This is a genomic window from Rhodococcus sp. AZ1, assembly GCF_054979605.1.
The window spans coordinates 229,089-286,759 of record NZ_JBUEQF010000003.1 but is presented as its reverse complement, the minus strand read 5'-3'; the positions used below and the strand labels follow the sequence as shown (position 1 = coordinate 286,759).

The window sequence follows — 57,671 nt, the reverse complement described above, 5'->3', positions numbered from 1 at the left end:
ATGCGCCACTGCCCGCAGCGTCGACTACCGCGGTGCGGGCACGGTGGAGTTCATCGTCTCCGCTCGCAGACCGGACGAGTTCTTCTTCATGGAGATGAACACCCGTCTTCAGGTCGAGCATCCGGTCACCGAGGCCGTCACCGGGCTCGATCTGGTCGAGTGGCAGCTGCGGATCGCGGCGGGCGAGCCACTGCCGTTGTCGCAGAAGCAGATCACTCTCACCGGCCACGCCGTCGAAGCCCGCGTCTATGCCGAGGATCCCGGCCACGACTTCCTCCCGACCGGCGGCACGGTGATCGAGATGATCGAACCGACCGGCGTTCGCGTGGATTCGTCCCTGGCGGTGGGGTCGAAGGTCTCGAGCGACTACGACCCGATGCTGGCGAAGGTGATCGCCCACGGTGCCACCCGCGCAGACGCACTCGATGCTCTCGATCGTGCCCTCGCCGGAACGGCGGTGCTCGGTGTACGGACCAACGTCGACTTCCTGCGAGCCCTGCTCGCAGACGGTCGAGTGCGAGCCGGAGAACTGGACACCTCCCTTCTCGACGACGTCGCCGCGCGGTACGTCCCGTCGACACCGCCGGACCTCGCGCTGATCGCCGGGGCGATGCACCTTGTCCACGGGAGAGGCGTACCTGCCCGCTCGCCCTGGCAGCGCACCGACGGGTGGCGCCTCGGCGGGTACGCGAGCACACGGGTCCACCTACGCGGATCGGACGGCGACGTCGAGGTGCGCCTGACCGGACCGGCCACGAACTGCACCGTTGCGGTGACCGGGCAGTCGGCCGGGGAACGCGAGTATCACGTTCGCGCCGCGGGCCCCGATCTGATCCTGGACGGCATCCGGTGCCCCGCTCGTGTCGCCGCGACCGACGCCGAGTTGTGGGTGCACGTCGACGGCGGCGACCACCGCCTGACGGTGGTTCCCCGTCGACGACCGGGCGCCGGGACCGCCGACGTCGGCACGAGCGTCATCAGCCCGATGCCCGGCACGGTGATCGACGTTCCGGCGGCGACCCGTGCGCGCGTCGAAGCCGGGGATCCCGTGGTGGTGGTCGAGGCGATGAAGATGGAACATGTTCTGCGCGCACCTGTCTCGGGCATCGTCACCATCGCCGTCGTCCGCGGCGATCGCGTCACCGTCGACCGGGTCCTCGCCACCGTCCACCCCGAACAGACCCCGCCGAGCAGCATCTCACCGAACACACCGGAGGATTCCCGATGAGCACCATGTTGACCGACGAGCTCGTACTGCTGAAGAAGACGGTGGCCGACTTCGCGGATACCGTCGTCGCTCCGGTCGCCGCCCATCATGACGCCACGCGCACCTTCCCCTACGACGTGGTTCGCCAGATGGGGGAGATGGGGCTGTTCGGGCTGCCCTTCCCCGAGGAGTACGACGGCATGGGCGGGGACTACTTCGCGCTGTGTCTGGCCATCGAGGAACTCGCTCGCGTCGATCAGAGCGTCGCGGTGACCCTCGAGGCCGGAGTGGGTCTGGGCGCGATGCCGATCCACCGCTTCGGCACCGACGAGCAGAAGCGGCAGTGGCTGCCGCAGTTGACCACCGGTCGAGCGCTCGCCGGTTTCGGCCTCACCGAAGCCGGCTCCGGCAGCGACGCCGGCGCACTGCGCACCACCGCCAGGCTCGACGGCGACAGCTGGGTGATCAACGGCAGCAAGCAGTTCATCACCAACTCCGGCACCGACATCACCGCCTTCGTGACCGTCGCGGCGGTGACGGGCACCGACGCGTCGGGGCGCCGGGAGATCTCGACGATCATCGTGCCCACGGACACCCCGGGTTTCACGGCCGGGCCGTCCTACGACAAGGTCGGCTGGAACGCCTCGGACACGCACCCGCTGAGTTTCGACGACGTCCGGGTTCCGGCGGAGAACCTGCTGGGTGTGCGCGGACGCGGATACGCGAACTTTCTCAGCACTCTCGACGAGGGGCGCATCGCAATCGCCGCGCTGGCCGTCGGTGCGGCGCAGGGTTGCGTCGAGCAGTCGGTGGCCTACGCCAATCAGCGCACCGCGTTCGGCCGTCCCATCGGCGCCAACCAGGGCATCTCGTTCAAGATCGCGCGGATGGAGGCACGTGCCCACACCGCCCGCACCGCCTACTACGACGCCGCGGCACTGATGCTCGCCGGCAAGCCCTTCAAGAAGGCCGCGTCAATCGCCAAGCTCGTGGCCAGCGAAGCGGCCATGGACAACGCCCGTGACGCCACGCAGATCCACGGCGGCTACGGGTTCATGAACGAGTACCCCGTGGCCCGGCACTACCGGGACAGCAAGATCCTCGAGGTCGGCGAGGGCACCAGCGAGGTACAGCTGATGTTGATCGCGCGCGAGCTGGGCGTGTGAGCGTGGACGAACCCGTTCGACCGTCCGTAGGGTGAGAGCGGTGCGTATCCCGATTCTGCGCCGGCCGTCATGAACGGAGCCGCGTGGCTGTTCTGCCCAGCCGATCGGCCCGAGCGGTTCGCCAAGGCCGCCGCTGCGGCGGACACGGTGATCCTCGACCTCGAGGACGCGGTGGCGCCGGGTGCCCGCGAGCAGGCGCGCCGCAACCTGGTGGACACGCCGCTCGATCCGGCGCGCACGGTGGTGCGCGTCAATGCCCACGGCACCGAGGATCTGGCCCTCGATCTGGCCGCCCTCGATGCAACCCCGTACACGACGGTCATGCCGGCCAAGGCCGAGAGCGCCGAGTTCGTGGCATCGTTGGCTCCGCGGTCGGTGGTCGCGCTGATCGAGACCCCACTGGGCGTGCTGCGCGCCGAGGAGATCGCTGCGGTGCCCAACACGGCGGGACTGATGTGGGGTGCCGAGGATCTGGCCGCCGGGCTCGGGGGCCGCTCGTCCCGACGCCCGGATGGCGCGTACACGCATGTGGCGCAACATGTTCGATCACAGGTGCTCTTGGCCGCCCGGGCACACGGGAAGTTCGCCCTCGACGCTGTGCACGTCGACATCAGCGACACCGACGCGCTCGCGGCCGAGGCGACCGACGCGGTGACCGCAGGCTTCTCCGGGACGGTGTGCATCCACCCGTCACAGGTCGCGGTGGTTCGCGCGGCCTACCGACCCACCGACAGTGAGATCGACTGGGCACGTCGGGTGCTCGCGGCCGCGGAGAACGGTGGCGCGGTGTTCACGTTCGACGGGGCGATGGTCGATGCGCCCGTGCTGGCCCGGGCCCGAGCCGTTCTCGCCCGCGCGGAGTGACACGACCACATCTGCACGGAGTGACACGACCACATCAGCACGGAGTGACGCGACCACACCCGAACGGAGTAACACGACTGTCACCTACTCGGCGCGCATGGGTGCCCCGCTGCACCTAGTGTGCGACGCGAAGGCGCCACCCCACCCCCGGGGCCCGCGCTGCTCGCCGAGGAGGCCACGATGCCCGAGGGTCACGATCTACCGGAGCTGACCGAGGACGAGAAGTTGCTCGCGACTCTCGGGTACACCCAGGAACTCGACCGGACGTGGTCGGGGTTCAGCAACTTCGCCATCTCGTTCTCCATCATCTCGATCCTGGCCGGATGCTTCACCTCCTTCGGTCTCGGCTGGAACAACGGCGGACCAGCCGCCATCGCCTGGGGTTGGCCGATCGTGGCGGCGCTGATCCTGGTGATCGGTCTGTGTCTGTCCGAGCTGGTCTCCGCGTACCCGACGTCCGGCGGAATCTACTGGTGGGCCGCCAAACTCGGCGGAGCCAAAGCGGGGTTCTACACCGGCTGGCTCAACCTGATCGGCCTGCTGGCCATCGTGGCGTCCGTGGCCTACGGATGCGCCACGTTCCTCGACATCACCATCAGCACCTTCAGCGAGAGCTGGTTGGCGGGCTACAGCCTGACGCGAGTATTCCTACTGTTCATCGTGATTCTCGCCATCGGGGCCACGGTCAACATCTTCTCCAGTCATCTGCTCGCCGTGATCAACAACGTGTCCGTGTGGTGGCACGTGTTCGGCGCCGCCGCGGTGATCGCGATCCTCATCGTCGTACCCGAGCGGCACGCCTCCCTCTCGGACGTCTTCGCCAAGACCATCAACAACAGCGGGATGTTCTCCGGTCAGACGTCGGGGTGGGGCTGGTTGCTGTTCGTGCTGCCGATCTCCGCCATCCTCACGCAGTACACGATCACCGGGTACGACGCCTCCGCCCACCTGTCCGAAGAGACACGCAGCGCCGCCGACGGGGCCGCGAAGGGAATCTGGCGATCGATCTTCTACTCGGCCATCGGCGGCTGGATCCTGCTGCTGGCCTTCCTGTTCGCGGTGCAGGACTCCGACGCGGTCTCCAAGGGCGGCGGCGGTGTCGCGGTGATCTTCGCGCAGGCGATGAGCTCCGGCTGGGTGGGCACGGTGCTGCTGATATCGACAGCGGGGCAGTTCTTCTGCGGGGTTGCGTGCATGACAAGCTCGTCGCGGATGCTCTACGCGTTCTCCCGTGACCGCGCAGTCCCCGGTCACCGTCTCTGGGCCACCCTGAACTCGAAGAAGGTCCCTGCCAACGGGGTACTGCTGTCGGCGGCCGTCGCGATCGTGATCACGCTCCCCGCCCTGGTGGCCGTGGACGTCAACGGCGCCCCTGTCCCGGTGGCCTTCTTCGCCGTCGTCTCCATCGGTGTGGTGGGGTTGTACCTGGCGTTCGCGGTGCCGATCTTCTACCGGTGGAAGGCGGGCGCGTCGTTCGCCGTCGGCAGTTGGAATCTGCGCGGACATCACCGCTGGATGGCGCCGCTGGCGCTGGTCGAGATTGCCGTGACCTCGATCATCGCCCTCTTCCCGACGTCGCTCGGTGGCATGCCATGGGATCCGAGCTTCGAGTGGAAGTTCGTGAACTACACCCCGCTGGTGGTGGGCGGCACGCTGATTCTGCTGTGGATCTACTGGCACGCCTCGGTCAAGAACTGGTACACCGGTCCCGTCCGAACCACCCCCGAGGGCGTCGACGCGTCGACATAATTGGCCGATGGCGTCACCGTTCGACATCAAGAAGGCGCGGCGCGATCTGTATGCCCCGCGCGCGGACCGGTTCACGATCGTCGACGTGCCCGCCATGGCGTACCTCATGGTGGACGGGCGGGGCGATCCCAACACCTCGGCGGCCTACGCGACGGCGGTGAAGAACCTCTACGGGGCGTCGTACTCCGTTCGGGCCGTCGCCTCTCGGGAACTCGGGGCCGTCCACACCGTCGGCCCGCTCGAGGGCCTGTGGTGGGCACCGGACATGAGCGTCTTCCACACCCGCGCCAAGCAGGAGTGGAGCTGGACCATGATGATCGTGCAGCCGGACACCGTGACTGCGCCGATGGTCGAGCGGGCGCTGGAGGCGAAGTCGATCCCGCCGACGGCCGTGCGCTTCGAGTGCCTGGACGAGGGACGGTGCGTGCAGATCCTGCACGTCGGTAGCTACGACGACGAGGGGCCCACCATTGCCCGCCTCCACGAGCAGTTCCTGCCGGAGAACGGTCTCGAGCCCACCGGCCACCATCACGAGATCTATCTCAGCGATCCGCGGCGAGTGGAGCCGGCGAAGCTCAAGACCATCCTCCGCCAGCCCGTACGCCCCTGTGCTGGATAGGAACTGTGTGCGATAACCACCGCTCAGCGACGGATATCGCACACACTCACCCCTGGATCAGGCCCAGGGCGGTCACGGCGTCGCGTTCGGCTTCGAGTTCTGCCACGGAGGCGTCGATCCGGGCACGCGAGAAGGCGTCGATCTCGAGCCCGTCGACGATCTCCCACGCGCCCCCGACCGAGCGAACGGGGAACGAGGAGACGATCCCTTCGGGCACGCCGTACACACCGGGCGACGGCAGGGCCACCGACGTCCAGTTCTCGGCCGGGGTTCCCCTAACCCAGTCGTGGACATGGTCGATCGCTGCGTTGGCCGCCGACGCCGCCGACGACGCGCCCCGCGCCTCGATGATGGCCGTCCCGCGCGCGGCGACCGTGGGGATGAACTGCTCGGTGAGCCATGCGGTATCGGCGGCGAGCTCCGATCCCGGGGTTCCGGCGATGTCGGCGTGGAAGATGTCCGGGTACATCGTCGGGGAGTGGTTGCCCCAGATGGTCACCCGGGAGATCTCCGCGGTGGAGACCTCGGCGCGCACGGCGAGCTGCGCAAGGGCGCGGTTGTGATCGAGTCTGGTCATGGCGGTGAACCGCTCGCGCGGAATGCTCGGCGCGTGGGCCGCCGCGATGGCCGCATTGGTGTTGGCCGGGTTACCCACCACCACGATCCGAACGCCGTCGGCGGCTCCCGCCTCGAGAGCAGCGCCCTGCGGGCCGAAGATCTGCCCGTTCGCCTCGAGCAGGTCCGCCCGCTCCATGCCTTTCGTGCGGGGGCGTGCACCGACCAGCAGCGCCACGTCCACCCCGTCGAACGCCGCGCGTGCGTCGTCGAAGATCTCGATGGACGACAGCAGTGGGAACGCACTGTCCTGCAGCTCCATCGCGGTGCCCTCGGCTGCGCGCACAGCAGCCGGGATCTCGAGTAGCCGCAGTGCCACCGGTGTGTCCGGGCCCAGCATCGAACCGGCTGCGATGCGGAACAGGGCGGCGTAGCCGATGTTCCCGGCGGCGCCGGTCACCGTCACGGTGGCCGGGATGCGTGCTGGCATGGGTTCTCCTTCGAGCGGGCGTCGCGATCATGTACAACGCTAACCGATGGCCGCCGACGCTACGGTGAAGCAATGACCGTCCCTGCTGTCGACTCCACACCCACACCGCCCTCACGACTGCGCCGACGGATCGCCGTCGTGGCCTCTGCAGTAGCTCTGCTGCTGGTGGCTGCGGTGGGGATCGTCTCCCTGATCGGCGGATCGGACTCCACGCCCACGGTCGCTCTGGTCAACGAGGACACCGGCGTCAGCGTTCCTGCGGTCGGCAACTCCCCGGCCACCACGGTGCGGGCAGGGGCCGATCTGATCACTCAGCTGAAGGAGTCCGACGCCTTCCGCTGGTCGGATCAAGCGGGCGGCGACGCGATCGCTACCATCACCATCCCGGCCGGATTCTCGACCGCACTCGCCTCCGCCGAGGGACCCGCTCCCGTTCAGGCGCAGGTGCGGGTGGACTACGCCTCCACGCGCACCGACCGCGACGAGGCGACGCTCACCGCTGTGCTCGACGCAGCCAGTACCCGCACGTCGAGCACCGGCATCAAGGGCCTGCTCCAACGCACGGCGCGGGCCAGGGCCATGCTGCAGCAGGCTGTCCTGCCCGCCCAGATCCTGGCGACGGCCACCGGCTCTGCAGGCCAGCAGGGTCAGCAGCTCCTGGGCAGCGTCGATCAGTTCCTGCCGTTCCTGCAGACCGCCAGTGAGGGCGCCGACCAGCTGGTCAGCGCTGCGGGCAGCGTCTCGCGTCTGGTCGACGGCGCACGCCGGCCCACGGCGCAACTGGCCGCGCGGCTGAACCAGTTGGGTGTGACCATCGGCGATGTCACCCGCGGCGCCGCTCAGCTCGGCGGCATGCTCGAGCAGGTGCAGAACCTGCTCACCAGCAACGGCCTGGACGCTCGACCGGTGGCGCAGACCCGTTCGGATCTCGAGTTGGCGAGCTCGCAGCTCTCGTCCTTCACCACCCTCCTCGGCAGTGGTCCCGACACCGAGCTCGGCGACGCCGTGCAGAACGGATTCGACCAGTTGGCGTCGGTGTCGGACCAGCTCTCCACGGCGGGCTCGACGCTGCAGTCGGCAATCGGTCCCATCGCCGCGCAGGCGCCGGCGCTGCTCGGCGGGAGCAAGGATCAGATTCTCGGCGCAATCGATCAGTTGAAGAACGTCTCGGCGTCCCTGAACCAGCAGCTGAGCGCCGGTGTGGCGGCCATCCCGAACCCGCAGGGCAAGACGCAGGACGCGCTGGCGACGGTTCTCAGCGAACCGATCACGGTTGCGTACGCCGGCCCGCCGCAGTCCGACGGGTTCCTCGCCGCACTGACCTCGGCGCGCACGGTCGCGATCGTGTTCGGGGTGATCATCGTGATCCTGGCGGTGCTGCTCGCACTGCAGACTCGCGCGCGCCGAGCGAACTAGGACGGCCGTCGGACAACCCGTCGATTATCGACGCCGCCACACCCACAACTCGTCGGGCGCGGTAGCCGGCACACACCCGTGGGCGGCCACTTCCTCGTCGAGGTCGGCCCGGCCGATCAGGTGCGTCACCGACGAGTGTGAGGTCTCCTCGAGTACGCGCTCACCTTCCCGAATCGTGTAGGTCATGGTCCACTCGAGGGTGGTGCCGGACTCGGTCACAGGTCGGGCGGCCGAGGTGGTTTCGTACTGTCGACGGCCCAGTGTCCGGGTGGCCACCCGCGTCGGGCCGATTTTCGCAGGCCGTGAAGGCCACTGTGGGTCGAGCACCAGAACCGCGTCCGAACGCAGCATGGGCAGCCATCGGCTCCAGAGCGCTGCACGGTCGACAGCCGAGAAGTGCGGCAGCACGTGCAGCATCACCACCGCGTCGAGGGCCCCGACATCATCAGGAAGCGTGGCCCTGAGGCCGTCGGCGTCGAGGACGGTCACGGCGGACTCGTAAGGACCACCGACCAGACGAGTGACCAACCCGCATCGCATCGCCGACGACGGCTCGACCGCGAAGACCTCCGAACCCGCTCCCAGACAGTCGGCAATCGCAACGGTGAACGCACCGGTGCCGGAACCGATTTCGACCACGATCCCCCGGCTTGGAAGCACCTTCGCGAGAGCAGCCGATACCGATTCGACAGTCGCCCTGGGGAGGGTCAGCCCGTAGATCGGCGCGAGCGAGTCATAAGTGTCCGCGGGCGACGATAGATGTTCCACAGTTGCTACCGTATCGCACAGTTCGCTCAATTCGATTGTCCTTCAACAATTGTCGAGTACACATATGCGTAGCAATGGATACCGGCTGGGCCGGTCGACGGCTGGTTCCCACTGCGGTAGCGTCCTGTCCCCGACTCAGTCAACACAGCCGACGGGATCCCATGAACAGACGCGAATTCCTGACCGTGGCCTCAGCGGCTGCGGCCGCCCTCGGAGCGGCTGGTGCACTCACCGCGTGCGGCGGCGCCGCCGGCGGAGAGTTCTCCGATCGGCGTATCCGACTAGTGGCGCTGGGCAACCCGGCGGATGTACTCGATCCTGCGACCGCGTCGTCGACGGCGACCTACATCGCTCTGTATGCGGTGTACGAGCCGCTCGTCGCTGTTGTCGACGGGCGAAACGAGTTACAGCTCGCAGAGTCGATCGTTCCCGACGCCGAGGCCCTGGTCTGGACCATCACGATGACCGAAGCCCGGTTCTCCGACGGCAGTGCGGTGGGAGCGGCTGACGTCCTCGCGAGCCTCCGGCACTGTTCGTCGGGCCCGACGCTTGCGAGCTTCTTCACCGACATCGCACTCGATCGAAGTCGCGTAATCGACGATCGACGGCTCGAGCTGGCGCTGGTGCGACCGCGCGCCGACCTTGTCGAGTCGATTCTCCCGTCGGTGTCTCTGGTGATGAAGGACGGTGATCCCGCACGGGGGGTCGGCAGCGGATCGTTCCGTGCGACCGGAGGGTCCGGCACACAGGGCTGGGCTCTGGATCGAGTGGACTCAGCGCGCAGCCGCGCAACGGTCGGCGGGTTGGACATCGTGCCTCTGGCCTCGCCCGACGCCCGTGCGAACGCTCTGACCGACGGGCGCACCGACTTCTCGTACGATCTGAGCCCGACCGGAGCCCGCGCGCTGACCAGTCGACCGGGTGTTGAGATCAGTACCTCTCCCCTGATCGAATCCAAGGCTCTGGCCGTCATTCTGAACACGGCGGTCGCACCATTCGACAACGAGGAGATTCGCACTGCGGCCAAGCTCGTTGTCGACCGGGAAGCTCTGGTACAGAACGTCTTCCAGGGTTACGGGCAGGTGGGGAACGACCTTCTGGGGCTCGGATTCCCCGACTACCCTCGAGGCCTGCCGGATCCGCGCCGTGACGTCGAGCTCGCTCGGGCTCTGTTCGCTCGTGGCGGTGTCACCAACCTGACCCTCGTCGTCGCAGAGGTCACCGCGGGGATCAGCGCGGCGGCGGAGTTGATGGTGTCGCAGTTCGCGGAGGCGGGAGTTGCACTGACCCTGGACACCCGCGATCCGTCGAACTTCTACGCGAACATGTCCGAGCTGGCGACTCTGCCTATGTTCACCTCGTACTACGTCAATCGATCGACGTCGTCGGCGTTACCATTCATGACGGGATCGTCAGGGTTCTTCAACCTCAGCCGTTTCGGGAACGCGGATTACGACCGAGCGCTCCAACAGATCTCTGTGGAGGTGGATCCCGGAATCCGACAGTCCCGTCTCGACGAGGTCGCTGCGACGGCGCGGGCTCGTGGTGGCGATCTCATCTGGGGTTTCCAACAGGTGATCATGGGTCGAACGAACGGTCTTCACGGCGTCGAGGTGCTCCAGTCGTCGCCGCGGTTCGCGCGAGCTGCGTTCGCCTGACATGGCCAGGAAACACTGCTGGTCGGTGCTCGCGCGCACCAGCGTCACACTCGTGCTCGCCGTCCCACTGGTCTACTGGTCGGTGGCATCGCTGAGAGGCGACGCAGCGACACAATCGTTGTCGACCACATCAGCGACTGTTCTGGACGAGCGCCGGGCGGCACTCGGCCTCGACCGGCCGATCGTGGAACGGTTCGGACACTGGCTGGCTGGACTCGTCACTGGAAACCCGGGCACCACTGTCGACACCGGCATTCCTGTGGCCACCTTGATGGCGAAACCGTTGGTCAACTCGCTCGTTCTCGCGGCGACTGCGCTGATACCCGCAGCACTGCTGGGCGTTGTCGCTGCGGTCATCGTCGGCACACGCCCTGGCGGCAAGCCCGATCGAGCAGTGTCGACGGTCGCATCCGTAGTTCTTGCGATCCCTGAATTCGTGACCGCGACCGTGCTCATCGTCGTTCTCTCCCTGTGGGCACGAGTGCTTCCCGCCGTCTCGACTGTGGGACCCGGCCTGTCGCCCTGGGACAGACCTGCGTCGATGGTTATCCCTGCAGCGACGCTGGCCGTGGTGGCGGGATCGCTCGTGGTTCGTCTGGGGCGCGTCGTGATTGCCGATCAATCGGGGCGCCCGCATGTCGAGGCGGCACGTCTGGCAGGTCTGCCCGCACGCGTGGTCATCCTTCGGCATCTGCTTCCAGGTGCAGTGGCGCCGTTGGCTCAGGTTTTCGCCTCGCTGATCCCGTTCGCCGTCGCGGGTGCCGTGGTCGTGGAGAACGTCACCGGATACCCGGGCGTCGGCACGGTCCTCACGTCTCGGCTGGCCGCGCGCGATGTCGACGCCACGAGCACCATCACGATGGTCCTCGCCGTCATCACCGCTGCGGGATTCGTGGCGACCGACCTGCTGGCGGGTCGTACGGGCGAGACCAACGTCGGCCGTCGAAGATGAGGTGGGGAGCCAGCCGACGGCGCCCGGCGGTGCGATGGAGCACGACTGTGTGGGTGATCGCGGTGTCAGTGGCGATCGCCGGCGGGCCGCTGGCCACGCTCGCGGGCCTGGCGGGCCCGGATGTGGTCGTGGGAATCCCATTCGGTCCGTCGCCGCGCGCCCCGCTGGGAACCGATTACCTCGGCCGCGACGTGCTCAGCCGCCTCGCCCACGGTGGTTCTGCGCTGGTGCTGGTATCCGCGGCAGCGGCCGTGACGGCCGAGGTGATGGGTGCGGCTGTCGCCCTGTCGCTCTCGTCGTCGAAGACGATCGGGCGATGGGCGGCGCCGGTCGCCCGGGCGACCCTCGACGTCTGTCTGATCGTGCCCCCGACGATCCTGGTGCTGGTGCTCGCGTCGGGCCTGTCGCCCGGGGCGGCGGGGCTGATCGTTCTGATCGCGTTCACCGCCGTCCCCTTCACGTCGCGATACCTCGGAGGCGTAGCGTCATCGGTCGCTTCGCGTGCTCACGTCGAGGTCGCGCGTGCTGCCGGCGACCGACCAGTCGAGCTGGCGCTGTTGGAGATAGCCCCCAATCTCCTCAGGCCCATGATGACCGATCTTGCGCTTCGCTTCATGGGCGCGGTGCAGCTGATTGCTGCGGTCTCGTTCCTCGGCGCATTCACCGGCGAGGGGAACGCCGGCTGGGCTGTCAGCATTCAGCGCAACATCTCGGGAATCATGCTGAACCCGTGGGCTGCGGTCGCTCCCGCCCTCATGATCGCCGCACTCACGGTGCCGCTGGGACTCCTCGCCGACAGGTGGGGGGATAACCGACGATGACGGTTGCGGTCCGGGTGCACGATCTGGCAATTCACACCGCCGAGTCCGATCGCGTGGCGAAGCGGCCCGTGGTCTCGGAACTCTCGTTCACCATCCTCGCCGGGCACACCACAGCGCTGGTCGGCGCCTCAGGGTCGGGCAAGACCACCGCTGCCCTCGCCATGATCGGCCACGTTCGACCCGGCCTGACCCTGACATCGGGTTCGGTGACGGTGCGTTCGGAGTCGACGCCTTCCGTACCCGGACACGAGGTGCCGGTGATCGACGACGGGGTGCTCGCCTCGCCGTCGCTGCTGCGCCACCTTCGTCGCCGGGTAGTTGGCTACGTCGGCCAGGACCCGGGTGCGGCACTGTCGCCGTCGCTCTCGATCCGAACTCTGGTCACCGAGCTCGGCAGTGGGGCCCCGAGGGAGCGGGTGACCAGAGCTCGGGAGCTGTGTCGAGCGCTGGGGCTTGCTTACGACGACTCGTTTCTCGGGCGGCGCCCCCATCAGCTGTCCGGAGGCCAGCGCCGTCGTGTTGCGCTGGCCCGCACGCTCGCAGCCGAACCGTCGGTACTGATCGTCGATGAGCCCACGGCGGGCCTCGACTCCGCGTCCGCCGAACAGGTGCTCACCGAGATGGACCGCCTACGGCGGCTGATCGGACTCACCCTGATTCTCGTGTCCCACGACCAGCACGTGATCTCACGGGCCGATTCAGTACTGGACATCGGCCCGCCCACACACCGGAGAGCAGTGACCGCCGGACCAGTGCGACGGGCGACGGCGGGCAACGGGTCACCGTCGGCACCCGCACTGGAGATCCGCGATCTGCTCGCCTCCCATCCGGGCTCTCCGAAACCGGTATGCGCGGCCGTCACGGCATGTATCGGCGAAGGGTCGGCCCTAGCGCTGACGGGACCGTCAGGCTCGGGCAAGTCCACGATCGCACGGGCAATCACAGGACTACACCGACCCGATTCGGGTTCGGTGCTTCTGAACTCACAGCCTCTGGCTGCGACTGTCGACCGCCGCAGCCGCGCCCAGGCGTGTGCGATAGCGCTCATCCCGCAGGATCCGGCCACCTCCCTGAACCCCGCTGTCACCATAGGGTTCACCCTGCGTCGGGCCGGGCGCCGCCGAGGCAGATCCCTCTCACCCGAGGAATGGCTGCAGACGGTCGACCTCGATCCGACCCTCGCCGGGCGTCGACCCGACTCACTGTCCGGCGGCGAGCGACAGAGGGTGGCGATCGCCCGCGCCCTGGCCGCTCACCCGTCGGTGCTGATCTGCGACGAGGTGACCTCGGCTCTCGACGACGCGGCGCGTGATCACATAGTGGAACTGCTCGGCCGCCTCCAGCACGACCGCGGTGTCGCGCTTCTGGTGATCAGCCACGACCCGGTGGTGACATCGCTGTGCGATGCTCGGCTCGAGCTCGGTCCGAGTGAGGCCACACCTCTCAGCTCAGGTAGGGGCGAGTGAAGTCGTTGACGAAGATGCCCTCCGGGTCGAACGTCCTTGCCAGGCGAGCACTGTCGTCGAATTTCGGGTAGCGAGAGCGCACCACGTCCGGCGAGGCGGTGAACACCTTGCCCCAGTGCGGACGGGCACCGAGTGGCAGGAGACGGTCCTCGATCATCGGGAGAACCCGCGCGACGGCGGCCGTGTCGAGTGTCCAGGTGAAGTGCAGGCCGAGCGTGACGCGCTGATGAGCCGGGCTGAGCCAGAGATCGTCCGCGGCGATGGTGCGCAATTCCGCGACCAGCAGCAGATCCTTCATGTGCGGACCGAGAGCCTGCAGCTCGCTCAGCGCGGTCGACACCTGATCGCGCCCGATCAGGTACTCGCTCTGAATCTCCTGCCCCGCCGAGGGTGTGTGGTCGAGCCGGAAGTGGGGCAGCCGGTCCAGCCAGGGGCCGGGTTTGTCGAGCTGTGCGGTTGCGGCGGCAGGATCCTCACCGAGAACCGGATGACGCGCACCGTCCGCGCGGTGCCCACCGAGCAGCGAGTGCGGCGGAACTGTGTCGATTCCCGGTCGGTACTTCAGCCACACGGTATCGGTGTACTCGCGTCCCCAGCGGTGGAAGACGCTCACGCTGTGGGCACCGGCGAAGACGTCGTCGATGCTCTCGGTGAGCTGGTCGAACGCGATGCCGTCGTAGACGACCTGCGCGATCGAGTAGGTCGGCTCGACCGCCAGCGTCACGTCGACGACGATCCCGAGACTGCCCAGCGCGACCACCGCCCCGGCGAACTCGGACCCGCAACCGGGGCCGCTGCCCGCGGTCGACAGTTCGACGAGGTCACCGGACGCCGTCAGAACGGTCAGCCCACGCACCGACGTGGCCAGGATGCCCAGTCGATCGCCCGAGCCGTGGGTCCCGGTGGAGCAGGCACCGGCCACGCTGATGTGCGGTAGTGAGCCCAGATTGGCCAGCGCACAGCCGTTCTCGTCGAGCCACCGGCCCACCTGGCCGTAGTTGAGGCCACCGGAGACCCGGGCGAGCATTCGATCGGAATCGAGCTCGCGAACCACCGGCAGCGCCGCCGTGGACACCTGCACACCCGCGGTGTCGGCGATGGGGTTGAAGGAGTGCATCGACCCGACCGCCCGCAGCTGTCCGGGCCCGGCCGCGCCGACCACCGTGCGGAGTTCGTCGATCGTGGTCGGCAGCACCCGCTCGCGAGCGGTGAAGGTGTGGTTGCCGCCCCATGTGGAGCCGGCAGGTTCGCGGCGTAGGAGGCCGCTGACGGCAGGCGAGGTCATTGCGTCGACGCTACCTCGCCGCGCGAACCGGCGGCCGGTTGCGGCGGTCGCACCCCCGGGCCAAGCTGTTGCGATGAACCTGTCGGACAGCTGGGTTACCCGGCAGCCGTCGACGGCACGCGTGGGCGCTGCCGAGGCTGTTCTGGCCGACCTGCGTTCGGCCATCGAGTCGGGCGATCTGGAAGTGGGCTCGAGATTGCCCGCCGAGGCCGCCCTCGCCGCCCGATTCGGGGTGAGCCGGTCGGTGATCCGTGAGGCCCTGCGGTCGACCACCACGCTGGGACTGACCGAGACCCACACGGGCAAGGGGACATTCGTGGTGTCGTCGACCGTGGTCGCCGACCCACGATTCGGTTCGCACTCGGTGTCGTCGCTGCGCGAAGCGCGTCCACACATCGAAGTTCCCGCGGCCACACTGGCCGCCGAGCGCCGGACCGCCGACCAGGCCGCGGAGTTGCGGTCGCTGGTGACCACCATGACCAGGGTGTTCGATCCGCACCGGTGGGTGCTGCTGGACGCCGAGTTCCATCTACTCATCGCGCGGTGCAGCGGCAACGACGTCTTCACCGCTGTCATCGGGTCCATTCGCGACGCCCTGTCGCAGCAGTCGGAAATGGTGAACCTGCTGCCCGATCGACGCACGCGCTCGAACGTCGAGCACGCCGCGATCGTTGCGGCCATCGAATCCGGTGACGGCGACGCCGCCGGCGCGGCCATGCGCGCTCATCTGGACCAGGTGCAGGATGCCATCGGGGAACTGCGCGGGCACTGACCTCGTGCCCGCCTTCACCATACCCCCTAGGGGTATGGTGGCGGATGAGGAGGACACCATGACCACCCACACCATCACCGTCGCGGGGATGACCTGCCAGCACTGCGTAACCTCGGTCACCGAGGAACTCACCGCGCTCCCCGGCGTCACCGACGTTCACGTCGATCTCGACTCCGGGGCCGTCGCGATCACCAGTACCGGCCCGCTCGACCCGGCCGCGCTGGCAGGCGCCGTCGATGAAGCCGGGTATCGAATCGCCACACCGTGAGCACGCTCGAGCTGTCGATCGAGGGCATGACCTGCGCGTCGTGCGCCAACCGGATCGAGCGCAAGCTCAACAAGCTCGACGGTGTGCACGCGTCGGTCAACTACGCCACCGAGGTGGCCACCGTGGAGACGGGCACAGCATCGACAGCCGACATCGTGGCCGCCGTCGAGCAGGCCGGCTATGCCGCGCACACCACCGCGTCGGACACCGACGCGGCCGCACATCTGCGACGGCGAGCGGTGGTCACCGCCGCCCTCTCCCTCCCGGTGATCGCGACGGCGATGGTTCCGGCGTGGCAGTTCGACGGGTGGCAGTGGGTCGGGCTCGCGCTCACCACCCCGGTATTCCTCTGGGGTGCTTGGCCTTTCCACCGCGCGGCGTGGACCAACCTGCGCCACGGTGTCGCCACCATGGACAGCCTCGTGTCGATCGGGACGCTCGCCGCATTCGGCTGGTCGCTCTACGCCCTGTTCTTCGGTACTGCGGGGGCGATCGGCATGCGTCACGACTTCGAGTTCGGGGTCGCGCACGCCACCGGCTCGACGTACTTCGAGGCCGTGGCCGGCATCGTGACGTTCGTCCTCGTGGGCCGTTACATCGAGGCCAGGGCCAAGCGCGACGCGGGAGCCTCGCTCCGCGCGCTGTCCGCCCTCGCCGTCTCCGAGGTCACGGTGATCCGCGACGGCGCGCAGACCGTCGTTCCCATCGGCGCCCTGCGGGTGGGAGACACTTTTCTCACTCGGCCGGGTGAACGAATCGCCACCGACGGGCAGGTGATCCGCGGGTCGAGCGCCGTGGACGTCTCGATGATCACCGGCGAGTCCGTACCGGCCGAGGTGGGCCCCGGCGATCAGGTCACCGGCTCGTCGGTGGTGATCGACGGCCATCTCACGGTGCGGGCCGGCGCCGTGGGCGCGGACACCGCCCTGGCCTGGATCACCCGTCGAGTCCACCAGGCCCAGTCCGGCAAGGCCGCCGCCCAGAAGCTTGCAGACCGCATCGCCGGGGTGTTCGTCCCGGTGGTCCTGCTGCTGTCGGTGGGCACCTTCGCCGCGTGGCTGCTGCTCGGAGGTTCCGCGTCGTCCGCCGCCATCGCTGCGGTGGCGGTGCTCATCATCGCGTGCCCGTGTGCGCTGGGCCTGGCCACTCCGACCGCTCTGCTGGTGGGCACCGGACGGGGCGCGGAACTGGGGATCCTCATCACCGGTCCGCAGGTGCTCGAGTCCGCCCGCCGCATCGACACCGTGATTCTGGACAAGACGGGCACCATCACCACTGGTCGAATGACGTTGCTGGAGAACGTGGGACCCGAACCGGACGAGGTGCTGCGCCTCGCCGCTGCGGTGGAGCAGCGGTCGGAGCACCCCATCGCCCGAGCGGTAGTCGCCGCGGCACACGAGCGGCTCGTCGTGGTACCGGACGTGGAGCAGTTCCGCGCTCTCCCCGGCCTCGGTGCAGTGGGGACGGTCGACGGCGTCGAGGTGATGGTCGCTCGCGTGGATGCGGCGCCGGTTCCGAACGCGTACGCGCGGGCGGTGACCTCGGCCGCCGAGAGCGGACGAACGGCGGTCGCGGTGTCGTTCGGTGGCCGGGTTCGCGGAATCCTCGTCGTGGCGGACACCGTTCGGGACACGTCGGCCCACGCCGTCGCAGGGTTGCGGGACCTCGGCCTCGAGGTCGTGATGCTCACCGGCGACACCGAGGTCGCGGCGCGCACCGTCGGCCGACAGGTGGGTATCGACACGGTCATCGGCGGCGTCAGTCCCGAGGGCAAGGTTGCCGCGGTGACTAATCTGCGCGCGCAGGGGCGACGTGTGGCGATGGCGGGCGACGGCATCAACGATGCGGCGGCGCTGGCAGTGGCAGACCTGGGGATCGCTCTCGGCTCGGGCACCTCGGTGGCGATGGCGGCGTCGGACATCACGGTGATGCGCGGCGACCTCATCGGCGTGGTCGACGCGATCCGCCTGTCCCGCAGAACATTACGGACCATCGAGTCGAATCTGTTCTGGGCATTCGCCTACAACGTGGCCGCCATCCCGGTGGCAGCGGTCGGGCTGCTCACCCCCATGTTGGCGGGAGCTGCCATGGCGCTGTCGTCGGTGTTCGTGGTCCTCAACAGTCTTCGTCTGCGCCGATTCCGGGCGTAGCCGAGCGCCGAAGGATCCACGCAGGACTTTCGATTCTTACAGTACGGGCGTACGGTAATGAGGATTCGAAAGGACCTGCCCATGTGGAACCCGACCGACTACCTCACCTACGCCGACGAGCGCACCCGCCCGTTCGTCGAGCTCACCGCCCGAATTCGCGCCGCCGATCCCCGGCGCGTCGTCGATCTCGGCTGCGGGCCCGGCAACGCCACCGCGACGTTGGCCCAGCGCTGGCCGCGCGCGGTACTCGAGGCGTCGGACTCGTCCCCCGAGATGGTTGCGGCCGCGCGCGCGGCCGGCGTGCCCGCCACCCTCCTCGACCTGCGGGACTGGGTTCCGTCGGCCGATACCGACGTCGTGATCTCCAACGCCACCCTGCAGTGGGTCGACGACCATCGGGACGTGCTGCGACGATGGCCGTCCCAGCTGCCGTCGGGCGCGGAGATCGCCGTGCAGATGCCCGGCAACTTCGATGCGCCCTCCCATCGGATCATCCGTGCGCTCGCCGAGTCGGCGCCGTGGCGCGCGCGACTGGACGGCGTGAGACTGCGCGGCCCGGAGGCAGTCGATGATCCGGCCGCCTACGCGGACCTGCTCGCAGCGCAGGGCTGCACCGTCGACGCGTGGGAGAGCACGTACGTGCAGGTGCTCAGCGGCGACGATCCCGTGCTCGACTGGGTGTCGGGAACCGCTCTGACACCGGTGTTCGACGTCCTCGACCCCGCCGGTCGCGAAGAGTTCCGCCAGGACCTGAGGCCGCTGCTGGACGCCGCCTACCCGCGCCGGTCCGACGGGACGACGTTCTTCGAATTCCGCCGCGTCTTCGCCATCGCACGGGTGCGGTGAAACCCCGCACGGGTGCAGTGAACAGGGCTCGGTGACGGGGGGCGCCCGCAGTGACAGGATCGAAGGATGAGTACCGAATCGCGTTTCCCCGTCCTCGACCTGACCCCCGACCAACTGCTCACCACCACGCGCACGGTGCGCAAGCGTCTCGACCTCACGCGCGAGGTCCCGCTCGAGTTGGTCACCGAATGCATAGAGGTGGCACTGCAGGCACCCTCGGGATCGAACGCTCAGGGCTGGCATTGGGTCGTGGTCACCGACGCCGACAAGCGAGCGCGGATCGGCGAGATCTACGCGCAGTGCTTCGCCGAATACCGCACGTCGAGCTACGCCGCGGCGAACCTCCACGCCGACGACCCGGAGCGGGCCGCCGTGCAGACCCGCGTGGGTGACAGCGCCGACTGGCTGGCCGAGAACTTCGCCCGCGTGCCCGTGATGGTGATCGCCTGCATAGCCGGGCCGAAGCAACTCCCCGCCGGCAACCAGGCGAGCATCTGGGGCTCGCTGCTGCCGGCGGTGTGGAGCTACGCGCTCGCTGCTCGTGCGCGCGGGCTCGGTACCGCATGGACCACCGTGCACACCATGCGCGAGCAAGAGGTGGCCGACCTGCTGGGCATTCCCGAGGGCATCCACCAGGGTGCGCTGATCCCCACGGCGTACTTCACCGGTGAGACCTTCAAGCCGGCCCGCCGGGCACCGCTGGAGACTGTGCTGCACGTCGACCGGTGGTGAGCGCTGCGGTGGATATCGACCGCTGGCGCTCGCGACTGCCCGTCCGACGCGGTGACGGCGAAATCGTCGGATGGACAATCGGTTACGAGAACATCGTTGATGTGGTCAACCCTGTCGGGCATGTGCTCGCCCGCGATGTGGACGTGGTCGATGCCACCGCGGTGGCCCGTGCTCGCGGACTCGCGTCGTTGGCGGAGAACTACTGGGCGCTCGCGCCCTCGAGTCTGGAGTCGGGCACCGACCTGCGCCGGCCTCGGCCCGACTGGCGTTGGCGCCGAATGACGATGACGCAGCTCGACGACACGAGAGTGTGGGTGCGACCGGCCTATCCGGGATACGCCGAGCGCCTGGTGGAGGTGGCGGTGCCCCTGCCCGCGGACGATGTCCTGGTACCTCACCCGGCGGAACCGGCCGAGTAGTGCGGGCAGGGGCACCCTTGCTCACCCGGTCGAGGACGTCGCGTCGACACGCGTTCGCGTGCGCACCCCGAGCAGGGCGTCGACCACGAGGAACGCCACGAGGGTGATGCCGAGCAGCGGCGCGAACCACCCCACGACGACGGCGCCGACAACCAACGCGAGCAACGTCACCGGCTGGATCCGCCGCCACGTGCCGCGGGCCGGCGGCCGAGGCCAGTCCGACGATCCGGCGCGGGTGGGCCGCCGCTTCCACCACATCATGTATCCCCGAACGATCACCACGACCAGTCCGAGAGCCACTGCTGCCAAGGCGATCTGACTGACCAACCCGAACAGCACACCCATGTGCAGCTGGATTCCCCACGCCGTGAGTTTCGCGGCGATCGGCCAGTCGGCGAACCACGTGACATCGGTGACCTTCTGGTTGACCCCGTCGATGGCGACGGTGTTGTTCGACATCACCCACGGCGCACGCGTCTGAGCGACGGTGAAGGCGGTGGTGGCCTTCGACGGGATGCTGACCTCCACCTTGCCTTCGATACCCGCCGAACGGGCAACTGCCAGAACGGAATCGATGCGCTCGACATTTGCGTCGAGCAGCTGTGGACCGGCGTCGGTCGAGCCCGCCTCGATTTTCCTGTCCACGCTCGGGGTGGTCCAGCTCAGCGAGGTGCGCAGATCGGAGATGTTCTCTCCGGCGTACGTCGACCAGGTCAGGCCGGTGGCAGAGAGGAACACCAGCGCCGCGGTGATCCAGATACCGGTGACCCCGTGCCAGCCCAGGCTTCGCGTCCGCCCACTCGAGGCGCGATCCATCGTGAGCAACCGGGCGCTGGCGACCGTTCGGTAGCGGCGCACCCAGAGGTAGAGCCCACCGAGGGCCACTACCCACAGCCACGATGCGGCCAGCTCGCTGTAGAGCCGGCCGGGCTCACCGAGGTGCAGGTTCCGGTGCAGCTGGGAGATCCAGGTGCGTACCGGAAGCGCCTCGCTGCTGCCGTAGGCCACCAGCTCGCCCTTCGGGGTCGCGGTGACGGGATCGACGAACACAGCTCGTCGTTCGGACTCGCCGAGGGTGGGGTCGGCGAAGAAGACGCGGGTGGTCTCACCGCCGTCGACCGCGGGGCGCACTGCGGTGACGGTCAACTCGGGCAGGGTGGCGCGGGCAGCGCGGACCTGGTCGGCGACCGGGCGGGCCGGACCGGTGGAATCGGTGGTGAGCACGTCGGAGTAGACGAACTTCTCGATGGTGGGTGCGACGGCGTAGAGGCCGCCGCTGATGGCCGCGATCAGGATGAAGGGGGCCACCAGCAGTCCGGCGTAGAAGTGCAGCCGGTACATCAGGGGACGGGCGGTGCGGGGCGCGGAGTCGGGAATGCTCTCCGACACAGCCCTTTCGAGCTCTGGTGTGGACATGACGAAACCTCGATGGAGTTCTTCCCGCATGGCGACATGGCCGTGCGCGCGGATGGATGACTGGGTGCGGTGAGGTCAGACCGCACGCGGTGGGCCGCGCGTTCCCGCGGCGGCGAGGTGGAGCAGGCGCGGGCTCAGCGTGACCGCTGACGCGGGGCGCGGACGCCACACGCGCGTGCGAACCGGCCCGGCGATGAGCACCACCACGGTGCGGATCACGGCCAGCGCGCGCAAGCAGGCCCGTTCCGAGGCCATCACCAGTGCCGTGCAGACGACGGCGGCAACGGCGTGTGAGGCGAGCATGTGCGGAGTGAGGTGGTGGTGCCACGGCATCGCGGAACCGACCGTCAGTGCGCCATGGGCGATGACCTGAGCGCTCGCGAGCGCCACCAGCAGGGCGATCGCAGAGCGAGCCGCCGAGCGTGGTTCGGTGGTGCGACCCCTGGTCGCGCAGAGGGTGCCCACTGCAGTGCACCCGAGAAGCAACAGAACCAGCGAGGATTCGCTTACTCCGCCACCACCGATACCGTGGGCCGCGACGGCGACCGCTCCGGACAGTGCGCCGACAGCCCCGCCGCGCAGGTGCGCGAGCAGGTCGCCGCGGGAGTTCACAGGCGAACCCTAACGCGTCGAGGGGAAATGTCCGATTCGCCGAACATTGCATACCCCCTGGGGTATGTGGCACACTGGGGTCATGATTCTCGAGCAGTACTACATCGAGTGCCTGTCCCACGCGTCGTATCTCATCGGTGACGAGAGCACCGGTCGGGCTGTCGTGGTCGACCCTCGGCGCGACGTGGCCGAGTACCTGACCGAGGCGTCGGCCCGCGGACTCACGATCGAAGGAGTGGTCAACACCCACTTCCACGCGGACTTCGTCTCCGGCCACCTCGAGCTCGCCGAGGCCACCGGGGCATGGATCGGGTACGGAGCCGCCGCCGTCACCGAATACCCGATTCGACGCTTGAGCGCGGGCGAGCGGCTGAGCCTCGGCACGGTCGAGATCGAGATCCTGGAGACCCCCGGCCACACCTGGGAGTCCATCAGCCTGCTGGTACGCGAGCGTCCCGGCGCCGTGCCCGCCGCAGTCCTCACCGGCGACTCGCTGTTCATCGGAGACGTCGGCCGTCCCGACCTGGCGAACCTCGGAGACGGGTCGACCGCAGACCTGGCTCGCGCGATGCATCGAACCCTGCACGAGGTACTGCTGACCCTCCCCGACGAGGTGGTCGTCATGCCCGCACACGGCGCCGGGTCGTCCTGCGGGAAGAATCTGTCCACCGAGCTCACCAGCACCATCGGCGAGCAGCGACGCACAAACCCGTCGGCCCAACCGATGAGTGCCGAGGACTTCGTTGCGCTGGTCACCGACCGGCAACCGGCGGCACCGGCATACTTCTCCGACGCGGTGGCCCGGAACAGGTCGCAGCGTGCGACGTACCGCGCGGATCGACCGACGCCCGCCCTCACGCCGCTGCAGATTCTCGCGGAGATGGCCGACGGTGCCGTGGTCCTCGACACCCGGTGCCCGGAAGACTTCGCCGCCGGGCACCTCATCGGTTCCATCAACGTGGGGTTCGACGGCCGGTTCGCCGAGACCGGCGGTATGGTCGCCGCAGTCGACGATCGGATCGTGGTGCTCACCGATCCCGGGGACGAACAGGACGCCGCGATGCGACTGGCCCGAATCGGCTACGACAACGTGGTCGGCTACCTCACGATCGGCGGACAGTTCCCCGCCGAACTGGCCGATCGGGTGGTCGCTGCCCCGCGCACCAGCGTCGAATCGCTGCGCGCGCGCCTGGACAGGGTGACGGTGATCGACATCCGGAACCCCGGCGAACTCGATGTCGGGGAGATCCCGGGCTCGATGAAACTTCCTCTCGCACAGCTGCGTACGCACCTGGACGCGATACCCACCGACCGCCCGATCGTGGTGCACTGCGCGGGCGGATGGCGCTCGTCGGTCGCGGCCTCACTCCTGCGCGCCAAAGGCTTCACCGACGTCAGTGATCTGGACGGCGGCTTCGCCGCCTGGATGACCACACCCTGAGATGGAAGGATCCTCATCATGTGCTACCCAGTTCCCTGCCCCACCTGCAACAAGACGACCTGGGACGGCTGCGGTCAGCATGCCGAGCAGGTCATGGCCTCGATTCCCCCCGCCGGCAGATGCACCTGCGGTGAGTCGACGGCCAGGTGATCGTCACCGGCGCCTTCTTCGCCGAGTACGCGCGCGTGAGCAACGACATGGTCGATGTGATCGGCGGCGTATGGGACACCTGCACGGTGTCCGCATCCGAACCGGTGCTGCAGTGTCACCTGGTGGCCCTTCTCCAGTGTGGACCCGACGACCTCGACCGTGACGCCGAGGCGGTGCTGGAGGTGATGGACCCGACCGGTCGGCGGGTGGTCCATCAGCGCGGACTGCCCGTGCCCGGCGTCGGGCTCACCGGGGAGAACCGCGTGTGGGTGCTGCCGATGCAGATGCAGTGCACGTCGGCGGGCCGGCACAGCTTCATTCTCGATGTCGACGGTTCGCAGATCAGCGTGCCGCTGACGATTCGCTTCGCCTGATATACCCAGCGGGGTATTGTGACGTTCGTGGATCCGGACCACACACTCTCGGAAGGACACACCATGGTCGGCGACGACGACAGCATTGCCCTTGTTCTCAACCGCCTCAGGCGCGCCCACGGACAGCTCGCCGGGGTGATCTCCATGATCGAGCAGGGCCGCGAGTGCAAGGACGTGGTGACCCAGCTCGCCGCAGTCTCCCGCGCCCTCGACCGTGCTGGATTCAAGATCGTTGCCACGGGCCTGCGTGAGTGCCTGGCCGGCGACACCGACAGCGGCAAGCAACCGATGACCGAGGCCGAGCTCGAGAAGCTCTTCCTCGCCCTCGCCTGAAAGGCACGCGACATGCAGATCGCCCTCTCGACCACCCTCACCACCGATTTCGACGACGCCGTCGCTCGCACCCGAGACGCACTGGCACAGCAGGGTTTCGGTGTCCTCACCGAGATCGACATGCAGGCAACCATGAAGGCCAAGCTCGGGGAGGAGATGGAGCAGTACCTGATCCTGGGCGCCTGTAATCCCCCACTCGCACACCGCGCCGTGGGTGTCGACCGCCAGATCGGGCTCCTGCTGCCCTGCAACGTGGTGGTGCGCGCGGACGCATCGGCACCCGGCTCGGTGATCGTCGACGCGATGAACCCCGCCATCATGGTCGCCGTCACCGATTCCCCCGAACTGGCCGACGTCGCCGCCGACGCGACCACGCGACTGCAGGCGGCCATCGAAGCTCTCGCCACCCAGAACTGACGAGCGCGCAGCCCACGTGGTCATCGCACTCGCCCTGGCTTTCGGTATCGCCATCGGCGTCCTGCTCGGCCTTCTCGGCGGCGGTGGTTCGATCCTCGCCGTCCCAGCCCTGGTGTACGGGCTGGGCCTCGAGTTCACCGAGGCAGTTCCGGTGTCGCTGATCGTGGTAGCCGCCGCGTCCGCCGTCGGCGCGGTACCCAGGATCCGTGCGGGACGCGTGCAGTGGCGCCTCGCGGCCATCTTCTCCATAGTCGGGATCCCCGCAACGTTCCTCGGGGCGATGGTCGGTCGGGCGCTCCCGCATCCGGTGTTGATGATCGGGTTCGCCGCCGTCATGATCGCTGCCGGTGCACGCATGCTCACCGAGCGTGGTGACGTCGGAACAGCCTGCGCAACAGCGCAAGCGGGCGTGAACTGGCGGCGCTGCGTACCGCGCTCGGTTGCCGCAGGACTTTTCGTCGGTGTCCTCACCGGACTGTTCGGGGTCGGCGGCGGCTTCCTGATCGTGCCCGCCCTGGTACTCATGCTCGGCATCGAGATGCCTGTCGCGGTGGGTACGTCATTGGTGATCATCGTCGTCAACTCCGTGACCGGCCTCGCTTCGCACCTCGGCGGTGGCATCGACTGGTCGATAACCCTCGCCTTCGCGGGCGCGGCGATCGTGGCCTCGTTGCTCGCGGGACGTCTCGGGGCGAATATCGACACCGGACGCCTGCAGCGATGGTTCGCAGTGTTGGTCTTCGCGGTCGCTCTCTATGTGATCGTGGCAACCGCGGCCGGACTGTGACGCGCCCGCGAGGTCACCGCCCCGACCAGAGTTAGCCGCCGACCTTCAGCCGACCGCGGGACTCTCGGCGTCCCGGGCGCGGACCAGCTCGTCCACCGCCTCGTACGAGCGACGGATCATGCGGCCGTAGTCGTCGTCACCGAGTTGATCCAGGCGGTCGCGGGCGTGCGCGAGCTGCTCGGCCGACGTCTCGAACGAACCGAGGCGTCGGAGGTTGTCCGCCAAGTTCAGGTGCAGCGACGGGTAGAAGGCGGCCACCTGCATCCCGGCGTGGTGGTCGTCCGCACGATCCTGCGTCACCGCGTCGGCGGCGTCGAGCGCACGCACGTCCCAGATCAGTGCCTGCGCCGGGTCCGCCGGGTACAGGTAGTGCGCCACGGAGCATCGGTGCAGCCCGTCGCCGGTCACGCCGATCTCATCCCACAGCGCGTGCAGCAGACGACGGGCGGACTCGACGTCGCCGTTGCGCCCGGCTGTCACCGCTTCGGCCATGGCCTCCATGATCGGGTCGGTCACCGATGGTCCTCTCGTCGATTCGTTGTGCGGTCACCACGCCCGAGTGCCGACCGCGGATCCTCGTTCACGGAGCCTTCTCGCGGGAGGCGCACACCGAAGAAGCGGCTGAGGGGACTGCCCGCGAACTCGCCGTACGGCTCGACCCTGTCGTAGCCCCTGGCCTCGTACAGCGCGATGGCCTCGGGCTGGCGGGTGCCGGTCTCGAGGACGATCTCGGCGATGCCGCACTCGGCAGCCCGCCGCTCGAGGGCGTCGAGCAGCATGGCGGCGATCCCACGACGACGCCCGGTCGCGGCCACATAGAGCCGCTTGATCTCACCGCGCCCATCCGACAGACGATGCAGCGCAACACATCCCGTGGGTTCGTCGTCCATCGTGGCCACCCAGTACTCGGAATTGGGTACGGCCGGTTCCGGGTCGTAGTCGGGGTAGCGGCCCCGCAGTTCGGCGACGGCGTCCACGAGGAGAGCCGCCAGCACCGGATCGTGCGGGTCGGCGACCGCGCGCACGTGCACACTGCTCACACGGTCACGTTACCGAGACCGCGGGCACCCCGCGCAGCCGCACGCACCACCAATCGCAGGTGCGCCGAGCAATTCCGAGTGCGCTCGGGTTCAGCCGGCCCGCAACCGTACGGGCTCGCGTCGAGCCGCCACCAAATCGCCGCGCGGTGCGTCCGCGAAGTCGAGTGTCTCGCTCATCGCGTCGACCTCCACGTCCCGCTCGCGGGAGCGCTGCACGAAGCTGGAGGCGAACTCGGCCTCGCTCGCCCAGCGCCCGGTGATGATGCGCTCGCGATGGCACTCAACGCCCTCGAGCACCGCGGTGGCGACGGACGGGAGCTCGGTGCCGGTCAGGCTCGGGAACACGGTGTGTACCGACACACCGCTTCCCTCGAGTTCAGCGGCCACGGATTCACCGAATCCACGGACCGCAAATTTCGCTGCGCTGTAGTCCGAGTGGTTCGCCGTGCCCACCAGGCCGTGGATGCTGGCGACGTTCACGATGACGCCGCGTCCGACCGCGAGCATCTGCGGCAAGTACGCCTGGGTTCCGTGAACGACGCTCATGACGTTCTTCCGGAACAGGCGTTCGTAGGACGCCGGATCCACCTCCCACACGGGCGCATTCATCCCGCGCGCGCACATGTTGTTGATCACCAGATCGGCCCCACCGAGCTCGGTGTCGACCCGAGTTGCGAAGGCGCGCACTGCAGTACGGTCGCTCACGTCGAACGATTCGACGATCAGGTCGACGCTGTCGGACATCACCGACACCGTGTCGGCCAGGGCTGTCGGTGACTGGTCGTGCAGCGCCAGGATCGCGCCCCTACGTCCCAGTTGAAGTGCGAGCGCACGCCCGAGGCCGGACCCTGCTCGGGTGATGACCGCAACTTTGCCTGCGTATGTCATCGGACCCCCTTGGCTGAGGATGTTTCGTGAACTTCGGATTGCCCGAAACTTCGTCGTTCAAACCTTCAACGACGGCGGATTCGTCCGAGTTCCCCCGCGCCGAACGGCAACGATCGACATCCGCACCACCGAACAGCGGCGGTCAGCTCGCACGCAGGCGCAGCAGACCGTGGTCGACACCGAGAAGCTGTGAGTCGACACCGTCCAGAACGGCTGTCGCGACGGCTGCCAACTCGGTGCCCGCGGAGCCGGGGAACACGGTGTGCACCGAGACCCCCGTGCCCTCCAGTTCGGCCGCCAAGGACTCGCCGAAGCCGCGCACGGCGAATTCTGCTGCGCTGCAATCGGACTGATAGGCAGACCCGACCAGCCCGTTGATGCCGGCCACGTTCACGATCACACCGCTACCTGCGGCGAGCATCTGCGGGAGGTACGCCTGGGTGCTGTGAACCACACCCATGACGTTGTGCTGGAAAGCTCGTGCGTAGGAGTGCGGATGCGCCTCCCACACGGGGGCGAGAGTACTGCGGACGCCCAGGTCGTTGATCACCAGATCAGCACCACCCAGCTCATCCTCGACACGGGAAGCAAAGGCGCGTACTGCTTTTCGATCACACGTATCGAACGTGTCCATCAACATGTCGACACTGTCCGAGATCACGGACACCGTATCCGCCAACGCGCGCGGGCACTCGTCGTGCAGCGCGAGGACGGCACCTCGGCGGCCGAGCTGAAGCGCGAGTGCGCGGCCCAGTCCGGAGCCTGCTCGGGTGATCACTGCAACTCTGCCCGCGTACAACATGAACGGCCTCCTTGGCGTGAGGAATGCTTCGGGGGAACAGATTTCCCCCGAACTTCGGTCGTCACAGGAGTTAACGGTCAGCAGCTCCCCCGAGTTCCCGATCCACCTCCCACGGTAGCGACGAGTTCGAGCACGCCACCGTCGTTATCCGGGCGATACTTCTCGTGACATCCGACGCCTTCACGTCGGTCTGCGCACGTCGATAGGGGTATCCCATGACCCGACGCATCGGTCTGCTGGTGTTCGACGAGGTCGAAGTTCTCGATGCCTGTGGCCCGTTCGAAGTGTTCTCGGTATCCAACCGTTACGACTGATGGACTACCCACGGCAGCCCGACCGCTGAACACCAGCGGCCGGGCTGCGGTGACGAAGACTCAGGCGTTCTGCGTTGCGAGAGTGGGGTAGTCGGTGTATCCCTGCGGACCGGCGGAATACAGGGTGGACTGATCGAGGGTGGCCAGCTCGGCGCCCTGCCGAAGGCGCTCCACCAGGTCCGGGTTCGAGATGTACCAGCGGCCGACGGTCACCGCGGCGGCAGTGCCGTCGGCGACGAGACCCTCGAGCTGCGCGAAGTCGGACTCGATCGCGAAGCCGGTATTGAGCACCAGCGGCGCCGTGATGGCGGGCCGCAGTGTTGCCAGCACCGGATCGGTCGGCTCGATCAGAAGGTGCACGTATGCCAGGTTCAGGTCGGCGATGGCGCCGAGCACCTCGAGATGCGCGGGCACCGGGTCGCTCTCGTGCATGCCGTTGGCTCCGTGTCCCGGGCTGAAGCGGATACCGACACGGTCGGCGCCGATCTCGTCGACCACGGCACGGACCACCTCGACGACGAAACGAGCGCGGTTCTCGGGGCTACCGCCGTAGGCGTCGGTGCGCTGGTTGCTGTCGTCACCGAGGAACTCGTGCAGCAGGTATCCGTTGGCGCTGTGGATCTCCACACCGTCGACTCCGGCGTCCACCGCGCGCCGCGCCGAGGTGCGGAAGGTGTCGACGATGTCGGTGATCTCGTCGGTGGTCAGCTCGCGCGGAGTCACCAGCGGCTGCTTTCCCTCGGGAGTGTGCGCGTACCCCTCCGCGGCGATGGGTGACGGCGCGACGGGGTCGGCCCCCAGGCCGGGGTGGCCGATTCGGCCGACGTGCCAGAGTTGGACGAAGATCTGCCCGCCACCATCGTGGACGGCGGCGGCGATCTCGCCCCACTTGCGCTGCTGGGCATCGGTGTGCAGGCCGGGGGTGCAGTGGTAGGCGCCACCGGCGGTGGCACTGACCTGCGTGGCCTCAGAGATGACGAGCCCGGCGCCGGCGCGCTGACGGTAGTACTCGACCTGCAGGTCGGTGGGGGTGCCGTCGGCTTCGGCCCGCGAACGCGTGAGCGGTGCCATGAAGATGCGGTGGGGGGTGTGGACGACCCCGGAATCGAACGGTGCGAGCAAGGGTGAGTCTGAATCGAGTGAATAGGTCATGATCATCAAGGACGCCTGCGGACCGTGATCTATTCCGACCGTTCGCTGGCGCAACGATGTGGGAGACTGCCGAGCAGCACCTGATAGCCGAGAAGGGACCATCGTGGGCAGACAGTCGACGAACGTTCTCGGCCACGTCGCCGACCTCCTGGCGCGCGTCGACACCGTGGTCACCCAGCCTGAACGTGCGGTGGTCGCGCATCTGGGAGACAGGCTCACGGCGCCGCTGACCGTCGCCCTTGCCGGACGGGTGAGCTCCGGGAAGTCGACACTGGTCAACGCACTCGTCGGCACATCCGTGGCCGCCACGGACGCGCGCGAGTGCACACAGGTGGCCTGCCTCTACGAGTACGGGATGCCCGAACGTACCGACGTGGTGGGCCTCGACGGGGTACGCACCACGGTGTACGGCACCGACCTCGGGCGCCCGCCGACGGAGATCGATCACACCGTCACCCACACACCGCAGCTCCACCTGCGGGAGCGATTCCGAGTCATCGACACCCCGGGGCTCTCCAGCCATGGTGAGCAGACGGAGACGGCCACGCGGCGCGCCCTGATCGACCCGACCACCCTTCCCGACGCCGAGGTTCTTCTGTTCCTCGTGGTCGGCGGGCACTTGCGGACCGACGAGATCGAATTCCTGCGGTCCGCCGGTGCGAGCAGACTGAACACGATCGTGGTTCTCGCCCGCGCGGACACTGCCGGCGAGTCGATGGCCGACGACCCGTTCGCGCAGGCCGCCCGTCGCGGGGCGCGGCTCGAACACGAACATCCAACGCTCTTCGTCCGAGCCCAACCGGTCGCCGGACTCATGGCCCAAGCCGCCGAAACCGGTGTGCGCGAAACGGATGCAGCCCTGCTGCGCAGGTACCACGATTGGGACACGGACGACCTGACTCTCGCACTGTTCGCCGGAGAGGAACCCGAGCTTGCGGAACTGGTCGGGGTGCTTGGCGAGTACGCGGTGGTGCACGGCCGCGCCCACGCCTCGGGAGCAGTCGAGTTGACCCGGTGGCTGCACCGTACGTCGGGTCTCGGCGACCTGCGAGCGGCCATCGATGCGGTCGCCCGCAGCAGCGGGCGCCTTCTCACAGCCCGTGCGGTCATGGCGGCACTACGACGGTGGTCTGTGACGTCCCCCAGCCGACCGGCAGTGGCGACCCTCCTCGAGGAGTACGACTCTCATCCGGCTCTGCACGGGGTGCGCGAACTCACTGCCCTGCGCACGCTCATTCGCTACGCGCCCGACAGCTCACTCATCGCCGAGCTCGAGCACGCTCTCCGAGCAGAGAGCAGCGAAGCCCTCCTGCGTGGAACACCTGCGTTGCAGCGCATCTCGCAGTTCCGCGGGCAGCGCGCTGCAACGCACTCCAGCGCCGAGCGCGATGCGCTTGCCGTGCTCGAACGAACCTATCGCCTTGCACTGCAGGGGGCGTCGTGACCAGTCTCGACACGGCGACCAACGCACTCGACGACGCCATCGCCATGCTCCGCCGCAACAAGGCCGACGCCGTCGCCGACACCATCACCGACATCGCCGGGTCCACGCCACCCTCGCGCACCGTGGTGGTGGTCGGTGAGATCAAGCGCGGCAAGTCCTCCCTCGTCAATTCACTTCTCGGACAGCCAGGACTCGCCCGGGTCGACTCCGAGATTTCGACGTCGACCCAGGTTCGCTACACCCCGCCGACCGCCGACTTCCCCTCGGGCGCAGCGAGATTGATCCTGCCGAGCCGCGATCCCCATCCGGTGGACGACGTGCAGGAATGGATTGCCCTCGACGGCGCGCATACCGACACCGCCATCGACGGCGTATTGCCGGCCGGCGCCGAAGTGGCCGTGGCGTCGACCTTTCTGCCGAGAACCACGATCGTCGACACCCCCGGGGTCAACGGCCTCGATCCACAGCACGTCCTGACCGCCACCGCCGCTACCGACGGCGCCTGTGCGGTGGTGATGGTGTGCGATGCACTCTCACCGATCAGCAGTACCGAACTCGCCTTCCTCACCGCGGTCGCCGGCAGCGTGACCGCCGTGACAGTGGTGGTGACCAAGACCGATCGTGCGATGGCCGACTGGAAAGTGGTGGTGGAGGAGAACCGGGCAATCCTGCGGGCGCATGCACGCGAACTCGCGGATGTCGCTGTGGTGGGGGTGTCGAATCTGTTCGCGCTCAAGGCCTTGGGCCAGCCGGACCCCACCCGTGCGGACAAACTTCTGGATGCCTCCGGGGTGCCGGAGCTGGTACGACTGCTGACGCACTCGGTGGAGGACCCCGCACGGGTGGTCCGGCGCAATGCGGTGCACTGCGCGAGCACCGCCCTGACCTCCTTGCGACGGCAGATCGTGCGCACACACCGCTCCATCACGGAGGCGCCGACCGTGCAGGCGACGATGGAGGCGGAGAACGCGCGTCTGACCGGGCTGCGTGCCACCCAGAAGGACTGGGGGGTGCGGCTCGCGCAACGCCTCGGCGCGGTGGCGATCGAGAACGACACCGCCCTGCGTCGACGGATGGACGAGTTGCGCCACCGGTGGGAGGACACGATCGAGTCCGTCGGGACACTCGACATAGCCCGTCGCGCATCGGATCTCGTGGCAGACATGGTCTTGCAGATCGAGGCTGTCACCGTCGAGACCGCGGCCGATCTGCGCCGTGAGCTCACGACAGTTGCTGTCGAGCTGCTTGCCGATGCGAGCGTGCTCGACGCCGAGCTCGGCTCCACCCTGGACGGACTCGACAGCGTCTACCTGCGGGCACCCCGCGAATACCGTAAGTGGAAGGGATTCTTCGACCCCCAGATCATCACGATGGCAATGGCGGGTGGATCGTTGGGGTCGCTGGCGGGTTCCGTGGCGTCGGCGTCGGCGCTCGGAGCTGTCGCCCCGATCATCCTGCCCGTCGCCATTCCGGCGTGGGCAGCCTTCGCCATGAGCTTCCGCGCCAAACGCATCGGGAAGCAGAACCTGATCAAGTGGCTCGCAGACACCTCACGCCAGGCGCAGGAAGATCTGGTGGTCGCCATTCGAACGGTGAACAACAATTTCGCCACAGAACTGCGACTGACGTACTCGCGTCAACTCGACGCGGCAATTTCGCAGACGCAGAAGGTGATCGAGGAGTGCCGCGCTCAGGCGAAGATCGACGCCGAGTCCAAAGCGAAGTCCCTCGCGGCGTTGGCGTCGCGGGCAAAAGAGATCGACGCGATCCAGGTCAGGCTGCGCGCTGACCCTGCAGTCGCCGGAGCTCCGATCACAGAGCCTGCACCATGAGGAAGTCCAGAGCGTCCGCGGGAGTTTTCGCGGCGGTGGAGTACGTGATCGAGATGACCACCGGGCTGCTCGATTTCGACTCCCACATCCGATTCAATCCCGCCCGGGGACCGGACATCGACCAGATGATGGTGCCCAGGCTGTCGTCCGATCTCGTGGAATTCGGGTCGGGGAAGGCAGCGGTGTCACCCGAGGTGAATCCGAAGCGCTCACCGGTGAGCACGGTCGCCGCGAATTGGTAGAGGTCCACCTGGTAGAACGGCTCGGCCTCGAACGATCCCGGTACGCAACTGACTCCGGTGATGGCACCGATCTTGGCCGAGTCCGTCGATACCTCGCACTTGGACGCGGTCCGCACGACCAGCGGGATTCGACTCAGGAGCCGGCACTCGGTGCCCGACCCCGCGATCGCGTCGACCTCGCACTGGGTGAGGTCGACGGCTTGCCCCGACCCTGCGCCGGTGCCCGACGAGGTCGAGCCGACCGTCGTGGTGGCTCCAACACCGTTGGTGGCCGTCACGCTGCCACCGGAGTTGCCCGAGCGATCGACGAGAACTCCGATGCCGACCAGCAGAACCACCGCCGCAACAACCGCACCGATCACCAGCGGCAGACGGTTACGGGTCGGGTTGGGCCCGGACCGTGACAGCCCGGGTGGCGGCGGTGGAAGCGGCCGGGTGGGCAGGGGTTGTGCGGGCAGGGGCTGCTCTGGTGGTGGCTGCGGGGGCGATGTTAGTGGGGGTCTCGGGCCTGAGGTGAGCGCGCCGAGAACGACCACGGTCTTCGGATCACCCAGTGTCGCAATCGGTCCTACATCGGCGAGCCGTGAATGGACGAGCGGGATCTGGGAGGACCCACCCACGAGGTAGACCGTCGAGACCGGGCGCCGCTCCGCCCGATCCGCGGCGGCCACAACTGCCCTGGTCAGAGAGACGCATCGGTCGATGTCCGCAGCGACGAGACCGTCGAACTCGCCCCGTGTGAGCTGAGCGGTGACGCCCTGTGGAAGCTGAATCTGGGCACGGGAGGCAGAGGACAGCGTCTCCTTCGCCGCTCGCACCCGCGTCACGAGCTCGAGTTGCCCACGGGCCGTATTCAGTTCGGCGAGTACCTCGGGCGCGTGGTCGCGGGCGTAGGCGGTGGCCCAGTCCATGATCCGGACATCGAGGTCGTTGCCACCGAGCCCGTCCACGCCGTCCGATGCAACGACCACGTACTGTCCCGAGTCCATTCGATCGAGAACGGCGACGTCGCAGGTTCCCGCGCCGAAGTCGAAGACGCAGATGCGCGCGCCCGCCGAGACGTCCCGCGAACCCGAGTAGAACGCCGCCGCAGCCTGCGCCTCGGTGATCAGTCGTAGGCGTTCACGCGGAACACCGGCGAGCGTTGCCGCCTCGACCAGTCGTCCTCGTCGAACCCCCGCCCAGGCGTCGGGATGCGAGAGCACCACCTCCTCGAACCCCCCGCCCACCACTGCCGTCGCCGCCCGCAGGACCTGTCGCAACACCGCCGCCACCACCGCGGAGCTCTCCCACAGACGGCCGCCGAGCACAGCGTCGGGGTCGGTGAGCAGCGACTTCGGGTTGGCCTCGAACGACCCCGGATCGGATGAGGCGAGGTTGACCGCAGCGCTGCCGACCACCCACTCGGAGCCGTCGACGAACACCGCGGATGGCATCAGCGCGGAGGTCGACGAGAGTCGGACCTCGCGCAGCACCCCGGCACCGTCCACCACGGCCGCGGCAGTGTTGGTGGTGCCGAAATCGATGCTCAGGCGCGCCACACACTCACCTCCGTGTCCCGCATTCGCGTGAGTCGACGATACCTGTGCCGACTGCCTCCGCACCTGACCTCCAGCGGCGTGCTCCCACCGCTGAGTTGTGTACCCAATATGACCGCTGAGTTGTGTACCCAATGTGACATTTGGTCAGCCCACGTGACCAAGTGTCACATTGGGTACGGAAGCGGAGGTGACCCCGAGGCCCCTCACACCCCCGCGGCGAGGTGGTGGTAGACGGCGTTCCAGCGAAGCTCCTTCGCAAAGCCGGCGGGGGTGGTGGAGGAGTCGATGGTCAGCAGTTCGGTGCGGGTCATGGTGGCGAAGTGGTCGAGGGTCTCGGCGGAGACGGCCGTCGAGAGCACCGTGTGGTGCGGGCCGCCGGCCATCAGCCACGCCTCGGTGGAGGTGGACCAGGACGGCTCCGGCTCCCACACCGCGCACGCGACTGGCAGTGCCGGCAAAGGTTCGTTCGGTTCGACCAGTCGAACGGTGTTGGCCACCAGCCGGAATCGCGAACCCATGTCGCAGATGCCGAGGACACGAGCCGAGCCGGGTGCGGCGGTGAACCGCAACCGAACAGGGTCCTCGCGGTCGCCGATGCCGAGCGGATGCACTTCCAGGCTCGGGGTGTCCCCCGCGATCGACGGGCACACCTCGAGCATGTGGGAGCCGAGAATTCGCTCGGAGCCGGGCGTGAGGTCGTAGGTGTAGTCCTCCATGAACGACGTGCCGCCGGGCAGCCCGGCCCCCATGGTCTTGACCGTGCGAACCATGGTCGCGGTCTTCCAGTCACCTTCACCGCCGAATCCGTACCCGTCGGCCATCAACCTCTGCACGGCCAGACCGGGGAGTTGGCGCAGCGCGCCGAGATCCTCGAAATTGGTGGTGAAAGCGCCGAATCCGCCCTCGCTCAGGAACGTCCGCAGTCCCGATTCGATGCGGGCACCCTCGCGCACGGAGGAGTGCCGCTCACCACCCGGAAGTAGTTCGGGCGCAATGCGATACGACTGTTCGTACTGCTGCACCAGGTCGTCGATCTGGGATTCCGTGACCGCGAATACCCGCTCCACGAGGTCGTTCACCGAATAGGTGTTCACCGACACACCGAAATGTGCCTGCGCCTCCACCTTGTCGCCCTCGGTGACGGCGACGTCGCGCATGTTGTCACCGAACCGGGCGAGTCGCAGCGTCCGGAGCTCGGCGGCGCCGAGCGCTGCGCGCACCCAGGATCCGATCCGCTCGGTGGTGCGGTCGTCACTGACGTGGCCGGCGATGGTGGCGCGTGGGACCGACATTCGGGTTTGGATGTACCCGAATTCCCGGTCGCCGTGGGCGGCCTGGTTGAGGTTCATGAAATCCATGTCGATGGTCGCCCAGGGAATCTCGACACCGACCTGGGTATGCCAGTGCAACAACGGCTTACGCAGCGAACCCAGGCCTCGAATCCACATCTTGGCCGGCGAGAAGGTGTGCATCCACGCCACCACCCCGATGCAGCGGGGCGCGGCGTTCGCCTCCTCGATCACTGCCGCGATGGCGTCGGAGGAGGTGACCACCGGCGTCCACCGGACATCGACGGGAACGTGCTCACTGCGACCGAGTTGCTCGACCAGCCCCCTCGACTGATCGGCCACCTGGTCGAGGATGTCCTGGCCGTACAGACCTTGGCTTCCGGTGAGGAACCAGACCTCGTACTTCTCTGTCATCGCATTCCCTCGATCGTTCACTTGTTCTCCGCCGCGGCCGCTGATTGGCCGTAGACGTTCTGGTACCTGTCGTAGAGCCGGGCGACGTCACCCGGATCCATCGGAAGAGGTTGGCCCAGTTGTCGACTGATGTGCACCGTGCGTGCGACGTCCTCGACCATCACCGCAGCCTTGACGGCAGCACGAGCGGTGGGACCGACGGTGAACGGACCGTGGTTCTGCATGAGCACGGCCGACGAGCGACTGCTCCGCAGTGTCTCGACGATCCCGCGTCCGATCGAATCGTCCCCGATCAGCGCGAAGGGTCCGATGGGAATATCACCACCGAACTCGTCGGCGATCATGGTCAGGACGCAGGGGATCGGCTCGCCGCGTGCCGCCCACGCGGTCGCGTAGGTGGAATGGGTGTGCACCACACCACCGACCTCGGGCATGTGCCGGTAGACGTACGCGTGCGCAGCCGTGTCCGAGGACGGCGCGAGATCGCCGTCGACAAGATTGCCCTCGAGGTCGCACACCACGATCTTGTCGGGTGTCAGGTCGTCGTAGGACACGCCGGACGGCTTGATCACCAGCAGATCTCGGCCGGGGACGCGCGCGGACACGTTGCCCGCCGTCCAGATCACGAGGGCGTTGCGGGTGAGTTCGGCGTGCAGATCGCACACCTGCCTGCGCAGATCCTCGACCGTACTGTCCACTGCCGTCATGCCGTCACCTCGTGTGCCTCGGACACCGCTGCCGGTGCATCGGCACCGGCTGCGCGAGCGCGCAGTCGACGCATCATTCGATTGCCCCGGCCGAACCATTCGTGTAGTTCGACGTACTCGGCGTACAGCGCGTCGTATGCGGCCACGTTGTCGGGGATGGGCAGGAACGCCTCACGCGTGCGACGTCCCATCGCCGCCGACGCGGACGGAACGTCGGGGTAGACGCCGGCGGCGGTGGCCGCGTGGATCGCCGAACCGAGCGCCGGCGCCTGGGTGGACTCGACGCACGAGAGCGGCAGTCCGGTCACGTCGGCATAGATCTGCATGAGGAGGCGATTCTTGATCAGACCTCCGGCGACGACGAGCTCGTCGATGCCAACCCCGTTGCGCCCGAACGTCTCCACGATCATTCGGGTGCCGAACGCCGTGGCCTCGAGCAATGCCCGGTACTGATCGACGCAGGTGGTCGCGAGGGTCTGGCCCACGACAACGCCCGACAAATGATGGTCGACGAGTACCGAACGGTTCCCGCTGTGCCAGTCGAGTGCCACCAGTCCGTGGGCGCCGACGGCCTGTGCGGCGGCGAGGTCGGTGAGGTGTTCGTGCAGACCGATCCCGCGTGCCTCGGCGGCGTCGCGGTACTCGGCAGGCACGCAGTTGTCGATGAACCAGCCGAAGATGTCTCCGACACCGGATTGACCCGCCTCGTACCCCCACAACCCGTCGGTGATCCCGCCGAGAACAACCCCGCACATGCCCGGGACCACCCGCAGATCGGGGCCGTTCATGACGTGGCAGGTGGAGGTGCCCATGATGGCGACGAGTCGCCCGGGCTCGGCGGCATCGGCGGCCGCCACGGTGACGTGCGCGTCGACGTTGCCCACCGCGACGGCGATACCCTCGGGCAGCCCGGTCCAGGCGGCTGCCTGCGCGGTGAGAGTGCCTGCGGTATCGCCCAAACGGCCGATGGGGCGCTCGATCTTCTGCTCCACCACGTCGGCGAATCGCGGGTCGAGGGCACCGAGGAATTCGCGCGACGGGTACTGCCCGTCCTGGTGGATTGCCTTGTAGCCGGCCGTGCTCACGTTGCGTACGTACACCCCGCCGAGGCGCCAGACGATCCAGTCCGCGGCCTCGACCCAGCATTCGATGGCGTCGTAGATCTCGGGGTCGTCGTCGAGGATCTCGAGTGCCTTGGCGAACTCCCATTCGCTCGAGATCAGCCCGCCGTATCGGGGCAGCCACGCTTCTTCGCGCTGCGCCGCAAGGGCGTTGATCCGATCGGCCTGCGGCTGCGCGGCGTGGTGGCGCCACAGTTTCACGTAGGCGTGCGGCCGCCCCGCGAACTGGTCCAGCTCGCACAGCGGTGTGCCGTCGGCGAGCGCGGGAATCATTGTGCAGGCGGTGAAGTCGGTGCCGATCCCCACCACGTCGGACGGATCGATGCCGGCGGCGCGAACCGCGGAGGGGACCGCGATGCGCAGAACATCGATGTAGTCGCTCGGCACCTGCAGGGCGTAGTCCGGCGGAAGTGGGGCGGTGTCGTCGGGCAGGGTGGATGTGATTACGCCGTGCCGATACGCGTGCTCGGCCGATCCCATCTCCAGGCCGTCGGAAACCCGCACGACGAGGGCGCGGCCGGAGAGGGTGCCGAAGTCGACCCCCACCGTGTACTTGGTGCTGTGCGTCACAGGCGAATGTTAGCGTTAACATGGCGGGCGGTCAATGGTGGTGGGCCCGCGGACGGGGCGCTTAAACATTGCAGGACGGGCACCGTCGCTGTTAGCGTTCGCACACCGATCGCACGAGGTGGAAGCGATGACCACGACGTCCCGAATGCGTAAGCCGGTGATGGCCGATGTCGCCCTCCTGGCGGGGGTCTCGCATCAGACGGTGTCTCGGGTGATCAACGGCTCGTCCAGCATCCGACCGGAGACGCGGGTGCGGGTGGAGGCGGCGATCGCCGAGCTGGGATACCGCCCCAACAGCGCCGCACGCGCATTGGTCACCAATCGCTCGGGAATCATCGGGATCATCGGCAGCAACACGGCCCAGTTCGGACCGTCGAGCATTCAGCGGGCAGTGGAGGACGCGGCGCGCCAGGCCGGATTCTTCTCCAGCACAGTGGCACTCGGTTCGGTGACCCCAACCGATGTTCGCAGCGCGCTCGATCACCTCGCTCGGCTGTCCGTGGAGGCGGTGGTGATGATCGCCGCCCAGCACGATGCGCTGGCCGTCGTTCGGGCCGAGAAGTTCCCGGTACCGGTGATAGTGGTCGAAGGCGACCTGTCCGGTACCGGCCTGTCGGTGGGTGTCGATCAGGTGGGCGGGGCACGACAGGCCACCGAACATCTGATTACGCTGGGGCACAAGGTAATAGCGCACCTCGGGGGCCCGTCATCGTGGCCCGAGGCGGCCGCCCGCAGCCGCGGGTATTCCGACGCCATGCACGCCGCGGGCCTGGTGCCGCCACCGGTGCTGCACGGCGACTGGAGCCCGCGGCGCGGGTACGAACTCGGTGTCGACCTCGCAGCCGAGCGTGACGTGACCGCGATATTCGTCGCCAACGACCAGATGGCCATCGGGGTGCTGCACGCACTCGCCGAGGCAGGTCGACGCGTTCCCGATGACGTGAGCGTGGTGGGGTTCGACGACATACCCGAATCCGCCTACCTCACCCCCGCCCTGACGACGGTGCGGCAGGAATTCACCGCCGTGGGCCGGCTGGCCATCGAACTCGTTGCTGCGCAATTGAACAACCAGCCCACCACCACGGCACTGCTCCCCACCGAACTGGTGGTCCGGAGCAGCACCGCACCTCGTGCACAGCGCTAACGGCCGCCCCGGCGCTTGTTGTAGACGTCGAAGCCGACGGCCGCGAGCAAAACCAGGCCCTTGATCACCTGCTGGACATCGCTACCGATGCCCAGAATCGACATCCCGTTGTTGAGCACGCCCAGCACGGTGCCGCCGATGATCGCACCGAACACCGTGCCCACACCACCACTGGAGGACGCGCCTCCGATGAACGCCGCGGCGATGGCCTCGAGCTCGAAGTTGATGCCCGCCTGGGGAGTCGCCGAATTCAGGCGTGCCGCGAACATCAGCCCGGCGATCGCCGAGAGCATGCCCATGTTCACGAACACCATCAGCGTGATCCTCCGGTTGCGCACACCGGACAGTCGCGCGGCAAGGGCATTGCCCCCGACCGCGTACACCCGCCGCCCGAACACGCTGTTGCGCATCAGATATGCGTATCCCAGGGTCAGCACGACCAGGATGATGCCGACGACGGGCACACCCCGGTAGCTCGCCAGGAGCAGCGTCACGGCACCGAGCGCCAGAACTATCGCCACACACTTGGCCAGGAACAGCGCCGGCGACGACACTCGCTGCCCGAATCGGCCCTGCGCGCGCCGACGCCGGTACTGCACCACCACCGAGGCAACGATCACGATCACCCCCAGGATGACGGTCGGCCAGTGGTAGATCGCATTGGTGCCCCACTCGGGCAGGAATCCGCTGGCCACCTTCTGAAGACCGTCCGGCATCGGGGCGATCGACTGGCCCTCGAGGAGATACTGCGTCGCACCGCGGAAGAGCAGCATGCCGGCGAGCGTCACGATGAACGACGGGATCCCGACGTACGCAATCCAGAACCCCTGCCATGCACCGATCATCGCGCCCAGTCCGACGCACAGCACGACGGCAAGCAGCCACGGCACATCGTGGCGCACCATCAGCACGCCGCCCATCGCGCCGATGAATCCGGCCACCGATCCCACGGAGAGGTCGATGTGCCCGTCGATGATCACGATGACCATGCCGATCGCCAGGACCAGGATGTAGCCGTTCTGCTGAATGATGTTGGTGACGTTGAGCGGCTTGAGCAGAATGCCGTCGGTCCAGACCTGGAACAGCACGATGATCGCGACCAACGCTACGAGCATTCCGGATTGGCGTACGTGCGACATCAGGAAGCGCCACAGCTTGCGCACTGGCGACTGCGGCGGCGGCACAGCCCCCGGATCGGCCGCGGAGTCGGGTCCGGGGACGAGCGGCTCGACAGTGGTCGTCATCTAGATGCGGCCTTTCATCATGTAGCGCATCACGACCTCCTGGGTCGCCTCCGCAGCGCTGACTTCGCCGGTTAGCCGGCCCTGATTGAGGGTGTAGATGCGATCACACAGTCCGAGCAACTCCGGGAGCTCCGACGAGATCACCAGGACAGCCTTACCGCGAGCCGCAAGATCGTTGATGATGGTGTAGATCTCGTACTTCGCGCCCACGTCGATGCCGCGGGTCGGCTCGTCGAGGATCAGCACGTCCGGGTCGGTGAAGAGCCACTTGCTCAGCACCACCTTCTGCTGGTTCCCGCCGGACAGCGTGCCCGTGACGGTCCCCGCGGTCTCGGACCGAATGGCCATGGCTTTTCGGTACCGCTCACCGACCTCGGCTTCCTTGCGGTGATCGATCACCGACCGGCGGCTCACCCGTCCCAGGGACGGCAGCGTGATGCTGGCGGTGATCGAATCCATGAGGTTGAGCCCCAGCGCCTTGCGATCCTCGGTGGCGTAGGCGATTCCGTGCCCGATGGCCTGATCCACCGTGCGGGTGTGGATCTCCTCCGACCCCTTGTACACCCGCCCGGACACGTACTTCCCGTACGACCTGCCGAACACGCTCATCGCGAACTCGGTTCGCCCGGCACCCATCAGGCCTGCCATACCGACGATCTCGCCGGCACGCACATCCACCGACACGTCGTCGACCACCCTGCGCTGTTGGTCGATCGGGTGCAGCACCGTCCAATTCCGCACGGAGAAGGCGACATCGCCGATCTCGCGCTCGGGACGCGGCGGGAACCGGTGGGTGAGATCGCGCCCCACCATGCCCCGAACGATCCGGTCCTCGGTGAGTTCGGCACCGGCGGCCACGGTCTCGATCGTGCGGCCGTCACGCAGGATCGTCACCGAGTCTGCGATCCCCATCACCTCGTTCAGCTTGTGCGAAATGATGATCGACGTCATCCCCTCCTGACGCAGTCCGCGGATCAGGCCCAGGAGGTGCTCGCTGTCGGAGTCGTTGAGCGCGGCGGTCGGCTCGTCGAGGATCAGCAACCGCACGTCCTTGGCCAGCGCCTTGGCGATCTCGACCAACTGTTGCTTGCCGACACCGATGTCGGCGACCCTGGTCTGGGGGCTCTCCTTCAAACCGACCCGCTCGAGGAGTGCACTGGCCTTCTGCAACGACCGGTCCCAGTCGATGAAGCCGAATCGACGAGTCTCGTTGCCCAGAAACAGGTTCTCGGCGATGGACAGGTAGGGCACCAGGGCCAGCTCCTGGTGGATGATCGCGATCCCGGCCCGTTCGCTCATTCGCACGTCGCGGAAGAAGCACTCCTGCCCGTCGACGAGGATGCTGCCGTCGTAACTTCCGTGCGGGTACACCCCGCTGACCACTTTCATCAGGGTCGACTTTCCCGCGCCGTTCTCACCGCAGATGGCATGGATCGATCCGGTGTCCACGGTGAGATCGACCTCGGAGAGTGCCACCACGCCGGTGAACCGCTTGGTGATCCCACGCATCTCGAGAATCGGCGCGGGATCGCTCACTTGAGCTGGTCCTCGCTGTAGTAGCCCGACTTGACCAACACATCCTGATAGTTCGCCTTGTCGACGCTGACCGGCTGCAGCAGATAGGACGGGACCACCTTCGAGCCATTGTTGTACGAGGTGGTGTCGTTGACTTCCGGTGTACCTCCGGTGAGCAACGCGTTGGCCTGCGAGACAGCTGCTTTGGCCAGTTCGCGGGTGTCCTTGAACACGGTCTGAGTCTGCTCGCCTGCAACGATCGACTTCACGGACGCCAGCTCGGCGTCCTGACCGGTGACGATGGGCAGAGGCTTGTCGGGCGTGCCGTACCCCGAGCTCTTCAAGGCCGAGATCACACCGCGCGAAATGCCGTCGTACGGCGAGAGCACGGCGTCGAGTCGAGTGGTGGTGTAGGCCTGGCTGAGCAGATTGTCCATGCGCGACTGGGCGAGTCCGCCGTCCCACCGCAGGGTCGCCACCTGGTCGAAGGACGTCTGCCCGCTCTTGACCACGAGCTTGCCACTGTCGACGAAGGGCTTCAGCACCGACAGTGCGCCGTTGAAGAAGAAGGTGGCGTTGTTGTCGTCAGGAGATCCGGCGAACAGCTCGATGGTGAAGGGGCCCTTACCCTGCGCGACGCCGAGCTTGTCGGTGATGTACGACGCCTGGATAACGCCCACCTTGAAGTTGTCGAAGGTCGCGTAGTAGTCGACGTTGTTCGTGCCGCGGATGAGCCTGTCGTAGCTGACCACCGGGATCTTCTGATCGGCGGCGCGCTGGAGGATGGTTGTCAACGAGGACCCGTCGATCGGCGCGATCACCAAGAGCTTGACGCCTTTGGTGATCATGTTCTCGATCTGTGAGACCTGGTTCTGCACCACGTCGTCTCCGTACTGAAGGTCGGTGTCGTAGCCGAGGGCCTTGAACTGCTCGACCATGTTGTTGCCATCGGAGACCCACCGCTCGGACGACTTGGTGGGCATGGCGATCCCGACGGTCCCCTTCGCGTCCCCGCCCCCGCCACCGGTGTCGGTGCCGCGTCCGCAGCCGGTCACGAACACCGCGGTCAGCAGGACCAACAACGCTGCCAGCCAGGACACTCTTCGCATCGACGTCTCCTCGTCCATGAGCGCCCTGGATGTGAGCGCTAACACGACGCACAGTATGTGATGCGGGTCACCGCCGAGTCAATGGCCCCGTCGGTCCGGGAACCAGCTCTACCGGCGCGTCATGCGCGCGGTGGGATCACCTGTCATGGTTCGGCGTCGGCGGCGGGTAACCGAGGTCGCTGATCACCCGCAGCGCCGCGCACGGAAGGAGCCCGAGCGTGTGCCCGCCGGCAGCCGGGCAGGCGATGCGCGTATCGGGCGAGGAGTACGAGACGTGGGTCGCGTCGCCCCTACGGATGTCCGCCGCGGGATCACAACCGACGAGTCCGGTGCGGCAGATTCCCGGATTGCACACCGTGTCACCCGCCAGACAGAACGAACTCACCACCGAGGGGTACGCCGCCAGGAACGGTGCACTGTTGGCATCACCCGCCAGTGCGCCGTAGGCCACCGCCCCCGTCGCTCCCACCGCGGTCCCCTCGAGCCGCTCACCGATCCGCCCGGGTCTGGCGTTGGGATCGCCCAGCAACACGATCGACTCGATGGTCCCCAGGACACGCGAATCCTGCAGGTGATCGACCAGGTACCGGTTGATCACGTTCGCGCCCTGCGAGTAACCGGCGAGCACGGTCCGGGTGCGATCGCCGCACCGATCGACGAGCGCGTCGAGCAGCCGGGCCAGGTTGACGGCGCCCATCGCGACGGAATCTCGATAGTCGGACACCGCGTACGACAGCGAGACCGTCACCGGTGTCGCCGGGTATGACACCGCCAGCACCGAGATCCCCGACTGCGCCGCCGCGTCCTCGGAGACGAGGGAGGCGAGCCGATCGAGTGTCGAGCCCAGACCTCGGGCCGTCGTCGCCGGGTCGACGAACGCCTCGCTCGGGCCCGCGCCGGCTCGATAGCCCGCCAGATCCGGGGTTTGCGGTTGCTCCCCGGATCCGCGGACACCGACGAAGATCGGGGCGCCGCAGTCCACCGCACCCGGTCCGGCCGGTGGGGCCGCGGCCGGTGTGGCCGACCCGTTGCCCGTGGGGACATGGGCGGACGCGGGTGCGCCGAGCACGCTCAGCACCAGCACCAACACGGCGCACAGCACGGCAGACGCGCCGATCTCGGACGACAGTCTCCACCTCACGACATCACTCCTCGCCTCTGTGGCCGCGGCCGCATGTGTTTCGAATCATCGCACCGGTGGAATGCGAGACACAGTCAGCGCGCTGCACCGAGTACATCCACCCCGTGGCGAAAGGCCCAACCATGAGCGCACGCACCCCGGTCACCACCATGGTCGACGTCGTGATCGTCGGCTCCGGCTTCGGCGCTGTCGCGGCGGCCAAGCGACTCGGATTGTCGGACAAGTCCGTGCTGATGATCTCCACGAATCCGCACTACCTGTTCCAGCCGCTGCTGTACCAGGTCGCGACGGGCGTACTCGATGCCGAGACCATCGCGCCGCCCGCCACCGAGGTGCTGCGCCACTTCGAGAACATCACCATCGTGGAGGGCACGGTCACCGACATCGACCCGGATGCGTCCACCGTCACCTATGGCACGGCGACCGGGCACGTCGAGGTCACCTACGGCTCCCTGATCGCCGCTACCGGCGCCTCGCAGTCGTACTTCGGGCACGACGAGTACGCCGAGCGCACCTTCGCCCTCAAGACGCTCGACGACGCCACGCGCCTGCGCGAGCAGATCGTCGACCGCCTGGCCGAGGCTCGCACCACCGAGGACCCCGAGCGCCGGGCCGCTGCGTCGAGCTTCGTGATCGTCGGTGCGGGAGCGACGGGCGTCGAGGTTGCCGGCCAACTCACCGAACTCGCCCGTCGTCACTACCGGCAGGACATCACCGTCACCCTCGTCGACGGCATGTCGGAGGTACTGCCCTTCTACGGCGGCCACCTGAGCCGATACACCCGCCGCACGCTGGAGGACTCCGGGGTCGAGGTGCTGCTGAACTCGTTGGTCACCGATATCGAGGACGGCGTCGTGACCGTCAACGTCAAGGGAGGCGCGACGCGGACGCTGCGCGCTGACACCGTGGTGTGGTCCGCCGGAGTGCAGGCCGCGGACTTCGCGGAAACCCTGGCCAAGGCGACCGGCTGCGACCGTGACCGCGCGGGACGAGTGCTGGTGAACCCTGATCTCACAGTGGCCGACGCCGACAACATCTTCGCCATCGGCGACATGACCTCACTGAAGGACTACCCCGGTCAGAGCCCCGTCGCCATGCAGCAGGGCCGTCATGCGGCCGGCATCATCACCGGCAGCAGGCGTCCCGGCGCCGAGTTCCACTACTTGGACAAGGGGTCGATGGCCACCATCAGAACAGGACACGCCGTGGTGAACATCCACGACATCGTCAAGCTCACGGGCCTGCCTGCCTTCGGGGCATGGCTCGGCGTGCACGTGTTCTACCTCGCCGGACTGTCCAACCAGATCGACACGGTGAACCGATGGGTCGAAGCGTTCCTCGGCCGGCAGCGGCCCGGATTCCGACAGGCCGACAACGGCTGAGATCGAGAGCACCGGGGATCGAGAACGCAACGGCAGCACGCGGATTGCCGCGCCGGTCGGTCCTAGGCCGGGGGGCCGAGAAGACCGTCCATGATGTACTCGGCCAGTCCCGAGATGGTCAGTGACGGGTTGGCTCCACCGGCATTGCCGGGAACCATCGCACCGTCGACGACAAACAACCCCGCATGGCCCTCGACCTGACCCGTCGCATCGGTGGCGTAACCGAACGGCACCCCGCCGAGCAAGTGCACCGTGAATCCGAGGAGCGCACGATCGGCCACGGAGCCGATGTGGAAACCCGCCATGGGTTCCGTGGCGTGCTCGAACACGCGGTTCTGCACACGGTTGGCCGCCGCGGCCGCGTCGTCGAGCATGCCCGAGTCGAACGGCAGAAGATGCTGGCCGTCAACGGTTTTCCAGTCGCGACGGTTGGTCCAGTCCGCTGTCATGGTCAACTGCGCCAGCGCGGGGGCACCGATGGGCAACCCGGCCGACGGCAACCCCATGTTCTCCACCCGCACCGGCGCGTAGTTCTCGTCGTCGTCGACGATCGCCGAGGACACCAGCGGTGAGGCTTGCGGTAGCGGCGGGCCCGACAGTGTGCGCACCGTGACCTGATCGCCGTTGTCGCCTACCTGAGTTCCAATGTGCTCGTTGAGGTTCGCGAGGGTTCCCGTCATCCGAGCGTCGAGCAGGAGTTTGGTGGTGTTGCGCGCTCCGGCTCCCAGGAACACCCGATCGGCCGTGTAGGTGACACGGCGGGCCACCGACGCATCCGGGTTCAAGACGTCGGTGTGCACCTCGTAGCGCCCGTTCGCCGTCCCGATCCCGGTCACCGAATGAAGCAGGCGCAGTTCTGTTGTCGGGCGCGCCAGCGCGCCGGCGAGGATGGTGCGCGACACCTCGAGCTTGGCGCCGTTGGAGTTGCCCAGCAGCATCTCGCCCACGGTCGCGGACCTGCGCACCTGCCCGGCGAGTTCGGCGCGCACCACATCCCAGTCGTAGGCAACCGGAATCTGGAAGGTCGGCATACCGGCGGCCGCCATCTGCGCGTCGAAGGTACGGGCGTGGCGGAACGGCTCGCTGGCATACACCTCACCGGGCACCGTCGAAGACCCGATCTTGCGCAGCGCACGCGGCCAGTACGTGGCCTCCATCTCGGCGTAGCCGGGGCATCGCGTGAAGATCTTGTCGTAGTAACGCTTCAGGGGAGCAACCGTGGCGCCGGCGTAGATCACGGACCCGCCGCCCAGACACGCGCCGGTGAGCACCACTTCCTGGCCGTGCAGTTGCGCATCGAGCAGGCCGGTGGTGCGTCGAAGAGTCGGCTCCCACAGGTAGTCCGAACTCCAGAACTCGACGTCCGACGGGAACACCTTGGCCTGGTTGTCGTGGGGGTAGGCGCGCCCACGCTCGAGCACGAGGGTGTCGATGTCGTGCTCGCTCAGGCGCTGGGCCGCAATGGATCCCCCGAAACCGGTACCCACCACGATGGCCGAGTAGTGGGTACGCTCCGGCGCCGCGGCGGCCGGTCGCGGCAGCGTTGCCAGGAGAGCGCCGGCACCGATTCCGGTCAGCAGACTGCGCCGTGACAGAACGCGGTTCACGGCATCGAGAAGGAGAAGCCCTGGACGAACATCCCGACCGTCCGACCGTTGGGGAACAGGGCGCGCAGCTGCGGGCTTCCCTCCACGACATCGATGTCGACGGTCTGGAACTGCACGCGCACGGTGTCCATGGCACCCAGGCCGAGCACGAGATCCAGGCGTTTGCCGGTGCCGTCCACCGTCTGGGTTCCGACGATCGGGCCGATCTGCTGCGGGAAACTGATGCCGGCCCGAGCACCGAGGACACCCATCACGTCACCGGCGGGAATGCTGAACTCCGGGCCCACCGGAGCCCGGCTGAAGCGAACCCGGTACCCGTCGCCCCTGACCTCGACGGTGGTGTCGGTGGCGGGATGACCGGTGAAGGCCCCCAGCGTCTTCGGCAGCGCCCAGTTCTTGCGGCCGTTGCGCATGGTCAGGTGCTGGGAGACCGGCAGGAATCCCACGTTCAGATGCGCCGACAAACCCTGCAGGTATCCCGTCCCCCCGAGCACCTCGTCGTAGCTGCCCGCCGGGTTTCCCGGGTAGTTGACCACACCGCCCCACTTGAACAGCGGTACCGATCCCGGCCGGAGCTCGGTCGGGAGCAGATCGGTGTCGCCGAGGGCAGGCGGCGAGAGCCAGATGAACCCGTTGAGCTTGCAGTCCCAGGGTCCGGGGACGTCGGCCGCGTTCAGCGCCGGGGCCTCGCGTGGGCCGAACGATGCCTCCGGGATGGCGGACCCGACCGTGGTCCACGCGGGCAGGTCGTCCGGCAGCGGCGGCAGCGACGACAGCGGGCGGGTGAAGTCCGCCAACTCCGGCGGGACCACCGGAAGGGGTGGGACGGTGGACACGGGTGAGGCAGGGGACACCGGTGAGGCAGGGGACACCGGTGAGACGGTCGAGCCCGGTATCACCAGCGGGGTCGCGGTGAACGGGTCAGCCGAGGCGGCCGGCGTCAGGGCGCCGGTGACCAGCACGGTGGCAGCGATGACGGCCGCGCCTCGCCGTGCGTGTCGAGCCAGGTCGACGCTCGAAAACATGCATATCCCCCATTTTGTGCCCACTTTACGTATTGACGGTATGTCTACCGGGTCGTGCGCGGGCCGTCGAACTCGGCGTCCGTGATGCTGCTCACCGCCGCGAACCCATCGGTGCCGGCCCGGTCCGCTCGACTCGTGTTCGCTCGCCGTCCATGTCCACGTCGATCACTCGCCAACGGGACGCCGCCGAGCGCACGTTGCATGGACCGCATGCTCAGCCGCCCCACCAATCCTGACGGGCTCACGCCCAACACCGGTGTCCCGACCGGAATCGCCGAACAGATGACCGCCGCAGAGCAGTACGACTGGCACCGCCGGTATCTGAGGGCACGCCCGGTCTCACGCCGGAACTTCCTCACGGGTGCCGCCGCCGTTGCCGCGGCCGCCGGGCTCGGAAACTCGGCCTTCTCGTCCGTCGCGTACGCCGCCGACGCCCCGCTGGCAATCGGTGGGCGGCACCTGTCGTTCGGCAACGACCCCGCCACCGAGATCACCTTCTCGGCACAGCTCTCCCGCAACCCCGGTGCAGCGACAGTGGTACTCGACTACGGACCGACTCCCCTGCTCGGCGCGAGCGTCCAGGCCCGGACACTCAATCTCATCAGCCAGGTCCCCCGGTCGGACAGCGGCGTGCTCGGAGCCGAGCAGTTCTATGTGCACGCGCAGGTGAGCGGACTGGCCCCGCACACGCAGTACTTCTACCGGTGGCGCACCGCCGACGGCACCACCACCGCCCTTGCGACGGCTCGAACTGCCTATCCCCGTGGACGTTTCGGCGCCTTCCGATTCACCATGATGGCCGATCAAGGAATCGACGACACACCCACGCAGCCGCCCGGCCTCCGGCCCGGCGACTACGACAACCAGACCACCGACCCCGACGACCTACCCGGCATAGCGCACGCGAAGAACATCGTCGCGCAGATCGCGGCCAGCAGTCCCGACTTCCACATCCTCGGCGGGGACATCTCGTACGCCGACGTCGCCGGAAGGGGCAAGCCGCAGATATTCACACCCAGCGGCGGATCAACACCTGCCGGGTTCGGTCGGTACAACCCGTACATGTGGGACGGATACTTCGCCGAGATCGAACCCTCGGCCGCGACCACACCGTGGTTCTTTGCCGGCGGCAATCACGACATCGAGAGTCTGTACAGCCCCAATGGCTATGGTGCACATGAGATTCGACTGGCTCAGCCCACCAACGGTCCAACAGGGTGCCCACTGACCTACTCGGTGGTGTACGGCAACCTGGCCGTCCTCTCACTCGACGCCAACGACGTCTCGCACGAGGTGACCGCCATCGCGGGGTACAGCGGCGGACGTCAACAGTCCTGGCTGGAAACAACTCTCGCTGATCTGCGCGCCGATCCGGACGTCGACTTCATCGTCGCGTTCTATCACGAGTGCGCATACTCGACCACCAAGGACCACTCCAGCGACGGCGGGGTGCGCGCAGCGTGGACCCCGCTGTTCGACAGGTACCACGTGGATGCGGTGTTCCAGGGGCACAACCATGTCTTCGAGCGAACCGACCCCATCCGCGCCGGCGCACCCACCAAGGCCGCACCCGACGGGTCGACGGTCTCGAGTACCACCGACGGCACCGTCTACTACACCGTCGGCGGCGGCGGCAATTCGCGCTACGCCTTTCCCGACGGCGTCCAGGAGAGCTACCGCGGCTCCGCGCTGGTCGACACCTCGGTGCCCAACAGCTACGTGTGGGCGGCCGACGGTAGCAAGACACCCGAGGCGGTGCAGTGGTCGCGGGTGCGGTTCCGCTCGTACTCGTTCGTGCGCGCCGACGTCCGACCGGGCATCCCGGGGATCGTGCCCAGCCGCATGAGCATCGCCGGTGTCGACGAATACGGCCGCGAGTTCGACCAACTCACCTTCGAGCGGGCAGTTCCGCTGGTGTCGGGGTTGGACCTCGGCTCGTCGTCATCGGGGGCTTTCGGGTCCTGATCGAGCACCCGCGTGGCTTATCGACAACGATTGTCATATCGCCGTACCCTCTCGCAATGCCCGTCTTCCCTTTCACCGCCATCGTCGGCCAGGACGGCCTCAAGCGCGCGCTCCTACTGTGCGCGGTCGACCCCGCCATTGCCGGGGTACTGGCGCTCGGCGACCGTGGCACCGCGAAGTCCACTCTCGTCCGCTCTCTCGCCGACCTGCTCGCCCTTGCCGAGATCGACGCTCCCGTCGTCGATCTTCCGCTCGGTGCCACCGAGGATCGCGTGGTCGGCGCACTCGACATCCGTGCAGCCCTCGACGACGGCTCGGCGCGCTTTTCGCCCGGCCTGCTCGCCAGGGCGAACGGCGGCTTCCTGTACGTCGACGAGGTGAACCTTCTCGACGACTTCCTCGTCGACCTGCTCCTCGACGTCGCGGCCAGCGGCACCAACATCGTCGAGCGGGATGGAATCAGCCATACACACCCCGCTCGATTCGTCCTCGTCGGCTCCGGCAACCCCGAGGAGGGGGGCCTGCGACCGCAACTCGAGGACAGATTCGGCCTGTCCACCCACGTGGCCACCATCACCGATATCCCCGCCCGATGCGAGATCGTCCGTCGCCGACTCGACTTCGACGCCCATCCCGCTCCATTCTTCGCCCAGTACGCTGCCGCACAGCAGACACTGGCCGCTCGATTGGCCGACGCTCGGCAAGCTCTTCCCACTATCGAGATGGACGACCGTCTCGTGTCCACCGCAGTGACGCTCTGCGTGGAAGCCGGAGCGGTGGGACATCGGGCAGAGGTGGTGCTCATTCGCGCTGCGCGAGCGCTGGCGGCCCTCCACGGACACACCCACGCCCGTCCTGAGCACCTACGCGATGTTGCTGTTCCCGTTCTGCGTCATCGCATCTCGCGCGATCCGTTCGAATTGCCGGCACGTACGGACGCTCGGGTGAGCAACGCCGCTGTCGCGGTGCTGGGGCACCACCGAGCCGCGTGAAGTCCACGCTGCCGTGGGAGAGCCCGGCCGAGAATCTCCTCACCGACACCGCGCAGCGCCTGGCAACGCTGTGGCGACGCGGCCATCGGTTCTCGATCCTGCTGGTCGGTGACAGCTGGGGGCGCGAGCGGGTGCTCGCACACCTACGGCCCGTCGACGCGCCGACGATCAGTGCTGCCACCTCGGCTCAGGATCTGACGTGCCCCGTCTCGCCGACAGGCGCAGCGGTCCCTTCGCTGATCGAACGCGCTCGGAGCAGTGCACTGGTGATCGCCGCCGCCGATCTGCTCGACGCAGACGTCACGGCACTGGTCGACTGCGACAGAATCCTCGCGTCGGCCCCCGATGTGGAATCCGTTACGCCCGTGCTGCTGTCGCGGCTGCCGGTGATCATCGGCATCGGGGTGCGCCCCACGCGGCGATGCCTAAGGCCGCCCAACGATGACGACCCGATGCGCTGGAGCGTCGAAGCCCTCGACCGCAACGGCTTTCGCAACCATCTGCTCGACATCGGCGCTGCACGGGCGGCGATGATCACTGCGGAGGCAGGCCTGGACATGCGCGCCGTCGTCGCCCGATTCGTGATCGAACCTCGCCTGGCACCCATGCTCGACACTCGCACCATGTCCCCCACCTCGTCCGAGGCCGTCGATGTCGATGTCGACAGCGACCAGTCCAGCGGCGACGAAGACGACCTGAGTCACGACGCCGCCGAGGTCACCCGAACGCCGGACACCGAGGCAGAGGACGGCGACCTCCCGGCCTGGGCGACGATCGCGACGGCACGGCGGTACGAGAGTACGCGGAGGCCCGGGCGCCGAGGGGCCACGGCGGTAGCCGGCCGAGGACGCGTGCGACGGGTGCTCGACTACCACCCCACGCGAGGACTCGACATCACCCGGACTCTTCTGGCTGCGGTTCGGCAGGGCGGGCTCGACGAGAACGCCCTGCGCAGCTCCCTGCGAACCCGCCGTGGGGGGCGCCTGACCATTGTGATCATCGATCGGTCGGACTCCATGGGGCGGATGCGTTCACGTGCCGCCGTTGCGATGGCGACGTCGGTGATCGGTCAGGTGACCCGCGATCGCTCCGAACTCGCCGTCATCAGTGCCCGCGGCGCGACCGCGCACGTCGCACTCGAGCCCACCACCAACCTGCCGGCGGCAACCCGGATACTGCGATCCCTACCCACCGGCGGGGGCACGCCGCTGGCATCGGCGTTCCTGCTCGCCGTCGCCCTCGTACCTCCCGAGAGCAGCACCCGGGTACTGGTTCTCACCGACGGCAGCGCAAACGTGCGCCTGGACGATTCCGTGACAGACCCTGTCGGCAATTCTGTGACAGCCCCTGTGGGGAACGCCCGAACCCAGGCACAGGCATGTCTGCGACTGCTGGTCGGGGCGTGCGAGCAGGTGCTCGTGGTGCCCCACACCGCGCCCGGGGTTCGGATCCGCGACGCCGACCTCGACTGGTTGCGGCGGGCCGGCGCCATTGTGCGCACATCTGTGGACTGATCACAGAGCATCCAGTCGTTCGAGCGCGACCGCCGTTTCGACTCGCCGCCACGGCAGCGCAGGGCCGGTCAGAGCAACCGGAAGCGTTCCATCACCACGGGTGTGGTGTCGTCGATCACGAGTTGGCGACCATCCAGCGCGGCGGTGAACCGAGCGGACTGCCAGAACTCCTCGTGCGCGCGCCGCCACTGCTCGACAGAAGTGAAGCCCTCCCCCTCATCGAGCGCGTGCTGCAACCCGACCTCGCCCAGAGGGAGGACGTCTACGCCGACCGTCTCGATCACTGCGACGCTGGCACCATCGGAATCCACGACGCGAGCCCGCTCCCCCACGACCGGCAGCGGCTCGCCCTCCACCTCGTACTCGACGAGCAGGGAACTTGTCGTCGTCTTGCGCCCGTCGAGTATCGCCGCCACCAACCTCTCGCGCAGCGGTCCGGGGAAAGCGAACTCCGCGATCGCTATCGGCCGATCCGACACAGCACCACCACCCCGTCCTTGAACACGTGCTTGTGCTGCCCGTCGGGCCCCACCACCTCGCGCGAGCGCACCTCGCACAGCTCGGTGGTCCACTCCTGCGGATCGAAGGCCAGGTCGGCGAGATCCTCCGCCGGCCCCGGCAGGTGCGGCATGTGCGAGCTTCCGTCGTCCCGGCGAGGCGCCCACGGGGGGATGTCGGCGTCGGTCTCGAACACGTGCGAGACCACCACCACGTGCCCACCGGGGCGCACGCGCTCGGCCATGCGGCGCAGAATGCTGCTGCGTTCGAGCGGCACCGTGGAATGGAAGAACGACGCCGTGAGCAGATCGACGGTTGCGTCGGTGGTCCATGTGGTCAGATCGTGTGCAATCCACGTGATCCGATCTGCCACACCGCGTTCGGCCGCACCGGCGGCGCCTCGGGCCACGGCGGTGGGAGAGATGTCGACGGCCGTCACCGTCCACCCCTGCTCGGCCAACCACACCGCGTCGCCGCCCTCCCCGCAGCCGAGGTCCAGGGCGTCTCCCACCGGGAGATCAGCGACCACGGCGGCGGTGGTGGCGTTCACCTTCCCCGACCACACCCGATCGCTGTCCGCATAGCGCTGTTCCCAGTGCGCGGCAGGGTTGGTCTCGACCGGTCGCGGGTGGTGCTCGCTCATGCCACCAGTGTCGCGCACGACGGTGTGCGCGCCACCACCGACTCGATCGGTGCGCTCAGAAGCCGGTGCCGCCGTCGTAGGTGAAGCGGGTGTTCACCGTCACGGGCTTGCCCCCGCCGAGCGTGAAGCTCCAGGTCAGTCCAATCGCGTTGTCGGTCTGCCCGGGATTGGCAGTGTTGTTCATGGGCGTGTTCTTCTCGGACGCACCGAACACCTCGTCGTAGGAACCCGCCAGACGGGTTGCTCCGCCGGTGAGGTCCGAGACGGTGAGGCGAGATCCGCCGGGGCCCGTGCACACCGCGCCGTTGGGGGTCAGTGCGCTGCCCCCCACATCGGACCCACCCAGCGCGCAGTCGGCGAGCCGGTAGAGCGTGACCGGTGTGGTGATGTTCGCGGGGAAGAAGTCGGGGTAGGACACCGTCAGCGACGTGTCCCACGTGTTGCTGCCCTCCACGAAACGGTCGACCTCGGTGATCTGGACGCCCGAGTCCTGCACCTGGACGTTGGTATTGGTGATGACGTACGGATCGGCGGCCGTGCCGGAGCCCGTCCTCTTCGGTGGCTCACCACCGCGCAGGTCGTCCGGAAGACCGTAGGTGAGCGGAAGACCCAGCCCGATGGCGACACCGCATGCGCGGGGACCGTCGAACAGCGGCGTACCACGGTCCTTGTCCTGCACTGCGCAGCGAAGGTTGTAGTCGACTTGCAGATTGGTGAAGTTGCAGGCGGAGAGGACGAGCGCCAGAACGGCGACGCCCCCCGCGGCGGCGGCGGCTCGACGGGTGCGGAGGCGTCGTGTGGTTGCCATGGATGCTCCTGCCCTCCGGGCACCGACACCGGCTGCGGTGCGCTCGAGAAAAGCGTGGCACAGCGCGAGTGTTATCGACCCATTGGTTGGTTACAACTCGGCAACCATTTCCGCCGCAATGCAACGTCCACCTTTCCAGCCGCCTTTATGCGACCTAACCCCGTGCCATATCGACGAAGCGCGACAGGTGTAGTTGGTGGGCGACGGTGATGGTGGCGGTGGGGCCGTTGCGGTGCTTGCCGAGGATGAGGTCCGCTTCGCCGCCGCGAGGGTCGTCCTTCTCGATGGCATCGGGGCGGTGCAGCAGGATGACCATGTCGGCATCCTGCTCGAGGGAGCCCGATTCGCGCAGATCCGAGACCATCGGCTTCTTGTCGGTGCGCTGCTCGGGACCACGGTTGAGCTGACACACCGCGACCACGGGCACCTCGAGCTCCTTGGCCAGCAGCTTGAGCTGACGGGAGAACTCCGAGACCTCCTGCTGGCGGGACTCGACCTTCTTGCCCGACGACATCAGCTGCAGGTAGTCGACCACGATGAGCTTGAGCCCGTGCTTCTGCTTGAGCCGGCGGGCCTTGGCGCGGATCTCCATCATGGTCAGGTTCGGGGAGTCGTCGACGAACAGGGGCGCCTCGCTGATCTCGCTCATGCGGCGGGCCAGGCGAGTCCAGTCCTCGTCGGTCATCCGGCCCGAGCGCATGTCGCCGAGTTTGATGCGCGCCTCGGCCGACAGCAGGCGCATCACGATCTCGCTGCGACTCATCTCCAGCGAGAAGATGACACTGGGCATGCCGTGCTTGATCGAGCACGAACGCATGAAATCCATGGAGAGCGTGGACTTTCCGACACCGGGACGAGCCGCGACGATCACCATCTGTCCCGGGTGCAGGCCGTTGGTGACCTCGTCGAGCTCGGTGAAGCCGGTGGGCACCCCGTTGGACATCCCGCCCCGCGATGCGATGGAGTCGATCTCGTCCATCGTCGGTTGCAGCAGTTCCTCGAGGGGAATGAAGTCCTCGGCGGTGCGTCGCTCGGTGACCTCGTAGACCTCGGCCTGCGCACGGTCGACCACCTCGGAGACGTCCTGGCCATCGGCGCCGGCGTACCCGAACTGCACGATTCGCGTGCCCGCTTCGACGAGGCGGCGAAGGATCGCCTTCTCCACGACGATCTCGGCGTAGTAGGCGGCGTTGGCCGCGGTGGGGACGGTCTGGGTGAGGGTGACCAGATAGGGCGGCCCGCCGATGCGCTTGAGTTCGCCCTTGCGGTCGAGTTCGGCGGATACGGTGACCGGGTCCGCCGGATCGCCACGACTGTAGAGGTCGAGCACGGCGTCGTAGATCATCTGGTGGGCGGGGCGATAGAAGTCGCCGGGGCGCAACACCTCGAGCACGTCGGCAATGGCGTCCTTGCTCAGAAGCATTCCACCGAGCACGGACTGCTCCGCGGCGAGGTCCTGGGGTGGCTGGCGACCGAAGTCGTCCCCGGGGGCTTCGGGGGGAGAGTCGTACCCCGCGCGGGAGCTGTACTCCGAGCGCCCACGATCGTCGACCACTGCCACTGATCCACCGCCTGCCATCCTGCTCGGGCCGTCCCCGACCGATCATGTGTGACCGAACTTCGTGCGTCTGCGTACGTCAGGGAGCTCTTCGAGAAGGTGTACTCGAACCCACCGACAACAACAGCCGCGGCGCCACCCCGTTGGCGTGCCCGGGGGACGTTAGGGGCTGTCGAGCCGAGGCACAAACGGGCCTGTGGATGGGGTTGGGGAGCACGTGTGGACACATTAGGATGCCGGTGTTGAACACCCGGGGACAACCTGTGGAGAAAAACTGAAAATCATGGGATCGATGCAGGTGAGAGGCATAGCCGAGAATTATTCCCTGTGAATGAAACTCGCCCCGGCGTGTCGCCGAAGTTGACAGTTCGGGCGTGTTGGATGAACACGGAGGTGATCGAAAGTCACGATGTGGCGATCGGACACGTCGTTCGGTG

At 67.7% G+C, this 57,671-nt stretch carries 52 protein-coding genes (1 of these 52 only partly in view); 28 read left to right on the top strand and 24 right to left on the bottom strand.

Annotation, left to right across the window (positions count from 1 at the left end):
* The 5 genes from ACY48E_RS05765 to ACY48E_RS05745 form a co-directional block, all read left to right on the top strand.
* Positions 1–1,228 carry the 3' portion of an acetyl/propionyl/methylcrotonyl-CoA carboxylase subunit alpha gene (locus tag ACY48E_RS05765; protein ID WP_462871151.1) on the top strand. 776 nt of this gene lie to the left of the window's left edge, so only the last 1,228 of its 2,004 coding nucleotides appear in the window; the start codon falls outside the window, past its left edge; the stop codon is at positions 1,226–1,228.
* Positions 1,225–2,373: an acyl-CoA dehydrogenase family protein gene (locus ACY48E_RS05760; protein ID WP_462871150.1), complete on the top strand. Its 1,149-nt coding sequence runs from the start codon at positions 1,225–1,227 to the stop codon at positions 2,371–2,373. Before ACY48E_RS05765 ends, ACY48E_RS05760 begins: the two co-directional genes overlap by 4 nt.
* Before the next feature lie 69 nt (positions 2,374–2,442).
* Positions 2,443–3,237 carry an HpcH/HpaI aldolase/citrate lyase family protein gene (locus ACY48E_RS05755; protein WP_462871149.1) on the top strand — a complete coding sequence of 265 codons (795 nt, stop codon included), beginning with the start codon at positions 2,443–2,445 and terminating at the stop codon, positions 3,235–3,237.
* A gap of 180 nt (positions 3,238–3,417) precedes the next feature.
* Entirely contained in the window at positions 3,418–4,986 is a 1,569-nt protein-coding gene (locus ACY48E_RS05750; protein WP_462871148.1) for an amino acid permease, read from the top strand.
* Positions 4,987–4,993: 7 nt separating this feature from the next.
* Positions 4,994–5,605, top strand: coding sequence for a GyrI-like domain-containing protein (locus ACY48E_RS05745; protein ID WP_462871147.1), 612 nt, complete (start codon positions 4,994–4,996; stop codon positions 5,603–5,605).
* A gap of 46 nt (positions 5,606–5,651) precedes the next feature.
* Here the strand turns inward: ACY48E_RS05745 and ACY48E_RS05740 are convergent, their stop codons facing one another.
* The gene (locus ACY48E_RS05740; protein ID WP_462871146.1) at positions 5,652–6,650 is read right to left on the bottom strand and encodes a malate dehydrogenase; all 999 of its coding nucleotides are present in this window, start codon (positions 6,648–6,650) and stop codon (positions 5,652–5,654) included.
* Positions 6,651–6,722: 72 nt separating this feature from the next.
* Here ACY48E_RS05740 and ACY48E_RS05735 point away from each other — a divergent pair, with 72 nt between their 5' ends.
* Positions 6,723–8,066, top strand: coding sequence for a YhgE/Pip domain-containing protein (locus tag ACY48E_RS05735; RefSeq protein ID WP_462871145.1), 1,344 nt, complete (start codon positions 6,723–6,725; stop codon positions 8,064–8,066).
* Between the two features lie 24 nt (positions 8,067–8,090).
* On the opposite strand, the gene ACY48E_RS05730 is transcribed toward ACY48E_RS05735, so the two are convergent.
* Positions 8,091–8,834: a class I SAM-dependent methyltransferase gene (locus tag ACY48E_RS05730; RefSeq protein ID WP_462871144.1), complete on the bottom strand. Its 744-nt coding sequence runs from the start codon at positions 8,832–8,834 to the stop codon at positions 8,091–8,093.
* Positions 8,835–8,995: 161 nt separating this feature from the next.
* Here ACY48E_RS05730 and ACY48E_RS05725 point away from each other — a divergent pair, with 161 nt between their 5' ends.
* From ACY48E_RS05725 to ACY48E_RS05710, 4 genes are read left to right on the top strand one after another with little or no spacing between them, the layout of a single operon-like run.
* A complete protein-coding gene (locus tag ACY48E_RS05725) occupies positions 8,996–10,492 on the top strand; it encodes an ABC transporter substrate-binding protein (protein ID WP_462871143.1) in 1,497 nt (498 codons plus the stop codon).
* Positions 10,493–10,517: 25 nt separating this feature from the next.
* Positions 10,518–11,444 (top strand): ABC transporter permease, encoded by a 927-nt coding sequence (locus ACY48E_RS05720; RefSeq protein ID WP_462871142.1) that lies wholly within the window; start codon positions 10,518–10,520, stop codon positions 11,442–11,444.
* 53 nt (positions 11,445–11,497) lie between these two features.
* Positions 11,498–12,265, top strand: a complete 768-nt coding sequence (locus ACY48E_RS05715; RefSeq protein ID WP_462871141.1) for an ABC transporter permease — start codon at positions 11,498–11,500, stop codon at positions 12,263–12,265.
* A complete protein-coding gene (locus ACY48E_RS05710; RefSeq protein WP_462871140.1) occupies positions 12,262–13,731 on the top strand; it encodes an ABC transporter ATP-binding protein in 1,470 nt (489 codons plus the stop codon). The genes ACY48E_RS05715 and ACY48E_RS05710 overlap by 4 nt, the downstream gene beginning before the upstream one ends.
* Here the strand turns inward: ACY48E_RS05710 and ACY48E_RS05705 are convergent.
* Positions 13,709–15,016, bottom strand: coding sequence for an FAD-binding protein (locus ACY48E_RS05705; RefSeq protein WP_462871139.1), 1,308 nt, complete (start codon positions 15,014–15,016; stop codon positions 13,709–13,711). The genes ACY48E_RS05710 and ACY48E_RS05705 overlap by 23 nt on opposite strands.
* A gap of 73 nt (positions 15,017–15,089) precedes the next feature.
* Here ACY48E_RS05705 and ACY48E_RS05700 point away from each other — a divergent pair, with 73 nt between their 5' ends.
* The 6 genes from ACY48E_RS05700 (at position 15,090) to ACY48E_RS05675 (ending at position 20,203) form a co-directional block, all read left to right on the top strand.
* Positions 15,090–15,788 carry a FadR/GntR family transcriptional regulator gene (locus ACY48E_RS05700; RefSeq protein ID WP_462871138.1) on the top strand — a complete coding sequence of 233 codons (699 nt, stop codon included), beginning with the start codon at positions 15,090–15,092 and terminating at the stop codon, positions 15,786–15,788.
* Positions 15,789–15,846: 58 nt separating this feature from the next.
* Positions 15,847–16,056 carry a heavy-metal-associated domain-containing protein gene (locus ACY48E_RS05695; RefSeq protein ID WP_462871137.1) on the top strand — a complete coding sequence of 70 codons (210 nt, stop codon included), beginning with the start codon at positions 15,847–15,849 and terminating at the stop codon, positions 16,054–16,056.
* A complete protein-coding gene (locus tag ACY48E_RS05690) occupies positions 16,053–18,206 on the top strand; it encodes a heavy metal translocating P-type ATPase (protein WP_462871136.1) in 2,154 nt (717 codons plus the stop codon). The genes ACY48E_RS05695 and ACY48E_RS05690 overlap by 4 nt, the downstream gene beginning before the upstream one ends.
* 81 nt (positions 18,207–18,287) lie before the next feature.
* On the top strand, positions 18,288–19,052 hold the full coding sequence (locus tag ACY48E_RS05685) for a trans-aconitate 2-methyltransferase (protein WP_462871235.1): 765 nt from the start codon (positions 18,288–18,290) through the stop codon (positions 19,050–19,052).
* Positions 19,053–19,118: 66 nt separating this feature from the next.
* Positions 19,119–19,784 carry a nitroreductase family protein gene (locus ACY48E_RS05680; RefSeq protein ID WP_462871135.1) on the top strand — a complete coding sequence of 222 codons (666 nt, stop codon included), beginning with the start codon at positions 19,119–19,121 and terminating at the stop codon, positions 19,782–19,784.
* The gene (locus ACY48E_RS05675; RefSeq protein ID WP_462871134.1) at positions 19,781–20,203 is read left to right on the top strand and encodes a hypothetical protein; all 423 of its coding nucleotides are present in this window, start codon (positions 19,781–19,783) and stop codon (positions 20,201–20,203) included. The genes ACY48E_RS05680 and ACY48E_RS05675 overlap by 4 nt, the downstream gene beginning before the upstream one ends.
* Positions 20,204–20,224: 21 nt before the next feature.
* Here the strand turns inward: ACY48E_RS05675 and ACY48E_RS05670 are convergent, their stop codons facing one another.
* Positions 20,225–21,619, bottom strand: a complete 1,395-nt coding sequence (locus ACY48E_RS05670; protein ID WP_462871133.1) for a PepSY-associated TM helix domain-containing protein — start codon at positions 21,617–21,619, stop codon at positions 20,225–20,227.
* Between the two features lie 75 nt (positions 21,620–21,694).
* Positions 21,695–22,231, bottom strand: coding sequence for a hypothetical protein (locus ACY48E_RS05665; protein ID WP_462871132.1), 537 nt, complete (start codon positions 22,229–22,231; stop codon positions 21,695–21,697).
* Positions 22,232–22,313: 82 nt separating this feature from the next.
* Here ACY48E_RS05665 and ACY48E_RS05660 point away from each other — a divergent pair, with 82 nt between their 5' ends.
* The 5 genes from ACY48E_RS05660 to ACY48E_RS05640 all read left to right on the top strand — a co-directional run bounded on the left by ACY48E_RS05660 (position 22,314) and on the right by ACY48E_RS05640 (position 25,733).
* Positions 22,314–23,672, top strand: a complete 1,359-nt coding sequence (locus ACY48E_RS05660) for a rhodanese-like domain-containing protein (protein WP_462871131.1) — start codon at positions 22,314–22,316, stop codon at positions 23,670–23,672.
* A gap of 146 nt (positions 23,673–23,818) precedes the next feature.
* Positions 23,819–24,196 (top strand): DUF6941 family protein, encoded by a 378-nt coding sequence (locus ACY48E_RS05655; RefSeq protein WP_462871130.1) that lies wholly within the window; start codon positions 23,819–23,821, stop codon positions 24,194–24,196.
* 63 nt (positions 24,197–24,259) lie between these two features.
* Positions 24,260–24,529: a metal-sensitive transcriptional regulator gene (locus ACY48E_RS05650; RefSeq protein ID WP_462871234.1), complete on the top strand. Its 270-nt coding sequence runs from the start codon at positions 24,260–24,262 to the stop codon at positions 24,527–24,529.
* Between the two features lie 12 nt (positions 24,530–24,541).
* Complete coding sequence (locus tag ACY48E_RS05645; RefSeq protein WP_462871129.1) at positions 24,542–24,946, top strand: DUF302 domain-containing protein; 405 nt, start codon at positions 24,542–24,544, stop codon at positions 24,944–24,946.
* A gap of 16 nt (positions 24,947–24,962) precedes the next feature.
* Complete coding sequence (locus ACY48E_RS05640; RefSeq protein ID WP_462871128.1) at positions 24,963–25,733, top strand: sulfite exporter TauE/SafE family protein; 771 nt, start codon at positions 24,963–24,965, stop codon at positions 25,731–25,733.
* A 45-nt stretch (positions 25,734–25,778) separates the two neighbouring features.
* Here the strand turns inward: ACY48E_RS05640 and ACY48E_RS05635 are convergent, their stop codons facing one another.
* The 5 genes from ACY48E_RS05635 to ACY48E_RS05615 form a co-directional block, all read right to left on the bottom strand.
* Positions 25,779–26,249, bottom strand: a complete 471-nt coding sequence (locus tag ACY48E_RS05635) for a hypothetical protein (RefSeq protein ID WP_462871127.1) — start codon at positions 26,247–26,249, stop codon at positions 25,779–25,781.
* The gene (locus ACY48E_RS05630; RefSeq protein WP_462871126.1) at positions 26,246–26,773 is read right to left on the bottom strand and encodes a GNAT family N-acetyltransferase; all 528 of its coding nucleotides are present in this window, start codon (positions 26,771–26,773) and stop codon (positions 26,246–26,248) included. The genes ACY48E_RS05635 and ACY48E_RS05630 overlap by 4 nt, the downstream gene beginning before the upstream one ends.
* Before the next feature lie 90 nt (positions 26,774–26,863).
* Complete coding sequence (locus ACY48E_RS05625) at positions 26,864–27,661, bottom strand: SDR family NAD(P)-dependent oxidoreductase (protein WP_462871125.1); 798 nt, start codon at positions 27,659–27,661, stop codon at positions 26,864–26,866.
* A 142-nt stretch (positions 27,662–27,803) separates the two neighbouring features.
* A complete protein-coding gene (locus ACY48E_RS05620) occupies positions 27,804–28,463 on the bottom strand; it encodes an SDR family NAD(P)-dependent oxidoreductase (RefSeq protein ID WP_462871124.1) in 660 nt (219 codons plus the stop codon).
* 374 nt (positions 28,464–28,837) lie between these two features.
* Positions 28,838–29,929, bottom strand: coding sequence for an alkene reductase (locus ACY48E_RS05615; RefSeq protein ID WP_462871233.1), 1,092 nt, complete (start codon positions 29,927–29,929; stop codon positions 28,838–28,840).
* Positions 29,930–30,032: 103 nt separating this feature from the next.
* Between ACY48E_RS05615 and ACY48E_RS05610 the strand changes: the two genes are divergently transcribed.
* Positions 30,033–31,373: a GTPase gene (locus tag ACY48E_RS05610; protein ID WP_462871123.1), complete on the top strand. Its 1,341-nt coding sequence runs from the start codon at positions 30,033–30,035 to the stop codon at positions 31,371–31,373.
* Entirely contained in the window at positions 31,370–33,205 is a 1,836-nt protein-coding gene (locus tag ACY48E_RS05605; protein ID WP_462871122.1) for a dynamin family protein, read from the top strand. The genes ACY48E_RS05610 and ACY48E_RS05605 overlap by 4 nt, the downstream gene beginning before the upstream one ends.
* Here the strand turns inward: ACY48E_RS05605 and ACY48E_RS05600 are convergent.
* From ACY48E_RS05600 to araB, 4 genes are all read right to left on the bottom strand, one after another.
* Entirely contained in the window at positions 33,186–34,988 is a 1,803-nt protein-coding gene (locus ACY48E_RS05600; protein ID WP_462871121.1) for an Hsp70 family protein, read from the bottom strand. The genes ACY48E_RS05605 and ACY48E_RS05600 overlap by 20 nt on opposite strands.
* A gap of 203 nt (positions 34,989–35,191) precedes the next feature.
* Positions 35,192–36,691, bottom strand: coding sequence for an L-arabinose isomerase (gene araA / locus ACY48E_RS05595; protein WP_462871120.1), 1,500 nt, complete (start codon positions 36,689–36,691; stop codon positions 35,192–35,194).
* A gap of 17 nt (positions 36,692–36,708) precedes the next feature.
* On the bottom strand, positions 36,709–37,398 hold the full coding sequence (locus tag ACY48E_RS05590) for an L-ribulose-5-phosphate 4-epimerase (RefSeq protein ID WP_462871119.1): 690 nt from the start codon (positions 37,396–37,398) through the stop codon (positions 36,709–36,711).
* A complete protein-coding gene (gene araB / locus ACY48E_RS05585; RefSeq protein ID WP_462871118.1) occupies positions 37,395–39,089 on the bottom strand; it encodes a ribulokinase in 1,695 nt (564 codons plus the stop codon). Before araB ends, ACY48E_RS05590 begins: the two co-directional genes overlap by 4 nt.
* Before the next feature lie 127 nt (positions 39,090–39,216).
* Here araB and ACY48E_RS05580 point away from each other — a divergent pair, with 127 nt between their 5' ends.
* The gene (locus ACY48E_RS05580; RefSeq protein ID WP_462871117.1) at positions 39,217–40,233 is read left to right on the top strand and encodes a LacI family DNA-binding transcriptional regulator; all 1,017 of its coding nucleotides are present in this window, start codon (positions 39,217–39,219) and stop codon (positions 40,231–40,233) included.
* On the opposite strand, the gene mmsB is transcribed toward ACY48E_RS05580, so the two are convergent.
* From mmsB to ACY48E_RS05560, 4 genes are all read right to left on the bottom strand, one after another.
* On the bottom strand, positions 40,230–41,477 hold the full coding sequence (mmsB, locus tag ACY48E_RS05575) for a multiple monosaccharide ABC transporter permease (RefSeq protein ID WP_462871116.1): 1,248 nt from the start codon (positions 41,475–41,477) through the stop codon (positions 40,230–40,232). The two genes, ACY48E_RS05580 and mmsB, sit on opposite strands and share 4 nt — an antisense overlap.
* A complete protein-coding gene (gene mmsA, locus ACY48E_RS05570) occupies positions 41,478–42,986 on the bottom strand; it encodes a multiple monosaccharide ABC transporter ATP-binding protein (RefSeq protein WP_462871232.1) in 1,509 nt (502 codons plus the stop codon). It lies immediately after the preceding gene.
* A 23-nt stretch (positions 42,987–43,009) separates the two neighbouring features.
* Positions 43,010–44,101: a multiple monosaccharide ABC transporter substrate-binding protein gene (gene chvE / locus ACY48E_RS05565; RefSeq protein ID WP_462871115.1), complete on the bottom strand. Its 1,092-nt coding sequence runs from the start codon at positions 44,099–44,101 to the stop codon at positions 43,010–43,012.
* Between the two features lie 136 nt (positions 44,102–44,237).
* On the bottom strand, positions 44,238–45,242 hold the full coding sequence (locus tag ACY48E_RS05560) for a cutinase family protein (RefSeq protein WP_462871114.1): 1,005 nt from the start codon (positions 45,240–45,242) through the stop codon (positions 44,238–44,240).
* A gap of 122 nt (positions 45,243–45,364) precedes the next feature.
* Between ACY48E_RS05560 and ACY48E_RS05555 the strand changes: the two genes are divergently transcribed.
* Positions 45,365–46,624 carry an NAD(P)/FAD-dependent oxidoreductase gene (locus ACY48E_RS05555; RefSeq protein WP_462871113.1) on the top strand — a complete coding sequence of 420 codons (1,260 nt, stop codon included), beginning with the start codon at positions 45,365–45,367 and terminating at the stop codon, positions 46,622–46,624.
* 62 nt (positions 46,625–46,686) lie between these two features.
* Here ACY48E_RS05555 and ACY48E_RS05550 read toward each other — a convergent pair whose 3' ends face one another.
* Positions 46,687–48,231: a GMC oxidoreductase gene (locus ACY48E_RS05550; RefSeq protein ID WP_462871112.1), complete on the bottom strand. Its 1,545-nt coding sequence runs from the start codon at positions 48,229–48,231 to the stop codon at positions 46,687–46,689.
* A complete protein-coding gene (locus tag ACY48E_RS05545; protein ID WP_462871111.1) occupies positions 48,228–49,256 on the bottom strand; it encodes a hypothetical protein in 1,029 nt (342 codons plus the stop codon). The genes ACY48E_RS05550 and ACY48E_RS05545 overlap by 4 nt, the downstream gene beginning before the upstream one ends.
* 210 nt (positions 49,257–49,466) lie before the next feature.
* On the opposite strand from ACY48E_RS05545, the gene ACY48E_RS05540 reads away from it, so the two are divergent.
* The 3 genes from ACY48E_RS05540 to ACY48E_RS05530 are packed head-to-tail and all read left to right on the top strand — an operon-like array spanning position 49,467 to position 53,727.
* Positions 49,467–51,221 carry a metallophosphoesterase gene (locus ACY48E_RS05540; RefSeq protein WP_462871110.1) on the top strand — a complete coding sequence of 585 codons (1,755 nt, stop codon included), beginning with the start codon at positions 49,467–49,469 and terminating at the stop codon, positions 51,219–51,221.
* A 56-nt stretch (positions 51,222–51,277) separates the two neighbouring features.
* Positions 51,278–52,213, top strand: coding sequence for an ATP-binding protein (locus ACY48E_RS05535; protein WP_462871109.1), 936 nt, complete (start codon positions 51,278–51,280; stop codon positions 52,211–52,213).
* A complete protein-coding gene (locus tag ACY48E_RS05530; RefSeq protein WP_462871108.1) occupies positions 52,210–53,727 on the top strand; it encodes a VWA domain-containing protein in 1,518 nt (505 codons plus the stop codon). The genes ACY48E_RS05535 and ACY48E_RS05530 overlap by 4 nt, the downstream gene beginning before the upstream one ends.
* 68 nt (positions 53,728–53,795) lie before the next feature.
* Here the strand turns inward: ACY48E_RS05530 and ACY48E_RS05525 are convergent, their stop codons facing one another.
* The 4 genes from ACY48E_RS05525 to dnaB all read right to left on the bottom strand — a co-directional run bounded on the left by ACY48E_RS05525 (position 53,796) and on the right by dnaB (position 57,237).
* Positions 53,796–54,206, bottom strand: a complete 411-nt coding sequence (locus ACY48E_RS05525; RefSeq protein ID WP_462871107.1) for an ASCH domain-containing protein — start codon at positions 54,204–54,206, stop codon at positions 53,796–53,798.
* Positions 54,188–54,868 (bottom strand): class I SAM-dependent methyltransferase, encoded by a 681-nt coding sequence (locus ACY48E_RS05520; RefSeq protein ID WP_462871106.1) that lies wholly within the window; start codon positions 54,866–54,868, stop codon positions 54,188–54,190. Before ACY48E_RS05520 ends, ACY48E_RS05525 begins: the two co-directional genes overlap by 19 nt.
* A 55-nt stretch (positions 54,869–54,923) precedes the next feature.
* The gene (locus tag ACY48E_RS05515; protein WP_462871105.1) at positions 54,924–55,676 is read right to left on the bottom strand and encodes a hypothetical protein; all 753 of its coding nucleotides are present in this window, start codon (positions 55,674–55,676) and stop codon (positions 54,924–54,926) included.
* Between the two features lie 154 nt (positions 55,677–55,830).
* The gene (gene dnaB / locus ACY48E_RS05510) at positions 55,831–57,237 is read right to left on the bottom strand and encodes a replicative DNA helicase (RefSeq protein ID WP_462871104.1); all 1,407 of its coding nucleotides are present in this window, start codon (positions 57,235–57,237) and stop codon (positions 55,831–55,833) included.
* Positions 57,238–57,671: the final 434 nt, after the last annotated feature.

What these genes read in the sequence shown, in the direction of transcription:
- ACY48E_RS05670 (WP_462871133.1), bottom strand. Translation starts at nt 21,619, where the DNA reads ATGTCCACACCAGAGCTCGAAAGGGCTGTGTCGGAGAGCATTCCCGAC.
- ACY48E_RS05515 (WP_462871105.1), bottom strand. Translation starts at nt 55,676, where the DNA reads ATGGCAACCACACGACGCCTCCGCACCCGTCGAGCCGCCGCCGCCGCG.
- ACY48E_RS05725 (WP_462871143.1), top strand. Translation starts at nt 8,996, where the DNA reads ATGAACAGACGCGAATTCCTGACCGTGGCCTCAGCGGCTGCGGCCGCC.
- ACY48E_RS05685 (WP_462871235.1), top strand. Translation starts at nt 18,288, where the DNA reads ATGTGGAACCCGACCGACTACCTCACCTACGCCGACGAGCGCACCCGC.
- ACY48E_RS05710 (WP_462871140.1), top strand. Translation starts at nt 12,262, where the DNA reads ATGACGGTTGCGGTCCGGGTGCACGATCTGGCAATTCACACCGCCGAG.
- ACY48E_RS05705 (WP_462871139.1), bottom strand. Translation starts at nt 15,016, where the DNA reads ATGACCTCGCCTGCCGTCAGCGGCCTCCTACGCCGCGAACCTGCCGGC.
- araA (WP_462871120.1), bottom strand. Translation starts at nt 36,691, where the DNA reads ATGACAGAGAAGTACGAGGTCTGGTTCCTCACCGGAAGCCAAGGTCTG.
- ACY48E_RS05620 (WP_462871124.1), bottom strand. Translation starts at nt 28,463, where the DNA reads ATGTTGTACGCGGGCAGAGTTGCAGTGATCACCCGAGCAGGCTCCGGA.
- ACY48E_RS05615 (WP_462871233.1), bottom strand. Translation starts at nt 29,929, where the DNA reads ATGACCTATTCACTCGATTCAGACTCACCCTTGCTCGCACCGTTCGAT.
- ACY48E_RS05745 (WP_462871147.1), top strand. Translation starts at nt 4,994, where the DNA reads ATGGCGTCACCGTTCGACATCAAGAAGGCGCGGCGCGATCTGTATGCC.
- ACY48E_RS05535 (WP_462871109.1), top strand. Translation starts at nt 51,278, where the DNA reads ATGCCCGTCTTCCCTTTCACCGCCATCGTCGGCCAGGACGGCCTCAAG.
- ACY48E_RS05760 (WP_462871150.1), top strand. Translation starts at nt 1,225, where the DNA reads ATGAGCACCATGTTGACCGACGAGCTCGTACTGCTGAAGAAGACGGTG.
- ACY48E_RS05625 (WP_462871125.1), bottom strand. Translation starts at nt 27,661, where the DNA reads ATGACATACGCAGGCAAAGTTGCGGTCATCACCCGAGCAGGGTCCGGC.
- ACY48E_RS05545 (WP_462871111.1), bottom strand. Translation starts at nt 49,256, where the DNA reads ATGTTTTCGAGCGTCGACCTGGCTCGACACGCACGGCGAGGCGCGGCC.
- ACY48E_RS05695 (WP_462871137.1), top strand. Translation starts at nt 15,847, where the DNA reads ATGACCACCCACACCATCACCGTCGCGGGGATGACCTGCCAGCACTGC.
- ACY48E_RS05750 (WP_462871148.1), top strand. Translation starts at nt 3,418, where the DNA reads ATGCCCGAGGGTCACGATCTACCGGAGCTGACCGAGGACGAGAAGTTG.
- ACY48E_RS05645 (WP_462871129.1), top strand. Translation starts at nt 24,542, where the DNA reads ATGCAGATCGCCCTCTCGACCACCCTCACCACCGATTTCGACGACGCC.
- ACY48E_RS05590 (WP_462871119.1), bottom strand. Translation starts at nt 37,398, where the DNA reads ATGACGGCAGTGGACAGTACGGTCGAGGATCTGCGCAGGCAGGTGTGC.
- ACY48E_RS05660 (WP_462871131.1), top strand. Translation starts at nt 22,314, where the DNA reads ATGATTCTCGAGCAGTACTACATCGAGTGCCTGTCCCACGCGTCGTAT.
- mmsB (WP_462871116.1), bottom strand. Translation starts at nt 41,477, where the DNA reads ATGACGACCACTGTCGAGCCGCTCGTCCCCGGACCCGACTCCGCGGCC.
- ACY48E_RS05680 (WP_462871135.1), top strand. Translation starts at nt 19,119, where the DNA reads ATGAGTACCGAATCGCGTTTCCCCGTCCTCGACCTGACCCCCGACCAA.
- ACY48E_RS05735 (WP_462871145.1), top strand. Translation starts at nt 6,723, where the DNA reads ATGACCGTCCCTGCTGTCGACTCCACACCCACACCGCCCTCACGACTG.
- chvE (WP_462871115.1), bottom strand. Translation starts at nt 44,101, where the DNA reads ATGCGAAGAGTGTCCTGGCTGGCAGCGTTGTTGGTCCTGCTGACCGCG.
- ACY48E_RS05755 (WP_462871149.1), top strand. Translation starts at nt 2,443, where the DNA reads ATGAACGGAGCCGCGTGGCTGTTCTGCCCAGCCGATCGGCCCGAGCGG.
- ACY48E_RS05650 (WP_462871234.1), top strand. Translation starts at nt 24,260, where the DNA reads ATGGTCGGCGACGACGACAGCATTGCCCTTGTTCTCAACCGCCTCAGG.
- ACY48E_RS05740 (WP_462871146.1), bottom strand. Translation starts at nt 6,650, where the DNA reads ATGCCAGCACGCATCCCGGCCACCGTGACGGTGACCGGCGCCGCCGGG.
- ACY48E_RS05540 (WP_462871110.1), top strand. Translation starts at nt 49,467, where the DNA reads ATGCTCAGCCGCCCCACCAATCCTGACGGGCTCACGCCCAACACCGGT.
- mmsA (WP_462871232.1), bottom strand. Translation starts at nt 42,986, where the DNA reads ATGCGTGGGATCACCAAGCGGTTCACCGGCGTGGTGGCACTCTCCGAG.
- ACY48E_RS05700 (WP_462871138.1), top strand. Translation starts at nt 15,090, where the DNA reads ATGAACCTGTCGGACAGCTGGGTTACCCGGCAGCCGTCGACGGCACGC.
- ACY48E_RS05520 (WP_462871106.1), bottom strand. Translation starts at nt 54,868, where the DNA reads ATGAGCGAGCACCACCCGCGACCGGTCGAGACCAACCCTGCCGCGCAC.
- ACY48E_RS05555 (WP_462871113.1), top strand. Translation starts at nt 45,365, where the DNA reads ATGAGCGCACGCACCCCGGTCACCACCATGGTCGACGTCGTGATCGTC.
- ACY48E_RS05580 (WP_462871117.1), top strand. Translation starts at nt 39,217, where the DNA reads ATGACCACGACGTCCCGAATGCGTAAGCCGGTGATGGCCGATGTCGCC.